This window comes from Alphaproteobacteria bacterium (genome assembly GCA_017308135.1).
GTDB lineage: Bacteria > Pseudomonadota > Alphaproteobacteria > CACIAM-22H2 > CACIAM-22H2 > Tagaea.
This window is the reverse complement of record JAFKFM010000007.1, coordinates 701,161-756,660: the sequence shown is the minus strand read 5'-3', so window position 1 is coordinate 756,660 and position 55,500 is coordinate 701,161. Positions and strand designations below refer to the sequence as shown.

The following is a 55,500-nucleotide window of genomic DNA, read 5'->3' as shown; positions in this document are numbered from 1 at the left end:
TCGATGCGCGGGGACAACCGCGAAAACGCGCAAGCCTTCGCCGATCTGGGCCGCGATCAGCGCGGCCGCGCCGGCCGCGACGGCGGCGACGACAATGCGTCCACCGCTGCTCCCGCCCCCATCCATGCCAATTACCGCGCGGCCCGTCGGGCCGCCGGCGGCCTCGATTTGGCCGTCTGATTTTCAGGAGATAGAACCATGTCCGGCTCCATCACCACCAACTACGCCAGCGGCGGCGCCGCGACCGGCGCCTCGGCGGCTTCCGCCGCGACCTTCGGCAAGAACTTCGACACGTTCCTGAAGCTGCTGACCGCGCAGTTGCAGAACCAGAACCCGCTGTCGCCGATGGACACGACGCAGTTCACCCAGCAGCTCGTCCAGTTCTCGTCGGTCGAACAGTCGATCCGCCAGAACCAGAATCTGGAAACGCTGATCGCGCTGCAGAAGAGCTCTCAGGCGGGCAACGCCGTCAGCTATATCGGCAAGGAAGTCGATCTCAACGGCAGCGTCGTCGGCCTCGTCGACAGCGTCGGCGTCGTCACCTACGAACTGCCCGAGGAAGCCTCGCGCACGATCATCAACATCTACGACAAGGACGGCGCGCTGGTCCGTCGTATGGAAGGCACCAACAAGGCCGGCCGCAACGCCGTCGAGTGGAACGGCACGTCGGATACCGGCGCGCAAGTCCCCGACGGCGACTACAAGGTCGAAGTCGTGGCGCAGAACGCGGCCGCGCAGAACATCACCGTCAAGACGGTCATCACCGGCGTCGTGTCGGACGTGCGCTTCATCAACGGCACCACGATGCTGACGGTCGATGGCGTCACCCTGCCGCTGAGCCAACTGGGCGCCGTGCGCGGTACGGCCCCCACGCCGAGCTGAGCGGAGGTTTAGCTTATGTCGACGCGCATCGCCCACGCCGCGGCTTTGGCCGCCGCCAGCCTCGCCGCGCGCGAGGCGGCGGGAATGCGCGCGGGCGGTGCGTCTTTCGCCAAGCTGCTCGACGGTTTCGCCGAGCCTTTGTGGACCGACGCGAACGCCCGGCGCGCGGCGAGCGGCGATTGGCGGACGGACGGCGCCTATCAGGTCAAACTGCCGCGGGGCGGCGAAGCGCATGTGCTGGTGTGGCGCGCCACACCGGGCGGCAAGCCGCTGGTCGTCGAACCATTGCTGCTGCGCCATTCCGCCCAGGCTTGGGAACGGCTGCTGCCCGCCCCGGACGAAAATTCGCGCAAACCCGTCGCGACCGGCTTCGCGGTCATGGACGATGGCGGCGTGCGCGCCGAATACGAATTCCTGTGGCGCTTCGTGCCGGGCATCGGCTGGCGGTCGGATCCCGATCCGCATGCCGACGAGCCGGGCCTATCGCGCGTGCGCCCCGCCCCGTTCGCGGCGATCGGCGCGCTCGACCCCATCGTGGCGCGCGATCCTTCCGCGTGGCTGCGCGACTGCGGACGGTGCAAGCGCTACACGCTCGGCCGCCGCGATTTGACTTTGACTTTGCTTTTATGCCCGCACGATTGCCTCAAGCCCGGAGAGCCCGGATGAACACCGACGACGTCAACGATTGCTTAAGCGCGCTTCCCCTAGAGTCCGGCGCATTCCGCCCTTATGACGGCGCCGCCGCCGAGTTCATGACCGAAACATCTTCGCGCCCCTTTGCCACGTTCGACGCACCGACATTCCGCATGGCGGAACAAAAGGCGGTATCTTCGAACCGCAAGCCGATCGCCCTGCCCGCACCCGGCACCCAGCGCTGGGTGGTCCGGCGCAAAGCCGCGATCGTCGAGGCCGTAAAAGCCGGCCAATTGACCGCCGAGGACGCCTGCCGGACCTATTCGCTGTCGGCCGAGGAATTCCAATCTTGGCAGCGGCTGATCGAACGCCATGGCACACGGGGCCTGCGGACGACACGGCTGAAGGAATACTGGGCGAAGGGCGAAAGTTAACGCTCCAATTTGACTCTAGAGTCTGCCGCTAGAGTCTTCGTGAATCGGCAAAAATTTCCCACTTGGTGGGAAAATTCTGCCGGGTATTAACCTTCTCTTCACGCATCTTCCCTACGATACTTATCAAAGTTTGGATAAAATTGTGCCAATTCCGGCGCCATCGTTTTCCAAACTTTGATTGGTTTTTCGGGCAGTTAGCTCGATTTCGCGCGAAATCGGGCCAGCCGGTCGAGGGAAGAGCAAAATGGGCGGATTCGGCGAGACTTTGCGGCAATTAGGGCCGCTGCGCTTGTCCTTGCTGGGCGCGGTAGCGGTCGGCCTGCTGGGATTTTTCTTTTTCTTTTCCATGCGGCTGTCTCAGCCGCCGATGGGTCTCCTTTATAGCGATCTGGCGCCCCAGGATGCGGCACAGATTACCGCACGCCTGGAGCAGCAGCAGGTCCCGTTCGAGCTGCGCAACGGCGGCAACACGATCATGGTGCCGGACGACCGCGTCTTGCGCCTGCGTTTGAGCTTCGCCGAGACGGGCATCCCGCGCGGCGGCTCGATCGGTTACGAGATCTTCGACCGCGGCGAAGCGCTCGGCCAGACCAACTTCATGCAGCAGCTGAATCAGGTGCGCGCGCTCGAAGGCGAGCTCGCGCGCACGATCAGCGCGTTGCAGCCCGTGCAGAACGCGCGCGTGCATTTGGTCGTGCCGCGCCGCGATCTGTTCAACCGCGAGCGCCAGGAACCGACCGCGTCGGTCATCATCCGCATGCGCGACGCGAATAACCGCCTGCCCCGCCAGCAGGTCCAGGCGATCCAATCGCTCGTCGCCGCCGCTGTACCCGGCTTGCGTCCCGTGCGCGTGTCGGTGATCGACGATCGCGGCAATCTGCTCGCGCGCGGTCAGGCCGAAGGCGACGATCCCTCGGCGCTCAACAACTCGGCCGAGGAACTGCGCCGCGGCTACGAACAGCGCCTGTCGCGCACCATCGAGACGGTGCTCGAGCGCGTCGTCGGCCCCGGCAAGGTGCGCGCGGAAGTGTCGATCGATCTCGATTTCGACCGCATCGTCACCAACAAGGAAAGCTTCGATCCCGACGGCCAGGTCGTGCGCTCGACCCAGACGGTCAGCGAGAACAACGAAGCCTCGGAACAAGCCGCCCAAGTCACGGTGCAGAACAATTTGCCCGATAGCGGCCAGGATTCGGGCGGGCCCCGCACCACCAATCGGGGCACGCGCACCGAGGAAACAACGAATTTCGAAATCACCAAGACGGTGACGCAGCATGTGCGCGAGCAGGGCGTGATCCGCCGCTTGACCGCCGCCGTGCTGGTCGACGGCAACACGACCGGCACCGGCGGCGAACGCCAATGGCAGCCGCGTTCGGAAGAGGAAATGCAGCGTTTGACGTCGCTGGTGCGCACCGCCGTCGGCTACGACCAGCGCCGCGGCGACACGCTCGAGCTCGTCAATCTGCAATTCTACGCGCCCGAGGAATTGCCCGTCGATACGACGGAGCCGGGCCTGTTCGATTTCTCGAAACAGGACATCATGCGCATCGCCGAAGTCTTCGTGATGGCGATCGTCGCGTTGCTGGTCATCCTGCTGGTCGCGCGTCCGATCATCAACCACGTGCTGAAATCGGCGCAGGAGAAGCGCGAGCAGGAACGCGCGGCGGCCGAGCAAGCGGCGGCGCAAGCCCAGCTGCTGCCCGGTGCGGCCGGCGGCATGCCCGGCGCCTTGGGCGGACCCGCCCCCGGCATGGAAGGCCCCAGCGAGATCGAACAGATGATCGACATCGCCCAGGTCGAAGGCCGCGTGCGCGCATCGTCGATCAAGAAGATCGGCGAGATCGTCGAGAAGCACCCCGAAGAGGCCGTCGCCATTCTTCGCACCTGGATGTACCAGGAAACCTGATCGGATAGGCGTATAGACAAATGACCCTTCCGCAATATCGCTCGCCCAGCACGCCGCCGCGCCGCCGCGTGAACCCGCAAGGGGCCCAACGCGCCGCCGCGTTGCTGCTCGCCCTCGACGAAGCAGCCGCCTCGCGCCTCGCCGCCGCGTTGGACGCGAACGAGCTTTCCGCCCTGACGGGCGCGATGAAAACCCTCGAACCGCTCGACGCTTCGGAACTCGAAGCGCTGATCGATCGCTTCGCCAACGAAACCGCCGTGCGACTTTCGGTCTAAGGAAACGCGATGCCCGCCATCAGCAAATTCCTGTTCGAAGAAGAATTCACCGGTGCCGTCGGCGACGACGGCCAGCCCGCGCCGGTCGTCGTGCGCCGCAAGCCCAAGCATTTTTCCGAAGCCGAAGTCGATATCTTCAAGAAGAACGCGTTCGAGGAAGGCAAGCTCGCCGGCTACGAACAGGGCCGGCAAGAAGCGCTGTCGGATGCCGCATCGCTGACCGCCCAAGCGCTGGCCGCCATCGGCGCCACGCTGCCCGAAGCGGTCGAAGCCGCCCACCGCGCGCGCGAGGAAGCCGCCGCCGGGGCCGTCACCGCGATGGGCGCCATGGCGCGCAAACTTTTGCCCGCGATGGCCGATCAGCGCGCGATCGAGGAGATCGAAGCCCTCGCCCGCGATTGCCTTTCGCGCCTGGCCGAGGAACCGCGCATCGTCGTCAAGGTCGCCCCCGACCTCGCCGAGGCGGTGCGCGCCAAGCTCGAAACGCTCGGCACCCAGTACGGGTTCGCCGGACGCTTGGTCGTCATGCCGGAACCCGGCCTGCCGATCACCGATACGCGCATCGAATGGGCCGACGGCGGGGCCGAACGCAACGTCGCCGATATCTGGAAGGAAATCGAAGACGCGATCGAACGCTACTTGGCGATGAAGCCGGGTGCGGGCGCGTCTTGAACCTATAAAGGAGAACATCAATGGCCGACGAAAAGCCGAATTTCGACGATCTCGACATGGCCAAGGCCATGGCGGGCGATCCCGCGATGGCCGCAGCCGCGGCGAACGCGGCGGGCGGCGACGCCCAGCGCCAGGCGCGCACCGCCAAGGAGCTGGAAGCCGTCTACGACATTCCCGTCACGGTTTCCGCCGTGCTCGGCAAGGCGACGATGCAGGTCAACCAGCTCCTCAAGCTGGGTCGCGGCGCCGTCGTCGAACTCGACCGCAAGGTCGGCGAAGCGATCGACATCTACGTCAACAACCGTCTCGTCGCGCGCGGCGAAGTCGTGGTCGTGGACGAACGCCTGGGCGTGACCATGACCGAAATCGTCAAGGTCGATCGCTCCTAAGCCGAAAGTAGACACCATGCGCTTGCTGATCGTCGGCACACTTTCGGGACAGGTCTCCACCGCGGCCAAAATCGCCATCGCGCGCGGCGCGAAGGTGAGCCAGGTCGACAGCGTCGAACGGGGCATGGAAGCCTTGCGCGGCGGCAAGGGGGCCGATCTCGTCATGGTCGACGTGGGCCTGGATGTCGGCGCCTTGGTCGAAGGCTTGCGCGCCGAGCGCATCCACGTGCCTGTCGTCGCTTGCGGCATCGGCACGGATTCCGCCGCCGCCGTGCGCGCGATCAAGGCGGGGGCGAAGGAATATATCCCCTTGCCCCCGGAACCCGAGCTGATCGCCGCCGTGCTGGCGGCCGTCACCGAGGAAAGCTCGGCGATCGTGTTCAAGGACCCGGCGATGGCCGATACGCTGCGCCTGGCCGATCGCGTCGCCGCGTCGGACGCGTCGATCCTGATCACCGGCGAAAGCGGCACGGGCAAGGAGTTGATGGCGCGCTATATCCACGCCAAAAGCAAGCGCGCGGGTGCCCCGATCATCTGCGTGAACTGCGCGGCGATCCCCGACAATCTGCTGGAAAGCGAATTGTTCGGCCACGAAAAGGGCGCCTTCACCGGCGCCGTCGCGCGCCGCGTGGGCAAGTTCGAAGAAGCCGATAGCGGCACGCTGTTCCTCGACGAATTGGGCGAGATGGATATGCGCTTGCAGGCGAAGCTGCTGCGCGCGATCCAGGAACGCGTGATCGACCGCGTGGGCGGCACCACGCCGATCAAGGTCGATATCCGCATCCTCGCCTCGACCAACCGCGATCTCGAAGCCGAAGTGCGCGCCGGCCGCTTCCGCGAGGATCTCTATTTCCGCCTCAACGTCGTCACGCTGCGCTTGCCGCCGTTGCGCGCGCGCCCCGCCGATATCGAGGTGCTGGCCGACCATTTCCTGCGCAAATACGCCGAAGCCAACGGCGCCGAGGCGCGCGAGATCGCGCCCGAAGCCAAAGCGATGCTGCGCGCGCATGCGTGGCGCGGCAATGTGCGCGAACTCGAGAACACCATCCATCGCGCGGTGCTGCTGTCCAAGGGCCCGACCATCGGCGCGGAAGCGATCGTCCTGCAAGGGGCCACGCGCGCCGACGACCGTCCCGCCCCGACCGCCGCATCGCAAAGCGGCGGCGCGCAAACGGCACCCGGCGGTCCGAAGCCGGGTCTCGTCGGCCGCACGGTCGAAGATGTCGAGCGCGAGCTGATCATCGACACGCTGAGCCATTGCCTGGGCAACCGCACGCATGCGGCGAATATCCTGGGAATTTCGATCCGCACGCTGCGCAACAAGCTGAAGATCTATTCCGACCAAGGCTTCGCGCCGCCGCCCCCGCAAGGCGGCGAGCCGCGCGCGGCGTTCTGATCGGATAAACGCGCATGGCAGAGCCCGCCGCCGCCGAAGCCCCGCCGCCCGATACCGGCGGCGCCGCGCAAGGCCCGACCTTGATGGATCGACTGAACGGCCTTGGCCGTCAGACGGACATCATGCTGGCGTTGGGCGTGTTCGGCATCGTCCTGGTTCTGCTGATTCCGCTGCCGACATGGCTGCTCGACATCTTCCTCGCGTTGTCGATCACCTTCTCGGTCCTCATCCTGCTCGTCTCGCTGTTCATCCAGCGGCCGCTGGATTTCAGCTCCTTCCCTACCGTCCTGCTGATTTCGACGCTGATGCGCTTGGCGCTGAACCTCGCCACCACGCGTCTCATCCTCAGCCACGGCCACGAAGGCCCGCAAGCCGCGGGTGCGGTCATTCAGGCCTTCGGCGCGCTGCTGATGGGCGGCAGCTTCATCATCGGCGTGATCGTGTTCGCGATCCTGGTGATCGTGAACTTCGTCGTCATCACCAAGGGTTCGGGGCGCATCGCGGAAGTGTCCGCGCGCTTCACCTTGGACGCGATGCCCGGCAAGCAGATGGCGATCGACGCCGATCTGTCGGCCGGTTTGATCGACGAAGGCACGGCGCGCAAGCGCCGCCAGGAGCTGGAGGACGAAAGCCAGTTCTTCGGCTCGATGGACGGTGCCGCGAAATTCGTGCGCGGCGACGCCGTCGCCGCCTTGCTCATCACCTTCATCAATATCGTCGCGGGCCTCATCATCGGCACGACGGCGCACGGCCTCAACTTCGCCCAGGCCGCGCAGTATTACACGCTGCTGACCATCGGCGACGGTCTGGTCAGCCAGGTCCCCGCCCTCATCACTTCGATCGCCGCCGGCTTGCTCGTGACGAAGTCGGGCGTGCGCGGTGCGGCCGACAAGGCGCTGATCGGCCAGCTCGGCGGCTATCCCAAGGCGCTGGTGCTGTGCTCGATCCTGACCGGCGCGCTTGCCGTCATGCCCGGCCTGCCCTTCCTGCCTTTCGCGATTCTGTCGGCGGCGGCCGGATACGCCGGCTATGTGATGCTCGAAAACGTCAAGAAGACGGAAGTCGAGGCCGCGATCCAGAAGCAGATCGCCGACACGCCCCCGCCGCCGCCCGAAGAACCGATCCAGGCGTCGCTGCATATCGATTTGATCCGCCTCGAACTCGGCTACGGCCTGTTGTCGCTGATCAACGCCGACAAGGGCCAGAAGCTGACCGACCAGATCAAGGCGCTGCGCCGCCAGCTCGCCGCCGATCAAGGCTTCGTCATGCCTTCGGTGCGCATCCAAGACAATATGCAGCTGCCGTCGACCGAGTATTGCATCCGCATCAAGGAAATCGTCGCGGGCCGCGGCGATCTGCGCCCCGGTCAATTGCTGATTATGGACCCGCGCGGCGATACGATCCCGCTGCCGGGCGAGGCGACGAAGGAACCGACATTCGGATTGCCCGCGATGTGGGTCGACGAAGCCTTGCGCGAAGAAGCGATGTTCAAGGGCCTGACGGTCGTCGATCCGCAGACGGTCATCACCACGCATCTGACCGAGATCGTGAAGGACCATATGTCCGATCTGCTTTCCTATTCGGAAACGCAGAAGCTGCTCGACGACCTGCCCAAGGAACACAAGAAGCTGGTCGAAGAGCTTATTCCCTCGTCGATCACCGTCGGCGGCTTGCAGCGCACGCTGCAGAACCTGCTGGCCGAACGCGTGTCGATCCGCGATCTGCCCGCGATCCTGGAAGCCGTGTCGGAATCGGCCGGCCATACGCGCAACATCACCGCGATCACCGAACATGTGCGCGCGCGCCTCGCCCGCCAGATCTGCGAACAGAACTCGGCCGACGGCCAGTTCATCCCGCTGGTCACGCTGGGGCCGGAATGGGAGCAGAGCTTCGCCGAATCCATCGTCGGCCAAGGCGACGATCGTCAGCTTTCGATGCCGCCGTCGCGCTTGCAGGAATTCATCCAATCGGTGCGCACGGTGTTCGAACGCCACGCCCTGATGGGCGAAAGCCCGGTGCTGCTGACCAGCCCCCTGGCGCGGCCCTTCGTGCGCTCGATCATCGAACGCTTCCGCCCCGCGACGGTCGTGATGTCGCAAAACGAAATCCATCCGCGCGCGCGGATCAAAACCGTCGGCTCGATCTGAGGACGAATGTAAATGCGCCTCAAATCCTACACCGCCGCCACCGCCGAAGACGCGATCGCCCAGATCCGCCGCGAATTGGGCGACGAAGCCTTGGTGGTGTCGACCGAAACGCAAGGCGATCTGGTGCGCGTGGTCGCAGCACTCGAAGCCGCCCCCGACGCGCCCGAGCCCGCTTACGAGCCGCGCGACGTGGCCGAGCTCGAGGACGAATTCGAAGCACCGCAAGGCCCGGCTTTCGGCCGCGCGCGTCCGCAGCCGCCCGAAGCCGATCCGATCGATCAAATCCTCGCCTATCACAACGTGCCGCCGATGCTCCGCCGGCGCGTGCTCGACGGCCCGTCGCTGCTGGGCCGGCGCGCGGGCATTCCCAGCGTGGGGGCGGCGCTGGCCAAGCGCTTGGCGGGTCTTTACCGTTTCGATCCGCTGATGCGCCGCACATCCGGCGCCCCCCTCGTCATCGTCGGCCCGCCGGCGTCGGGTAAAACGCTGGTCGCCGCCAAGATCGCCACCCAAGCCGTGCTCGACGGCGAGCCCGTGCGCCTCATCACCTGCGATCGCAATTCGGCGGGCGGCGTGCCGGCCCTCGCATCTTTCGCCAATATCCTGGGTATCGACTTCGACATCGCCGAAGCGCCCGAAGACCTCGCGCGTTTCGTGCGCGCGTCGCGCAACGATGCGCTGCTGATCGTCGACACCGCCGCCGCGAACCCGTTCTCGCAGGCCGAGATCGCCGCGACCGCGCGCTTCGTCGTCGCGTCGGGTGGCGACGCATTGCTCGCCTTGCCCGCCGGGCTCGATCCGATCGAAAGCGTGGAGATCGGCGAATCCTTCACCAAGACCGGCGCCACGCGCATCGTGCCCACAAGGCTCGACGCCGCGCGGCGCATGGGCGGCCTGCTCGCCGCCGCCGCGTCCGGCACCTATTCCTTCGCGGAGGCGGCGGTGTCGCCGTCCCCCGCCGACGCCCTCGAACCGCTCGACGCCGAGCGTTTCGCCCGCATCCTCGTCGCTTCCGCCAATGCGATCCGGCGCGAAGCCCAAACGGAGGCCGTATCGTGAGCACCGTCCATGCCCTGAACTTCGCCTATCGCGATGCCGCCGATCCGGCGGACACGCCGCAAGCGCGCCAAGGTCTCGGGATCGTCGCCGTCGCCTCGGGCAAAGGCGGTGTGGGCAAAACCTGGTTCTCGATCACGCTGGCCGCGTCGCTCGCGCGAAAGGGCTTGAAGGTCCTGCTGTTCGACGGCGATCTGGGCCTCGCGAACGTCGACATCCAGCTCGGCCTGTTCCCGCAGCGCGACCTCGGCCATTATTTCTCGGGCTCCCATCCGCTGCGCGAATGCGTGACCGCTTATGGGGCCGGCAATTTCGACATCCTGGCCGGGCGCTCGGGCTCGGGCAATCTCGCCACGCTGCCCCAAACGCGCTTCGCGCAATTGGTCCGCGATCTTTACGAACTCTCGGCCGATTACGACGCGACGATCATCGATCTGGGGGCGGGCATCGAGGCGCATACGCGCGGCCTCGCCGCCCTCTCGCGCACTTGTGTGATCGTCACCAACGACGAGCCGACGTCGCTCACCGACGCGTATGCGTTCGTCAAAGTGCTGACGATCAACCGCCAGCGGACCGATGTGCGCGTCGTGGTGAATTGCACGTCGAACCCGACGCAAGGCCAGCGCATTCACGAAACGCTCGCCAAGGCCTGCCGCGAATTCCTGAAATTCGAGCCCGGCCTGCTCGGCACCGTGCGCCGCGACGGCCGCGTGCGCGACGCGATTCACGCCCAGACGCCGCTGCCCGTGCGCCATCCCGGCGCCAACGCGGCGGTCGATGTCGAAGCGATCGCGCAGCGCCTGATCGACCGCGTCTGAGCGTGCGGTGAGCGGCTCGATCCTCCCGCCGGGGATGGGTGCGGCCGCCGCCACGACGGCGACGACGGTAAGCGCGCAGGATTTCCAGCGCGTCGTCGCACAAGTCACGCAGCTTCCCGCCGATCTGCGCAACGCGATCATGGCGGCGAACCAGCAAATGTCGCTGGCCAAAGTGATCGGCCAGATGCCGCCGCAGATGCCGGTCGTACAAGGCCAGGTCCAGGGCACGGACCAGAACGGCGCGACGCTGATCCAGACCCAGCAAGGTCAGGTTGCGGTCAAGCTGCCGATGCCCTTGCCGCAAGGGGCGACGGTCACGCTGGCACTGGGCGGCACGCCGCAAGCGCCGCAAGCCCAGGTGCAGCAGGTTCAACAACCGCCCGCGCAAGCCGCGCAAGCCGCGCAAGCCGCGCAAGCCGCGCAAACTGCGCAAACCGCGCAGCCGCAGCAACAGGCGCCGCAAGCCCCGATCACCCAGATCGCGCAGACGGCGACGCAAGCCCAACCGACGGTGCAGGCAAAGGCGACGTTGATCGCGGCCCCGACCAATCCGCAACCGTCGCCCTCCGCCCCGCAAGCGGCGGCGACACCCGCACAGACCGTGCAGGTCGGGCAAAGCGTTCAGGTTCGCGTGCTGCCCGAAGGGGCTGCCGCGCAAACCACGCAAGCGGCACCGCAAGCGCCCGCCTCGAATTTCGGGCAGACATTGACCGCGCGCGTCGTGGCGCACACGGCGGGTGGCCAGACGATGTTGGAAACCTCGCTGGGCCGTTTCGCGCTGCAATGGCCGCAAGGCGTGCCCAAACCCGCCGAAGGCGCGCGCCTGGCGGTCGAAGTGACGCTGCCGCAACTCGCCAAGAACATCGTCGCGGGCGACGTGCCCTTGAAATCGGGGGCCGCGCTATCGCGCGATTGGCCGTCGCTCAAAGACGCGATCAAGGTGCTGAGCGACACCGATCCGGGCCTTGCCAAGCGCGTGCTCGACGACGGTTTGCCGCGCCCGGGACCGAAACTCGCCACGCAAGTTCTGTCCTTCCTGTCGGGCGAGCGCACCGATGCGCGCGCGTTGCTGGGCGAACAGGTCACGACGGCGTTGGAGCGCGCCGGGCGCGGCGACGTGCTGCAACGCCTGGATGGCGATCTCAAGGAAATGCAGCGCCAGGCCAATGCGCCGGGCGATTGGCGTGCCGCCTATGTGCCCGTGTGGGACGGGCAGAACCTGTCGCAGATGCGCCTGTTCTCGCGCCGCGAAACCAAGAAGGACGCGCAAGGCCGCAAGACCGAGCGTTTCATCGTCGAACTCGATTACAGCCAGTTCGGCGAGGTGCAGGTCGACGGTTTGATGCGCAAACCGTCGCTCGATTTGATCTTGCGTACGCATACAGCGATCCCGCCCGATATGCGCGACGAAATCGAAGTCGTATTTTTGGAAGGCTGCTCGCTCGCGGGCCTCGCGGGCAAAATCTATTTCCAATCGATGGCGAAGTTTCCGGTCAATCCGGTCGAGGAAATCGCCAAGCAAGATCGCGGGATGATGGCCTAAAGGCCTTCCGCCCCCGCCTGATTGCGGCGATGCATGTTGAGGCTGATTTCGTCCATCGCGATCGTCGCCTTGCGGTCGGCGGCTTCCTTGTCCGACTTTTTGCGCAGGTCGAGCGCGATCTGATAACGCTTCAGTTCCTGGAACGCCTCGGCCATCGCGTCGCGCGCCTGTTCCAGCATCGGCTGCAACGCGGCGAGCTGGCGCTCCAGCTCCTTGCGCCGATGGATCGTCCCTTGCGCGTAGCCGGAATAGGCGAAGGCACCCGCCTCCAGCTCGCGCGACAAGGATTGCTCGCGGAGCTTTTCTTCCTCGAGCTCGTCGAGCTTGCGCTTGATCTCCTCCTCGCGTTCCTGCAACGCGTTGAGTTCGCGGCGCCGGTCGTTGAGTGCGGCGTCCGACAGGCGGATCAGCGAGTTGAGGCCTTTGTAGTTCCCGGCCATCTAATCAGCGCGCGTGGGCGCGTTCTTCGGTTTCGCCGCCGACGATCATCGGATCGTCCATGCCGAGGATCTCGGCGAGCTGGCTATACCCGTCCTGCAGCAGCGAATGTTCGCGCTTGCCCTGCTTCAGGAACGCCTCGATCGACGGATTGAAATGGATCGCCTCGTCGACCATCGGGTCGGAGCCGCGCCGATAAGCGCCAAGGCGGATCATTTCGGCCATGTCTTCGTATTGCGACATCAACGCGCGCGCGCGCTGGACGACGGCGTTTTCCGCCGGCGTGTTGCAGCCCGGCATGGTTCGCGAGACCGAGCGCAGAATATTGATCGCGGGATAGCGCCCGCGCTCGCCGATCGCGCGATCGAGGATGATATGCCCGTCGAGAATGCCGCGCACCGCGTCGGAAATCGGTTCGTTCGTATCGTCGCCCTCGACCAGCACGGTGAAGAGGCCCGTGATCGAGCCATGGCCGATGCCCGGCCCCGCGCGTTCCAGCAGGCGCGGCAACTCGGCGAAGACCGATGGCGTATAGCCCTTGGATGCCGGCGGCTCGCCCGCCGACAAGCCGATCTCGCGCTGCGCCATCGCGAAGCGCGTGACGGAGTCCATCAGGCACAGCACGTCGCGATCGTGATCGCGGAAATATTCGGCGACGGTCAGCGTCAGATACGCCGCCTGACGGCGCATCAGCGGCGATTCATCGCCCGTGGCGACGACGACGACCGAACGCGCGAGGCCTTCGGGGCCAAGATCGTCCTGGATGAATTCCTGCACTTCGCGGCCGCGTTCGCCGATCAGGCCGATCACCACGATGTCGGCGGCGGTGAAGCGCGTCATCATCGACATGACCGACGATTTGCCCACGCCCGAGCCCGCGAAAATGCCCATGCGCTGGCCGCGGCAGCAGGTCAGGAACGTGTTGATGGCGCGGATGCCAAGATCGATCTTGCCGCGCACGCGCTGGCGGCGATGCGCCGATGGCGGGGCGGCTTTGATGAAATAGGGTGCCGGGCCCATCGGCAGCGGGCCCTTGCCGTCCACCGGCTCGCCCAGCGCGTTGACGACGCGGCCCAGCCACCCGTGATGGGGATAGACGACCGGCTCGCTATCGACGATTTCAGCGCGGCTGCCCACGCCGATGCCGTCGACCGAGCCATAGGCCATCAGCAGCGCCTTGCCGCTGCGGAAGCCGACGACCTCGCAGGGCACGCGGCGGCGGTCGCGCGTCGTGATCGCGCAGCGCGACCCGATGGCGAGCATGTCCTCCACGCCGCCGATTTCGACGAGCATGCCTTGCACGGCCGTGACGCGGCCGTAGTAGCGATAATCGGGGATCTGCCCGATGGAGGCGATCAGCTCGGCAGCGGGCATGGTTCGTTAATCCGCATTTTGCTCGAATTCGAGCTTAATCCCCGATGATTAACGAAGCCCTAAGCCGGGCTCATTACATTGAAAACATTGACGTTTATTTTGCGGCGAATCGCGGTTAACCCTTCGGCAGACAGTAATTCGTTAACCTTTTTTGTTAACTATTTGCCCAAGATGTTAACCTGCCGGTCAGCCCTTAAGGAACCGGCAACAAGGAGTCCCGCTCATGCGCGTCCTGCTGGTCGAAGACGATCAGGCCACGGCCAAGTCGATCGAGTTGATGCTGAAGCAAGAAGGTTTCGTTTGCGACGTCTCCGACATGGGCGAAGACGGGCTCGAAATCGGCAAGCTCTACGATTACGACATCATCCTGCTCGATCTGATGCTGCCCGACATGGACGGCTACGAGGTCTTGCGCCGCTTCCGCCAGGCGCGGATCAAAACGCCGGTGCTGATCCTCTCGGGCCTCGCCGATCTCGACGCCAAGATCAAGGGCCTGGGCTTCGGCGCCGACGATTATCTGACCAAACCGTTCGACAAGCGCGAATTGATCGCGCGCATTCACGCGATCGTGCGCCGCGCCAAGGGCCATTCGCAATCGACGATCAAGACCGGGCGCCTGACCGTCAATCTCGAAACGCGCACGGTCGATGCGGGCGCCAAGCCCTTGCACCTGACGGGCAAGGAATACGCGATTCTCGAACTGCTCTCGCTGCGCAAAGGCACGACGCTGACCAAGGAGATGTTCTTGAACCATCTCTATGGTGGCATCGACGAGCCCGAGCTCAAGATCATCGACGTGTTCGTCTGCAAGCTGCGCAAGAAGCTGTCGACCGCCTGCGAGGGCGACAACTATATCGAAACCGTCTGGGGCCGCGGCTACGTGCTGCGCGACCCGCAGCCGACCAAGGGCGGCAAGGCGGCCTAAGGGCCGCCTTGAGTCATTTTCCGGTGAGCTGATAGATGCCGCGCTGGTTGGGCATCGGCTGGAATTTCTCGGTGACGCCGAGCACGGTTTCGGCCCCGCCCAGATAGAGCAAGCCGTCGGGCGGCATCAGCTTGGCGATGCGCTCGAGGATGCTGCCCTTCGTTTTCTGATCGAAATAGATCAGCACGTTGCGGCAGAACACGACGTCGAACCCGCCGAGCCCCGCGAAATCGTGCAGCAGGTTGAAGTTGCGATACTGCACCATCGCGCGGATCTCGGGCGCGATCTGCCATTTGTCGCCCTGCTGCTTGAAATACTTCACCAGCAATTGGATCGGCAGGCCGCGCTGCACTTCGAACTGGGTGTAGATGCCGCTCTTGGCGCGGTCGAGCGCTTCGGTCGACAAATCGGTGCCGACGATCTCGTAGCGCCAGCCGGTCAGCTGCAACGCGGCTTCCTTGAGGATCATCGCGATCGTGTAGGGCTCCTGCCCCGTCGACGCGGCCGCACACCAGATGCGGAAGCTTTTCTTCGCCGCGCGATTGGCGAGAAGCTGGGGCAACACCACCGACTTGAACTGATCGAACGGCTTGCCATCGCGGAAGAAGAACGACTCGTTCGTCGTCATCGCGTCGACGACTTCGCGCTGCAAAGTAGCGTCGCGACCGCCGCGCAATTGCGTGACGAGCAGATCGATCGAGGCGAGATTGAATTTGCGCGCGACGGGGGCGAGGCGGCTTTCGATCAAATACATCTTGTCCGCCCCCAGAACGATGCCGCTCTGGTCGTAGATGTATTTGGTGAAAAAGGCGAAATCGTCGGGCTTCATGCGCGGATCCCCGCGATGCGCGCGATCTCGCCGGCGACCTTGTCGATCGGCAGCAACGCCGAGCAGATGCCCGCTTGCGCCGCGGCGCCCGGCATGCCCCAGACGACCGAGCTCGCTTCGTCCTGCGCGATGACGTTGGCGCCCGCATCGACCAGCACGCGCCCGCCTTTGGCGCCGTCCGAGCCCATGCCGGTCAGCACCACGCCCAGCACGCTGGGGCCATAGGCGGCGGCGAGGCTGCGGAACATCGGATCGACCGCCGGGCGGCAGAAATTCTCGGGCGGGTTTTTATTCAGGCGGATGATCTTCTGCGTGCCTTGCGTTTCGACGACCATGTGGTTGTCGCCGGGTGCCAGATAGATCTTGCCGGGCTCGATCGACTCGCCGTCGCGGCCCTCCGCCGACGGGCGCTTGGCGACGCGCGCGATATGCTCGGCCAAGATCGTCGTGAACGTCGCCGGCATATGTTGGGTGATGACGATCGGCAGCTTGAACGACGCGGGCAGATTGCCCAGCACCGTGAACAAAGCTTGCGGCCCGCCTGTCGACGAGCCGATCCCGACGATCTGCGGATTCGAGCGCGCGAAGGGCCGCAACACCACGGGCGAAGTGGGCGACAACAGCGACGAGCGCGCACCCGGTGCGGCCGTCGCGCGCGCGGCGGGGGCCGGTTTCGCTTCGGGAATGCCGGCGGCCTTGTTGCGGTCGCGCCGGTCGCGGCGAACGCGGCCGAGCGCTTTGACCTTCTCGATCAGGTCGCGTTTGAAATCGGCCGAGCCGTGGATTTCGCCGGTCGAGCTGGGCTTGGGGATATAGTCGGACGCGCCCTTTTGCAGCGCCTCGATGCTGACCTGGGCGTTCCGCTGGGTCAGCGTCGACGCCATGATGATTTTGACGTCGGGGGCGGCCTTCAACAATTCGGGCAGCGCCGTCAGCCCGTCCATCACCGGCATTTCGATGTCGAGCACGATCACGTCGACATCGCTGCGCGACATTTGCGACACCGCGAGCTGCCCGTTGGATACCGTCGCGACGACTTGAATGCCGGGATCGACCTCCAACGCGCGCGTGATCAGCCCGCGGATGACGGCGGAATCGTCGACCACCATCACCCGAACGGGCGACGGGCCTGTCGCGGCCGTCTTGGTCGCGTCGGCGCCGATCGACATCTACAGCAGCCCCACCTGCGAAAGTTTCGATTCGACGATCTCGCTGTCGAACGGCTTCATGATGTATTCGTTCGCCCCCGCTTCGATCGCGGTTTGGATCTTGGCGAGCTCCGTCTCCGTCGTGCAGAACAACACGATCGGCGCGTCGCCGCCGGGTGCGGCGCGCAGCGCGCGCAGGAACTGAATTCCGTCCATCACCGGCATGTTCCAGTCGAGCAGGATCGCGTCGGGCATCGCGCGCTTGCAGGAATCGAGCGCTTGCTGGCCGTCGGCCGCTTCCTCCACTTTGAAGGACAACGCCTCCAAAATGCGCCGCGCCACGTTGCGAATAACGCGCGAATCGTCGACCACGAGGAATGTTTTCATCCGGCCCACCTCCGTCCCGTTACGTCTTGCGGGACGAACCAGGAATATACATGGGCCCCTGCCGACGCCAACCGTAAAGCGTTGGCACGACGGGTAGAACCCGACGACCGGCAGTTTTGCCGAGAACGGCTTAAATTAAGATGAAAGCTCGGCGCCCAGCGTCGCGCGCAGCACGGGCCCCGCCGGCGTTTCGGCCAATTCCAAGCCGCCGCCCGCCGCCGCAGCCAAACGCCGCGCGAGTTCGGCCGGTGCCGCTTTCGCGGTCATCTGGGCGAGCGGTATGGAACCGCGCAATGCCGCTGCCGTTTCGTCCGGGAATTTGGCGTTGGGACCGGTGGCCTGCGCTTCGATCGTCGCGCGTGCGCCCGAAACGGCGCCCGATACGCGTAATACGCCGCCGCGTGCCAGCGCTTCGACGCCGATCAGCGCCACCAGCAACGCGAGCCTGGCGCCCACGCGCCCGCAAGCGGCGTCCAGCGTCGCGTCAACTTGCCAATCGACAGAAGCTTTCTCGCCTTCCAGCATCGCCGCGAGCAATTGCCCGGCTTGCGCGAAGGGCCGTCCGCCGGACAATGCGCCCGGCGTGCCGTAAGCGACGCGGAACACCTGCAAGCGGCGGCTCGCCTGGCGCGCCGATTGGCCGATCAGGCGCACGACTTCGGCGTCCGCCGCCTCGCCCTCCGCCAGCAATTCGGCGCCGTTGACCGACGCGCCCACGGGGCCCACCAAATCGTGGCACATGCGCGCCGCGATCAGCTCCAGCAAACGAAGTTCCGACTCATCCATGGGAGCAACCTAGCAACCTCTGGGCGGCGGCGCTATTCTCGCCCGCATCATGACGCGTCTGGCACCCGGCGATTACGTCCGCCACCCCGACAAGCCCGAATGGGGCCTGGGCCAAGTTCAATCGGCCATCGGCAACCGCGTGACGGTGAATTTCGAACACGCGGGCAAGCTGCTGATCGACGCGGGCACGATCGAATTGCGCCCGGCCGATCCGGACGAGGCCTAGCGCAGCAACGCTTCGGCGCGCGCCAGATCGTCCGGCGCGTTGGCGTTGAAAAACGGATCGATCGGATCGATCGCAAAATCGACCACGACGCTTTTGTGGCGCGCGATCCAGGTTTCGACCTTGCGGATATTCTCGTCGATCAACGCGCGGCGCAGATCGTCGCGCAACGCCACGGGCCAGAGCCCGCACACCGGATGCGTGCGCCCGCCCGACGATGCGATCGCGATCGCCGCCCCGTCGCGCGCATCGTAAAGCCGCCGAACCATATCGCGCGGCAGGAAGGGCGCGTCGCTGGGGAAGCTCGCGACAAGCTCGGCCTCCGGTACGTGCGTCGCCGCCCAATCCAGCCCCGCCAGGACGCCGGCTAAAGGCCCCGCGAAGCCCGGCACCGAATCGGCGACGCAGGGCAAACCGAATTCGGCGAAGCGCGACGAATCGCCATTGGCGTTGAGGACCAGCGCGCCGACCTGGCGCGCCGCACGATCCAGCACATGGCCGAGCATCGGCTTGCCGGCCAGCAGGCGCAGCGCCTTATCCCCGCCGCCCATACGGCGGGACAAGCCACCGGCCAGCACGACACCGGCGATCTGGGGACGATCCGCATCCATCGGGATCAAAATGCCCTTTTCTTCATGTATTTCGCAATTGCGAACACGACGGGCTCTTGAGAAGCCTTATTCCCGGCCGTATATAACGGGGATGGACGGCAACCACCTGCCCCCCGGTTCTGCGCCGCTGATCGACCCGTTTGCCCGCGCGATTTCGTATCTGCGCGTGTCGGTCACGGATCGCTGCGATTTCCGCTGCGTCTATTGCATGGCAGAGGACATGACGTTCCTCCCCAAGGCGGAAATGCTGTCGCTGGAGGAAATGGATCGGCTGTGCTCGGCCTTCGTGCGCATGGGCGTGCGCAAGCTGCGTTTGACCGGCGGCGAGCCCTTGGTCCGGCGCAATGTGATGACTCTCATTCGGGCGCTCGGCCGGCATCTGAAGACCGGCGCGCTCGAGGAACTGACGCTCACCACCAACGGCTCGCAGTTGACCAAGCATGCGGAAGGCTTGGCCGAAGCGGGCGTCAAACGCATCAACGTGTCGCTCGACACGCTCGATCCCGCCAAGTTCGAAAAACTGACGCGCTGGGGCAAGCTCGACGTCGTGCTCGACGGGCTGCAAGCGGCCAAGCGCGCGGGGCTATCCGTCAAGATCAACGCCGTGGCGTTGAAGGGCCAGAACGAAGACGAAGTCGACCGCATGATCGCGTGGTGCGGCGAGGAAGGCTTCGATCTGGTGTTCATCGAAGTGATGCCGATGGGCGAGATCGGCGACGCCGCGCGCCTCGACCAATATCTGCCGCTGTCGCTGCTGCGCGCGCGCATCCAGCAGAACTGGACGCTCGCCGAGACCGGCTATCGCACCGGCGGTCCGGCGCGCTATTTCGACGTGAAGGAGACCGGCCAACGCCTGGGCTTCATCACGCCGCTGACGCATAATTTTTGCGAGAGCTGCAATCGCGTGCGCCTCACCTGCACCGGCACGCTTTATATGTGCTTGGGCCATGACGACGCTGCCGATCTGCGAAGCCCGCTTCGCGCGTCGCAAGACGACGGCTTGCTCGATGGCGCCATCCGCGAAGCCATCGCCCGCAAGCCCAAGGGCCATGATTTCGTCATCGACCGGCGCCATTCCGGCCCGGCGGTGCCCCGGCATATGAGCGTGACCGGCGGCTGACAGCCGAGCCCCGAACGTCGTACAAGGGTGTCCATGTCGGCCCCACGACTCGCCTTCGCCGCCGCCCCCACCCCGCAAGCCCGCCACGCTTTGGCGGCGCTCAAGCGGCGCTACACCCATGTCGATATCGACCGCGCCGACGTCGTCGTGGCGCTGGGCGGCGACGGCTTCGTGCTGCAAACGCTGCACCGGGTGATGGAACGCGGCACGCCGGTCTTCGGCATGCATCGCGGGTCGATCGGCTTTCTGATGAACGACTACCGCCTGACGGGCTTGCCGGCGCGCATCGCCAAGGCGACGCGCGAAACGCTGCACCCGCTGCGCATGACCGTCACGCGCGCCAATGGCCGCAAGGCGCAAGCGCTGGCGGTCAACGAAGTGTCGCTGCTGCGCCAGCTGCGCCAGGCCGCCAAAATCCGTATTCTGGTCGACGGCGTGGTGCGCATGGACGAGTTGATCGCCGACGGCGTGCTCGTCTCCACCCCCGCCGGCTCGACCGCCTATAACCTTTCGGCGCACGGGCCCATCGTGCCGATGGGAGCCGAACTTCTGGCGCTGACGCCGATCACCGCCTTCCGTCCGCGGCGCTGGCGCGGGGCGTTGCTGCCCGCCGCCGCGAAGGTCGCGTTCGAAATTCTGGAAGCCGACAAGCGCCCGGTTTCGGCCACCGCCGACCACACCGAAATCCGCGACGTCGTGCGCGTCGAGGTCGCCGAGGATCGCGCCAAGCGGCTGACGCTGCTGTTCGATCCCGAGCACAATCTCGAAGAGCGCGTGCTGAAAGAGCAATTCGCGCCGTGAGCGAAGGCGGGGGGATCGGTGCGCGCGAAGGCTACGATCTTTGGGCGCCCGCTTATGACGGGTTCGACAACCCGATGATCGCGCTGGCGAGCCGCGCGATCGACGCGGCCGCCCTTCCCGTTTCCGGCAAACGCTTTCTCGATATCGGCTGCGGCACCGGGCGCAATCTCGCCTGGGCGCTGGGCAAGGGCGCTGCGCAGGTCACCGGCCTGGACGGTTCGCCCGGCATGCTCGCCCAAGCGCGCGAAAAGCTCGGGCCCGATGCCACGCTGATCGAGCGCGATCTGTCGGGCGATTGGGGCCTCGCCGCCGCATACGACATCGCCTGCATTTCGCTGGTCCTCGAACACTTCCCGCAAGTCGCGCCGCTGATCGCGCGGGCCGCCGCCGCAATCGTGCCCGGCGGCACGCTGTTCGTGGCCGAGATGCACGCCGATCTCGCGCGCGGCGGGACGGGTGCGCATTTCGAGAAAGACGGCAAGCGCCACGCGCTGCCGAGTTTCGGGCATGATCGTGCCGAGTTCGAAGCGGCGTTAAAAGCCGCCGGGTTCGGCGGTGCGGTTTTCATCGAATGGCGCGCCGACGATCACGTCGCCGCCATACCCAAACTCGCCAAACACGCGGGCAAATCGGCGCTGCTATCGCTGACGGCGCGGCGCGCCTAACGCTTCTTGCGCCCGGCGAGCAGGCGCTTCGCCGCCTTGACGAATTCGGGATCGAGCGGCGGCGGCTTCAACTCCACACCCGCCGACAGCGTTTCGCAAACATGCGAAAGCGCGTCGATCCGCGCGTTCCATTTGGAATCAGCGTGGATCGCTTTCCACGGCGCGCCCCTCCACGACGTCTTCGCGAACATATCGTCGGCCGCATCGGCGTAATCGTCATAGCGCAGATGCGCGTCGATATCGGCCTGGGTCAGCTTCCAGCGCTTCTCGGGCGCTTCCAAGCGCTCGGCGAAACGTTCGAGCTGCACTTCCGGCGCGATGTGCAAAAACACCTTGGCGACGCGCACGCCATCGTCGACCAGCATGCGCTCGAACTCGACGATCTCGCGATAGGCGCGCATCCAAACGGGCTTGTCGATCAGCTTGTCGACGCGTTCGACCAGCACGCGGCCGTACCAAGACCGGTCGAAGATCGCGATCGTGCCCGGGGCCGGCAAGCGGCGCCAAAAACGGTAGAGGTAGTGGCGGCCTTGCTCTTCGGGCGTGGGCGCACCGATCGGCCAGACATGCACGCCGCGCGGATCGAGGGTTTCGGTCAAGCGGCGGATCGCCCCGCCCTTGCCCGCCGCGTCCCAACCCTCGAACACCAAAACGGCGCGGCGTTTCGAATGGTAATAGGCTTGCTGGATCGTCAGCAGGCGCTTTTGCAGCTTCTCGAGCGTCTTTTCGTATTCGGCCTTCGACGCGAATGGGCGCCCCGGCTTCAACTTGGAAAGACGGGGCGCCGCACTCATCGCTTCGCGATCCAGCCTGCGAGGGCTTCGAGATATTCGTCGAGCACCGCCTTGGTCTTGGCGAAGTCGGCGTTCCGTGCGCGCGTTTCCTCGTCCATGTAAAGGCGCCGGTTGACCTCGATCTGGATCGCGTGGCGTTTCTCGGCCGGGCGGCCGTGGCGACGCACGAGTTCCACGCCTTTATAGGGATCGTTGGCGCGCGCGTCGTAGCCTTTGGCCCGCAGGAAATCGACGGTGAATTTCGTATAGGCCGGATCGCAGGTCGTGCCGTCGCGATCGCCGATGGCGAAATCCGGCCGCACGGATTCGCCGTCGGCCGAGGTTTCGCGGTCGCCCACCGCCGGCATCGAATGGCAATTGATGTGATAGACGCGGCCCCAGCGCGCATAGGCGCGATCGGTCAGACGCTGCAATTCGGCGTGATAGGGCAGATAGCATTCGTCGATGCGCTTCCACACCTCGTCGATGCTCAGCTTGCGCGCATAGACCGGCGTGCCGGCCTTGATCTTGCGCCAGATGAGGCCGAGGCCGAGCTTCGTCTTCTCGCCCGGCACGATCTGGCCGGGCCACACGCCGTCGATCAATTCGGGATCGATGTCGAGCGGCGAGCGGTTGGGATCGATATAGGCGCGCGGGAAACGTGCCGCGAGCAACGGCGCCCCCAGCGACGGCGCATGCGCGAACAGCGCGTCGACATGCGTATCCTCCGACTTGCGGATGAGCGCGAAATCGCAGGCATAGCCGAAATCGGCGGGATAATCGGTGCCGCTATGGGGCGAATCCAGCACCAGCGGGATATCGCGGCCCGCTTGCGGCAAATGCACGTCGAAGGGATTACGGGGCATCGTTCAAATGACAGGCGGCGAAGCGGCCCGGCGCGATTTGGCGCAGCGCCGGCCGTTCGGCCTTGCAGCGCGCCATCGCATGCGGGCAACGCGGGTGGAAATGGCACCCCGTCGGCGGGTTTAACGGCGACGGGATTTCGCCCTTCACCGGCACGAATTGGCGCTTGCGAGTATCCAGGCGCGGGATCTCGCCCAACAGCGCGACCGTGTAAGGATGGTTCGGCTTGTCGAACAACTCCTCGGTCGGGCCTTCCTCCACCACGCGGCCGAGATACATGATCACGACGCGGTCGGAGAGATGGCGCACCACGCCCAGATCGTGGCTGATGAAGAGATACGTGAGGCCCAAATCGGCCCGCAGCTTCATGAACAGATTCAGAATCTGCGCCTGGATCGATACGTCCAACGCCGCGACCGATTCGTCGCAAACGACGAAATCGGGCTTCACCGCGAGCGCGCGCGCGATACCGATGCGCTGACGCTGCCCGCCCGAGAATTGATGCGGATAGCGGCGCTTGTAGCCGGGATCGAGGCCGACGCGGCGCATGGTTTCGTCGACGTAGCTCTCGAACTCGGCGCTGGAACACAGTCCGTGATGCAGCGGCGCTTCGCCGATGATGTCGCGCACGCGCATGCGCGGATTGAGCGAGGCGAACGGATCCTGGAAGATCATCTGCACGGCCAAGGCCGCTTTGATCCGTTCCTTGCCCTTCAGATCGTCGAGCTTGCGGCCACGATAGAACACCTCGCCCGAGCTTTCGGGCAGGATGCCCGCGACGACGCGGCCCAGCGTGGATTTGCCGCAACCGGATTCGCCGACCAGACCCACGACTTCGCCGTCGCGCACCGCGAGATCGACGCCGTCGACCGCGTGGACGATTTCTTCCTTCACATCGGCGCCGAGCTTGGCGGCGATCTTCGCCGCGAAATCGAGCGATTTGACGAAACGGCGCGAAACCTTGCGCAGTTCGATCAGCGGCGGTTTCTCAGTCGCTTGTGCCATCACGCGACCTCCGCCAGCGGGCGCACGCAGCGCACTTGGCGCGCACCAACGGGTTCCGGCGGCGTCTTCGCGCACGCATCGTCGGCGTATTGGCAGCGCATCCGGAACGCGCAGCCCGACGGCAGGTTCAGCATCGAGGGCATCACGCCGGGGATCTGTGTCAAGGGACGCCCGCGCGCGTTGCGGCTGGGCACCGAACCGATCAGACCGGCCGTATAGGGATGGGCGGGCTTGTCGAGCACGTCGTCCACGCTGCCGCGTTCGACGATGCGGCCCGCATACATCACGCAGATTTCGTCGGCGAGCGAGGCGACGACCGAAAGATCGTGCGTGATCCAGATCAGCGCCGTGCGCGTGATGCGCGCCAGCTTCTGAACCTCGTACAGGATCTGCCCCTGGATCGTCACGTCGAGCGCCGTTGTCGGCTCGTCCGCCACGATCAGATCGGGCTTGTTGAGCAATGCGATCGCGATGGCCACGCGCTGGCGCATGCCGCCGGAGAATTGATGCGGGTAGGACGCAAGGCGTTCCTCGGGGCTGGGGATACCGACCTGCCCCAGCGCATCGCGCGCGCGCGTCCAGGCGGTTTTGCGATCAACGTTTTCGTGCGCCTGGACCGCCTCGATCATCTGCGTTTCGACCTTCAGGACCGGATTGAGCGTCATCATCGGGTCCTGGAAGATCATCGCGATGCGGTTGCCGCGTAGGCTTCGAATCTCGTCCTCCGCCATGCCGACGATGTTCTTGCCCTTGAACAGCACTTCGCCGCCGACGATGCGCCCCGGCGGATCGACGAGGCCCATGATCGAGAAGCCGGTGACCGACTTGCCCGAGCCGGATTCGCCGACCAGGCCGAGGATCTTGCCCTCGCCCACCTCGAACGACACGCCGTCGACCGCGCGCAACACGCCGGCCTTGGTGTGGAAATGGGTCTGGAGATTGCGGACTTCGAGCGTCGCCGCCATGGGATTACTTCTGGAGCCGGGGATTGAGGACGTCGCGCAATTGGTCGCCGACCAGATTGATCGACACGATGGTGACCAGCAGCGCGATGCCGGGGAAGAAGCTGATCCAATAGACGCCCGACAGGATGTATTCGAAGCCGTTGGCGATCAGCAGGCCCAGCGAGGGTTCGGTGATCGGCAGCCCCACGCCCAGGAACGACAATGTCGCTTCCAGCGCGATCGAATTGGCGATCTGGATCGTCGCGACGACGATCAGCGGCGGCAGGCAGTTGGGCAGGATATGCCGGAACAGGATGCGCGACTTGGGCAGCGCCAAGCAATGCGCGGCTTCCACGTATTCCTTGCGCCGTTCGACGAGCGCCGAGGCACGCACCGTGCGCGCGTAATAGGCCCATTGGATGATGACGAGCGCCAGGATGATCTTGCCCGTACCCTGCCCCAGCAAGGCGAGCAGGATCAGCGCGATCAGGATCGCCGGGAAGGACAGCTTGATATCGACCGTGCGCATCAGGAACGTGTCGATCTTGCCGCCGTAATAGGCCGCGATCAGCCCGACCGTCGTGCCCACCGCCGCGGCGATGAAGCCCGAGGTGACGGCGACGAGGAACGACGTGCGCAGCCCGTAAAGGATCGCCGAGACCATGTCGCGGCCCTGGCTGTCGGAGCCGAGCCAAAACACCAGCCCGTCGGCCGAGATCGTCCCCGGCGGCATTTTGCCGTCCATGATGTCGAGCTGACGCAGGTCGTACGGGTTCTGCGGCGAGATGAACGCGCACAGCATCGCCGCGACGAACACGATCGCGAATACGATTAAGCCGCCCAGCGCCAGCTTGCTTTCGGTGAAATCCGCGACGAAGCGCCGGAACGGCGTTTCGACCTTGGCGGTGCCTTCGCTCGCTTGAATCGCGCCGGCCATCGGTTACTTGCCCATATCCCCGAGCCGCACGCGCGGATCGAGAATCGAATAGAGGATATCGACCACCAGATTGATGACGATGAACATCAGCACCACGATCATCAGATAGGCGACGATCACCGGGCGGTCGAGATTGTTGATGCTGTCGATGATCAGCTTGCCCATGCCCGGCCAGGCGAAGATTGTCTCCGTCACCACCGCGAAGGCGATGACCGAGCCGATTTCCAGGCCAACGACCGTGACGATCGGGATCAGGATGTTCTTCAGCACATGGATCAGAATCACGCGGCGCTTGGACAGGCCCTTGGCGCGCGCGAATTTGACGTAATCCATCGGCAGGTTTTCGCGCATGCCCGCGCGGGTCAGACGGATGACGAGGGAGATGTTGAACAGCGCGAGGTTCAACGCGGGCAGCAGCAGATGCTTCAACCCGTTGAGGGTGAAGATGCTGGAATGGATGCCGAGAAACGTGCCGACCTCGCCCCGCCCGGTCGAGGGCAGCCAGCCGAGTTCGACCGCGAAGATCAGGATCAGCATCAAGCCGACCCAGAAGCTGGGCAGCGAGAAGCCGAAGATCGAGCCCGCCATGATCGTCTTGGCGACGGTGCCGTCGGGCTTGTAGCCCGCATACATGCCCAGTGGCACGCCCAGCACGACCGACAACGCGACCGCGACGATCGCGAGTTCGAGCGTGGCCGGCATGCGCTGAAGGATGAGTTCGATCGACGGGATGTTGAACACGAAGGAGCGGCCGAGATCGCCCGCCACCGCGTTCACCACGAACATGACGTATTGCTCCCAGATCGGCTTGTCCAAGCCCAAGGCGGCGATGGCGCGCGCGCGTTCGGCCTGGTCGGCGTCGGGGGCGATGAAGATTTCGATCGGATCGCCGATCGCGAACACGCCGAAGAAGACGAGCAGCGACATCAGCAGCAGCACGAGGCTGCTTTGCATCAATCGGCGGATGATGAAAACGGTCATACGATGAGACTAACGTCGCGTGCCGGAAAACGGGAGCCCGGAATCATCCGGACCCCCGCAATCGGCTCAGCGCGGTTTGACGAACTGCGCCAGCGTGTACTCGTCCGTCCGCGACTGGTAAGTCAGGTTCGAACGCAACGCCCAGATATTGACGGCGTAGTAGAGCGGGATCAGCCCGTAATCGCGGACCGCGACTTCCGAGGCTTCGATCAGCAGCTTTTCGCGCGCCGCCGGATCGATCGTCTGCAACGCCTTGGAGAGCAGCGCGTCCATCGCGGCGTTGGAGTAGCGGCCGCGATTCGAAGCGCCGTAGCCGGCGTCCGGATTGACCGTGGCGAGCAACGCGCGCAACGGCGACGAGGTTTCGCCGGTATCCGAGCCCCAGCCGACCAGCATCAACGAGTAGGCGTAGGTCGGGCGGTTCGACTGGGTCGCGAAGGTCGCCCAAGGCAGCGTCACGACCTGCGTTTCGACGCCCGCGCGCGTGAACATCGGACCGATCGCCTGCAGGACCTTGTCGTCCTCCGGATAGCGGTCGTTGGGGCCGTGGATCGTCAGCTTGAAGCCGTTCGGGAACCCGGCGTCGCGCAGCAGCGCTTGCGCGGCTTGGGTGTTGAACGCGTCGGGCTTCAAGTTCGGCGACACGCCGTACATGCCGTCGGGCAGCAAGCCGCCCGCCGGGATCGCCTGACCGTCGAAGATCTGGCGGGTGATGCCTTCGCGGTTGATCGCCTTGGACAGCGCTTCACGCACGCGCTTGTCCTTCAGCGGATTCTTGGCGAGCGGCTGGCCGGTCGCCTTGTCGAAGGCGAAGGGTGTCGCGTCGCGTTCCTGATCGAGATGCAGATAGATCAGGCGCGTCGAGGTGATCGTCTCGATGCCGATCGCCTGGTTCTGGCGCATGCGCGGCAGATCGGCGGTTTGCACCTGGTCGATGATCTGCACGTCGCCCGACAGCACCGCGGCCGAACGCGCGGAGGCGTTGGTCATGATGCGCACGGTCGCGCTCGCCCAATGCGGCTTCGGACCCCAATAGGCGTCGTTGCGTTCCATCGTCACGCGGTCGCCCGGCACGAAGCCGGTGAACTTGAACGGGCCCGTGCCGATCATCGCCTTGCCGGCGTTGAAATCGGCGGTCGGCGCTTCGACGTTGCTGCCCTTGACGATGTTCACGACCGCGAGGTCGATCGGCAGCATCGGCCGCGGGGCCGGCGTCTTGATGATCAGCGTGTACGGGTCGGGCACGGTGACGTCGAGACCGCGCACCATCGCCGCGAAGGACGACGGCGAATTCGGGACCCACGGCACGCGCTTGAACGTGGCGACCACGTCGGCGGCGGTGAAATCCGAGCCGTCGTGGAACTTCACGCCGCGGCGCAGCTTGATTTCCCACGTCGTGTCGTCGGTCGCGCGCCAGGATTCGGCCAGGCCCGGCGTCGGGCGCTGACGCTCGTCCATATGGACGAGACGGTCGAAAAAGTGCTGCGCGATGCCGTTATTGGGCCCGAGATTGTGGAAATGCGGGTCCATCGACGTGATGTTGCCGCCCACACCCACGGTCAGGGCTTGAGCGGAAACGTCGGTCGCGGAGGCGAAGCCAAGCGCTGCGGCCAGCGCAAGCGCCGTCAAAGTCGGTCTGTTCATGATGGTCTCCCTGCGCCGGGGCCGTTCCCCCGGCAGGGCGATACTTTAGGCCGGGCGGCCGGGATTTGTCGCTTCGAATCTGGTCAAGGGGCCTTGCCGCCCGGGTAACGGCTGACTTCTAGCGTCCGCCCGCGGCCAAGCGGCGATAGCTGGCGGCCGTGGCTTTCAAGGCTTTGACGAAACCGTCGACCGCCGGCCCTTTGGCCGTCGGGCTCAGCACCGCCACGAATTTCTGCCACAGCGTCGGCCGGAACGGCCGCGCGACGGTGCTGCCGTCGCCTTCCGCTTGCAGCGCCGTCAAGCGGCTGACGACCGCGATCCCGATGCCCGCACGCGCGCAGCCCATCGCCGCTTGCCCCGACGAGGTTTCGACCCGCACCTTGGGGGTAACACCCGCCCGGCGGAACAATTCATCCAGCCGGCCGCGCAAGGCGAAGGGCCGATTGATCAGCACCATCGGCTCGCGGTCCAAATCCTTCGCCTCGATCGCCGCAAGCCGCGCCAAGCGATGGCCGCGCGGGATCAGGCAAACGGTTTCGATGTCGAGCAGCGGCACGGTTTCGTAGTTCCCGACATCGGCGGGCAAAGTCAGAATGACGATATCGGCGCGCCCGTCCTTCACCGCCGCCACGCCCGCCGAGGCCGATCCGTAATCGATGTCGAGCATCGTGTCGGGATGCGATTTGGCGAAGCGCACGATGCAATCGGGCAAAAAACGCTGCGACAGGCTGGGCGGGAACACCGCGCGGATACGGTCGCCGCCTTGCAGGCGCAGATGCGTCGCCGTATCGCCCAGCCCGTCGATCTCGCGGAACACGCGCTCGACCTCCGCCGCGAAGGCGCGGCCGGGCTGCGTGGGGATCAGCCGCCCTTTCTCGCGCCGGAACAACGAAAAGCCCAGCTCGTGTTCGAGCTGGGCGATCGTCCGGCTGATGGCGGAGGGCGCGATATTCAGCGTGCGGCTGGCCGAAGCCTGACTGCCGCTCGCCGCGACTTCGCGCAACACCCGCAGCGCGCGAAGTTTCAACGCGACTCCCTTAGTTCGCGGGGCGAACCATATGGGCGAGCGTGTACTCGTCCGCGCGCGGCGCATAAGCCACGTTGCGGCGATGGCCCCACAGGTTCACCTGGTAATAAAGCGGGATCAGGCCCACGTCGCCCACGCCGATATCGGCGGCCTCGGCGAGCAGCTTGGCGCGCGCGGGATCGTCGACGGTCGAGAGCGCCTTGGTCAGCACCTCGTCCATCTGCGGGTTCGAGTAGCGGCCGCGATTGGACGGGCCATAGCCGGTCTGCGGATTGACCGTCGCGAGCAGCGAGCGCAGCGGATTGGACATTTCGCCCGTCCCCGCACCCCAGCCGACCAGCATGACCGAGAACGAATAATTGGGCGCCGAGGCTTGCGAGGAGAACGTCGCCCAAGGCTGGGTCAAGACGCGCGTGTCGATGCCGATGCGGCTGAACATCGGACCGATCGCCTGGAGAACCTTCTCGTCCTCCGGGTAACGGTCGTTGGGGCCGTGGATCGTCAAACCGAAGCCGTTGGGATAGCCCGCCTCGGCCAGCAATTTGCGCGCACCTTCGAGATCGAAGGCTTCGGCCTTCTGGTTCTGCGGCGCCCCGAAGAAGCCCGGCGGCAGCAAGCTGCCGGCGGGAATGGCTTCGCCGTCGAACAAACGCTGCGCGATCGCTTCGCGGTTGATCGCCTTGGACAGCGCCTGACGCACGCGCTTGTTCTTCAGCGGATTGTTGGGCAGCACCGCGCCCTGCTTATCCGTGGCGAACGGCGTCTGGTCGCGGTTCTGGTCGAGATGGAGATAGATCAGGCGGTTCGACCCCGTCTTGGCGACGGCGGTCTGCGCGTTGGCGCGCACGCGCGCCAGATCTTGCGTCGGCACCTGGTCGATGACCTGCACGTCGCCCGACAGCAACGCGGCCGTGCGCGCCGACGGGTTGGTGATGATGCGCACCGTCACCTTCGCCCAATGCGACTTCGGGCCCCAATAGGCGTCGTTGCGTTGCAGGACGACGCGGTCGCCCGGCACGAACTCGACGAATTTGAACGGGCCCGTGCCGACCGCCGACTTGCCGGAATTGAACTCCGCCGTCGGCGCTTCGACCGCCTTGCGGCTGACGATGTTGACGATCGAAAGGTCCGTCGGCAGCAGCGGATAGGGGCGCGCCGTCTTGAAACGGATCGTGTAGGGATCGACGACGATCGTTTCGGTGATCGGGCGAGTCGCGATCGAGAAGGACGACGGCGAGTTCGGCACCCACGGCACGCGCTTGATCGTCGCGACCACGTCGGCCGCGTCGAAATCCGAACCGTCGTGGAACTTCACGCCGCGGCGCAGTTTGAATTCCCAGGTCGTGTCGTCGATCGGCTTCCAGGATTCGGCGAGGCCCGGGATCAAACGTTGCTGTTCGTCCTGATGGACGAGACGATCGAACAGATGGACGGCGATGCCGTTATTCGGCGCCAGATTATGGAAATGCGGATCCATCGAGGTGATGTTGCCGCCCAGGCCCATCGTCAGGTCCTGCGCACGCGCCGCGCCGGCGACGAGCGGCAACGCCACGACCGCAAGGGCCGCGAAGCGCGCGAGGCGGGATACTTTAACGTGCATTTCCGAAAATCCTTCCCGTTGGGGGCGTCGCATTCCTGACCCTAACCGGCCATCGGCGGCGCATGCATCTGTGTTCAGCACCGGACGTTCGCAGAAACCGGCCCTTTCTGGCAAGCCCCCCGCGTATTTCGCGAGCCGGCGCGGCACCCCGCGCCGGTGTCGGGGTATTGCGGCGGGCGTTCAGCGCCGCCCTTTCGGCGCCCATTGGGTATTCGCGTCCAGCGGGTAAACCGGGCGCGGCAGATTGCGGAACGCGATCCGTTCCAGCACCGGCGCGGTCAGGCCGCCGGTATCGACTTCGTAGACGCGCTCGGGTGGAAAGAATTCATCGAACCCGGCGCGGAAATGGCCGCGCGACTTGACGCAAACGCAGGCCGCCTTGGCGATGTCGAGGCCGTGCATTTCGAAAAATGCCGGGTCGGCGCATTGCTTGCGCGCGGTCGTCACCACCACGGTGACGCCGCCCAAATCCAACGCGGCGGTGGGCCCGAGATCGAGCTGCCGCCCGCCGAAAATCCCGCGCCGCCCGACGACTTTGCCGTCATGGACGGACAGCACCGTCGCGTCGCGCTCGAAGGCCTTGCCGAATTGGTCGGCATTCGCGCGGTTGAAGCGCGCGCGGAACTTGGCGCCCTTCCCTTTCGCGGCCGCTTCGGCAGCCAAGGCGCCATCGACGAAATTGCCGAGCAGCACGTTCGTCGCCTTGGCGTCGAGCAAGGCGAGCAGCAACTCGGTCGTATTGCCGCGCCCGCCGCCGCCGGGATTGTCGCCGGCATCGGAGAAAATCACCGGCGCCGTTTTGCCCGACGCGGCGTCGCGCGCCAATTCCAGCGCTTGTGAGATCGGCGTGAGCTTCTTCACGAAGCGATGGCGATCGGCCCAGCCGCGCGCGGCGAGGTTTTCGGCGACTTCGAACGCATGCGCCGTGCTGTCGCGCGACGTAGCGACGAACGCCACGCCGTTCTTGGGCGTGTCGCCGAAGACGAAGCCGCCGACGACGGAGAGATTCATCAAGCGATCGTCCCGCGCCATGATCGCTTCGGCTTCGTTCATCAGATCGGCATAAGGGCCGCTTGCCGTCAGCAGCGTGACCGAGGCGGGCGTGAGCGGCAGTCGCACGAAAGCGAGATGGCTTTTGCCGCCTGCCATCAACTCGGCGAGATGGCGCGCGCACTCCGCGCCGCGCTCGCGCTGATCGACATGCGGATTGGTGCGATACGAAACGAACGCATCGACCGCATCGATCATCGCGTCCGAAATCGCGGCATGTAGATCGACCGAAGCGACCACGGGTACGGGGCCGACGCAACGGCGCACGGTCTGATAAAGCTCGCCATCGGGATCGAAAGTCTCGGTCGCGGTCATCGCGCCATGATTGCTGATATAGACGGCGTCGACCGGCCCCGCTTGGCGCAGCATGCCGTCGATCTTGGCGAGGCAGGCGTCGAAGAATTCCTGCTCGATCGGCCCGCCCGGCTCGGCCGCCGCACAGAAAATCGGCACGGGCACCCAGCCCGGCGACAGGCGATCCATTTCGCGGAAAAAGCCGGGGAATTCGAGCGGGCAGGACGGCGTCGCCTTGCGCGCCTCGATCGCCAGCGCCTCGCCTTCCAGATAGCACAGGCGGCGAAAATCCTCCGGCGTCGTCGGCGGGGCGAAGGCGTTGCTTTCCAGATGGAAGCCGATCAACGCGATGCGCCGTGCCGATTTTTCCGTGCCCATTTTTCGCTGTCCTGAATTGCGCGACGTGAATTTGTGCCCACGGCGCAGTTTGGGCATACTCGCCCGCAACTTCGCAACCCGCACGACGGATGCCCCTTTTCATGAGTCGCGACCCCAGTCCGGAAGCCCTCGATCTCGTCAAAACGCTCGTTTCCTTCGACACAACCAGCCGCGACAGCAATCTAGCCTTGATCGATTGGGTGCGCGGTTATCTCGGCAAACTCGGCATCGACTCGCATCTCGTGTTCGACGAGACCGGCAAAAAGGCCAATCTGTGGGCGACGATCGGTCCGGCCGACAAGCCCGGCCTCGTGCTGTCGGGCCATACCGACGTCGTGCCGATCGACGGCCAGGAATGGACGGTCGAGCCGTTCAAGCCGATCGTGAAGGACGGGCGCGTCTACGGGCGCGGCACGACCGACATGAAAAGCTTCGTCGCGGTGTGCCTGTCGCTCGCGCCCGAATTCCAGAAGGCGAAGCTGAAGACGCCGATCCATTTCGCCTTTTCCTACGACGAGGAAGTGGGCTGCATCGGCGTGCGCCGCCTCATCGCCGATATCAAGCAGCGCGGCCTGTCGCCCGTCGGCTGCGTGGTGGGCGAGCCCACCAGCATGAAGGTGATCCGCGCGCATAAGGGGAAGCTCTCATTCCGCGGCCATGTGCGCGGCTTCGAATGCCATTCCTCGCTCGCCCCGCGCGGCGTCAACGCCGTGCAATACGCGGCGCGCATCGTCGATTACATCGCGCGCATGAACGAGAAATTCGCGGCCGACGGCCCGTTCGACGACGAGTTCGACATTCCGCACACGACCGCGCATACCGGCGTGATCCGCGGCGGCACCGCGCTCAATATCGTGCCGAAGGATTGCAGCTTCGATTTCGAATTCCGCCATCTGCCCGTGCACGATCCCAAGGTTCTGTTCGCCGAACTGGAAGCCTGGGTGCGCAAGGAGATCGAGCCGAAGATGAAGGCGATCCACGCCGATACCGGCGTGCGTTTCGAACAGATTTCCGCCTTCCCCGGCTTGAAGGGCGACGAAGACGCGACGGTGACGCAGGTCGCCAAAGCGGCTTCGGGCGGCAACGCGACCGGCAAGGTCGCCTTCGGCACCGAGGCCGGCTTGTTCGAAGCCGCCGGCATCCCCACTGTCATTTGCGGGCCCGGCGATATCGACCAGGCCCATAAACCCGATGAATTCGTGGCGCTGGAACAGATCGCGTTGTGCGAACAATTCCTGCGCCGCATGGTCGAACGTTTGGAAGCGAAAGCAGCATGAACCCCTCCATTGTCGTCTTCGATTTCGGCGGCGTGCTGGTCGATTGGGACCCGCGCCGCGTCTATCAACATCTGCTGCCCGACATGGCGGCGATCGAGGATTTCCTCGCGACCGTTTGCACGCCCGAATGGAACGTGAAGCAGGACGCGGGCCGCAGCATTGCGGACGCCGAAGCGGAATTGATCGCGCGTTTCCCCGACAAGGCGCATTTGATCCGCGCCTATTACGCGGGCCACGAAGTCGCGGTCGGCGGCGCCGTTCAAGGCACGGTCGATCTGCTCGAACGGTTGCACGCCAAGAACGTGCCGCTCTACGGCTTGACCAACTGGTCGGGCGAGACCTTCCCGCGTTCGCGCTGGCGCTTCGCGTTCATGGAACGCTTCCGCCATATCGTGGTGTCGGGCGACGAGAAATTGATCAAGCCCGATCCCGCGATCTATCGCACGATGCTGAAGCATATCGGCGCACCCGCCGAACAATGCCTGTTCATCGACGACTCGCCCAAGAACGTCGCGGGCGCCAAGGCGGTGGGCATGCACGCCGTGCATTTCCAATCGCCCGCGAAACTCGAAGCCGATCTCAAGGCGTTCGGATTGCTGTGAAGGGAACCCGTGCCTTGACCGACGAGAGCAACTATCCGATCGAACTGACCCCGCCGGACATCTCGGCCTACGCCAAGGGCAATACGGGCGTCGACTACGCGACCACATTCGATTCCGGCAAGGCGGGCCCGCATGTGTGCGTCAGCGCCCTCGTGCACGGCAACGAGCTTTGCGGCGCCATCGCCGCCGATTGGCTGATGCGCGAAGGTGTCCGGCCCCAGCGCGGCAAGCTGTCGTTCTTGTTCTGCAATATCGGCGCGTATCTCTCGTTCGATCCGAAAAACCCGCAAGCCTCGCGCTTTGTGGACGAGGATTTCAACCGCCTGTGGAACGAGGAAACGCTCGACGGGCCGCGCCGCTCGGCGGAACTCGCGCGCGCGCGCGCCATAAGGCCGTTCATCGACACGGTCGATCTGCTGCTCGACATCCATTCGATGCAGCACGCCACGCCGCCGCTGATGCTGTGCGGCCCGCTCGACAAGGGCAAGCAATTCGCACGCGACGTGTCCGTGCCCGAATTCGTCGTCGCCGATGCGGGCCATGCGGCGGGCAAGCGTCTGCGCGACTATGCCGGCTTCGGCGATCCCGCTTCCCCCCGCAACGCGCTGCTGGTCGAATGCGGCCAGCATTGGGAAAAGAAATCCGGCGACGTCGCCAAGGAAACGGCGTTGCGCTTTCTGCTCGCGACCGGTGCGGTGTCGCGCGATTGGATCGCGCCGCACTTGGCGCCCGCACCCAAGCCGCAGAAGATCGTCGAAGTCACGCAAGCCGTGACGATCCGCAGCGACGATTTCGCTTTCGCGCATCCCTATATCGGCCTCGAAACCATCCCGAAGGCGGGCACATTGCTGGCGACGGACGGCCGCGAGAAGGTTCTCACACCCTACGACAATTGCGTGCTGATCATGCCGTCGAAACGTTTGGGCAAGGGCCAAACGGCGGTGCGTCTCGGCCGCTACGTCGGCTGATGGGGAAATTCGACTTCCGCGCGATCGGCCTGGCGGTCGTTCTGGGCACGATCGGCGGCGCCTTCTTCAAATATCTGACCGTGCCGCTACCCTGGATGCTGGGCGCGATGTGTTTCACGACCATCGCCGCCATGTCCGGCGTCAAGGTCGCGATGCCGCGCCAATTGCGCAACGGCTTCGTCACCATCCTGGGCGTGCTGCTCGGCTCCGGCTTCACGCCCGCCGTGCTCGGCCGCATGGGGGAATGGGTCTACACGCTCGCGGCGCTGGTCGTTTGGGTCTTCGTCGCGGGCGGTGTCGCCTATGTCTATCTGCGCCGCGTCGCCAAGCACGACAAGACGACCGCGTTTTTCGGCGCGACGCCTGGCGGCCTCGCCGAGATGACGCTGGTCGGCAGCCAATACGGCGCCGATCCGCGCGTGTTGTCGCTGATCCATACCGTGCGCGTCATGGCGACGGTGCTGATCGTGCCGATTTGGTTCCGCTTGGAAGGCTTGGTCGGGCCGCTGCCCGCCAAAGCGACGATCGGCATTCTGGAAGTCGCGTTGCGCGATTACGGCATCCTCGCCGCCTGCGCCGTCGTGGGCGCCTATATCGGCATCAAGTTTCGCCTGCCGGCGGGCACGATGCTGGGGCCGATGGCCGTATCGATGGCCGTGCATATCGGCGGGTTCAGCGAAGCCCAGCCGCCTTACGAGATCGTCGCCGCCGCGCAGATCGTTCTGGGTTGCGCGATCGGCCAGCGTTTCGCGGGCTCCAAACTTTCCGTCATCGCGCGCCATGCGAGCCATGGCTTCGTCGTGACGATGATCATGCTGGGCTTGGCGATTCTGTTCGCCGCCGTGATGGCGCGCGTGACGCCGGAAAGCTTCGAAGCGCTCGTGCTCGCCTACGCGCCCGGCGGCTTCGCGGAAATGAGCCTCGTGGCGCTGGCGTTGTCGGTCGACGCGGCGCTGGTGGCCGCACATCACCTGTTCCGCATCATTTTCATCATCACGCTCGCGCCTTTGATATTCCGGCGCGGATTCATGAAATCTTCAACGTGACCCCGCCATCGACCGGCAGTGCCACGCCGGTCACGTATTTGGCTTCGTCCGACGCCAGGAACAGCGACGCGTAGGCGACATCCCACGCGTCGCCCATCTTGCCCGTCGGGCATAGGCGGTTGCGCGCCTCGATCATCGATTCGACCGAGCCGTCGCCATAGGCGCCCTTCAACGGCTCGACGATCATCGGCGTGTTCATCAAGCCGGGCAGCACGCAATTGGCGCGCACCCCGCGCGCGGCGTATTCCAGCGCCACCGCTTGGGTGAAGGGGATGATGGCGCCCTTCGTAGTGCTGTAGGCGATATAGGGCACGCCCAAATAGCGAATGCCCGCGATCGACGCGATGTTGACGATCGCCCCGCCCTTCCCGGTCGCTTCGAACTGCCGGACCATCGCGGGCAGCACGGTCTTGCAGGTCAAAAACATGCTTTTGAGATTGATCCGCACGACGCGGTCCCAATCCGCTTCGTCGAGCTCGACCGGCCCGCCTTTGGTCACGATGCCGACATTGTTGTGCAGAATGTCGATGCGCCCCCAACGCGCGAGGCATTCGCCCACCAACGTATCGACATCGCGCTTGGCGCTGACATCCGCGGCGAACACCTGCGATTCGCCGCCTTCGTCGCGGATGATCGCGGCGGTTTCCTCGGCCGCCGCGCGGTTCATGTCGACGCAGGCGACCTTGGCGCCTTCGCGCGCATAAAGCACGGCAACAGCCTTCCCGTTGCCCCAGCCGGGACCGGACGAACCCGCCCCCGTCACGATCGCGGTCTTGCCCGTCAGCCGGCCCATGTCTCCTCCCCGTTATGAAAGGCGTTGGCGCAGTTCCGTTTTTAGTATTTTGCCGTAGGCGTTTTTCGGCAGCGCGTCGACGAAGATATAACGTTTCGGGCGCTTGAAGCGCGCGATGTTGTCGAGGCACAGCGCGTCGAGCGCTGCTTGCGTGACGCTGTCGTCGCGCCGCACGACGAAGGCGACGACGCTTTCGCCCCATTCGGGATCAGCGGCCCCGACGACCGAGACCTCCGCCACGCCCGGATGGCGTTGCAACACTTCCTCCACCTCGCGCGGATAGATATTCGATCCGCCCGAGATGATCAGATCCTTGGAGCGATCTTTGAGCGTGAGATAGCCGCGCGCGTCGAATTCGCCGACATCGCCGGTGTGCAGCCAGCCATCCTTCAGCGCCTTGGCCGTGGCGGCTTCGTCGCGCCAATAGCCTTTCATCACGCTGTCCCCACGCACCAGCACTTCGCCGTCTTCGGCCGTGCGCACCTCGACGACCGTTTGTGCCGTGCCGACCGAGCCCAGGATCGCGTCGTCGCCCGCCTTGTGCGCGGCTTCGATCGCGGCGCGCGTCATCCCGGTGATGCACATCGGGCTTTCGCCTTGGCCGTAAAGCTGGGCGAAGCGATAGCCGAGTTTGCCGATCGCGGCTTTGAGGTCGGCGACATACATCGGCCCGCCGCCATAGACGATGACGCGCAGATTGCCGGGCTCGATCCCCGGATGCTCGACCAAGCGCTTCACCATCGTCGGGGCCGCGAACATCGTGACCTTATGCCAGCGCTTCCACAGCGCCTGGATTTCGGCGGGATCGAAGCCGCCGCTTTCCGGCACCACTTGCGTCGCACCGATCGCGAGCGTCGGGAACATATAAAGCCCCGAACCGTGCGACATCGGGGCCGCGTGCAGCAAGCAGCCGCCCGCTTCCGGCGGATCGATATCGGCGTAATAGCTCGTCGCCACCGCCAGCGCGTTGCGATGGGTGATCATGGCACCCTTGGGCCGCCCGGTCGTGCCGCTGGTGTAGAACAGCCACAGCAGATCGTCGGGTTCGGCAGGCGCGAGATCGATCGGATCGGCGAAGAGCTTGCGCCAATCCGCCCCGCCGATCTCGACCATGCGCGCCGAACTGCCGCTCGCGGCGACGTTCTCGCCCATGTCGCGCGAATGGAAGACCAGCGCCGCTTGCGAATGGTCGAGGCAATAAGCGAGCTCCTTGGGGTGGAGCTTCACGTTGACCGGTACGGCCGCATAGCCCGCCCACCAGATCGCGTAGATCGCCACCGCATAATCGGTCGAATTCGCGGCGACAATGGCGATGCGCGTTCCAGCTGCGTATCCCAGTCCGCGCAATCCGCCCGCCAGCTGGGCGACTTGGGCGGCCATGCCAGCCCAATCGGCGACGACCGCATCGCCGCGCCCCAAAGCGGGACCGGCCGGATCGCGCTTGGCGTTACGCAGCAGATGGGCGGCGAGGTTCATCGCATCACCCAATCGATGAAACCCAGCGCCCGCGTCACATGGATAATGCCTAGGATCACGGCATAGGCGCCGAGCCCGAATACAGCCGCCAGGGCGAAAACTTTCAGGTGGAACATCCGAGCCGAAAGAGCCTTTCCGCACGGGACTTTACCACCGCGCGCGGACGACGCATTATCCAAGAATAACATGGACGGTACGCCGAATGGCCAGCAGCAAGGTCAGCCAACAGGAACTCAATCAGGCCGCCACGCTTCACGAGAAGATGGTGCGGGGCATCACGGGCGGCATGCGCCTGGTGCTGTCCTTCAAAATCGCCGAGCGCATGAATATGCGCGGGCGCAATCTTTCGGAAGCGGAGCTGGTCGGCGCCTATCTGTGCGAGTCCGATTTCGGCGGTGCGAAGCTGGTGCGCGCCAATCTGTTCGGCGCCGATTTGTCGGGCTGCGATTTGCACGAGGCCGATCTTACCAAGGCCGATATGCGCGGCGCCCAATTGAAGCGCGCCAATCTCGAACGCGCCAACCTGACCGGGGCCGATATCCGCGACGGCTTCATCATCGTGCGCGATAAGGACGGCAATTTCTCGTACCACAACAACCAGCGTCAGGGTGCGGTCATCACCGACGCGAAGTTCAATCATGCGGATATGACCAACGCGAAGATGAGCCGCGTGTTCGGCCCACGCACGGACCTTACCGGCTGCATCCTGCGCGGCGCGGTGCTGCGCGAGGCGGATCTTTCGAATTCCGATCTGTCGGGCGTGGTGCTAACGGGGGCCGATCTCACCAACGCCAATCTTTCGAACTGCATCCTGCACGGCGCCACGCTATCGGGCGCGTTGCTCGAGAACACCAATCTCGACGGTGCGGATTTGACCGCGTCGAATTTCGGCACCAAGGATTTGGCGCGCGTCGACACGTCCAAGGCCGTGCTGCCGGTCAATATCGACAGCCTGGAAAAATCGATCCAGCAGATCTTCATCGATCATCTGGAATGGCTGAAGACCGAAGGACGCAACGGCGCGCAAGCCGATTTCGAGCGCGTCAATCTCGCCAGCCTCAATGCGCCGGGCGTCAACCTTTCCGCCGGGCGTTTGGGCCTGTCGATCCTGCGCGACGCCAAGCTGACCGGCGGCTATTTCCAGATGGCGGATTTCTCCTCCGCCTTCATGTCGAATTGCGATCTGGTGTCGGCGAAGCTCCAAGGCTCGAAACTCGACAAGGCCACGCTGACCGGCGCCAAATTGCGCGACGCCGATTTGTCGCCCATGCCGGTCGATACGATGAGCCAGCGCAACTGGAACACGCGCCTGCGCGAGGCCAATCTGACGGGGGCCGATCTGCGCGGCGCCAATCTGCACAAAGCCGATTTGGCGGCGGCGGTGCTGCGCCGCGCCGATCTGCGCAACGCCAATCTGAAGGATGCGATCCTGCTGGATTGCGATTTCACCGGCGCGGATTTGCGCGGCGCCGAGCTTACCGGCGCCGATACGCGCGGCACGACCGGCCTCGACAGCGCGCTTTAGTTCGCTTTTTCGATCGAGGCTTCGAGGCGCTTGGACAAATACCAAGCCAGCGCCATGAACACGACCAGCAGGCCCAAAGCCGTGGTCGTCGCGGTTTCGCCCAATGCTTTGTCGGAGACATGGGCAAAGCCGTAGCCGATGCCGACCAGCAAATTCGACCAGATCGCCGCCGAGACGAGGTTGAGCGCCAGAAACCGGCCGCGCGGCATGGTCGACAGGCCGAAGGCGAAGCCCGCCAAACCGCGAATGCCGTGCGGGTAGCGATAGACGAACATCATCCACCAATGATGCTTGTCGACGACGCGCGCCGCGCGCTCGATCCCGTTGCGCAAGCGCGGCATCGCGTCGAATAGCTGCGGCCCGAAGCGGCGGGCGAGCCAAAAGCGCACCTCGTCGCCGATCACGCCGCCGGCGAACACCGCGGCGACGGTCGGCCAATAATCCAGCGCGCCGAGCTGCACCGCGTAACCCGCGAACAACGGCATCAGCATGGAGTTCCAGAACGCGCCGGTCGCCACCAGGGTGTAGACGGCGTTGCCGTTGTCGCGGACGAGATCGAGGATTTGCTGGAGGTCCATGGGACCGATCAAATGGGGTCAAGCAGGCGCGAAGTCAACTTCTCCGCGCGCTCGGCTTGGACCTGAACCGGCATGTCCAGAAGCTTTTGGGCGAAGGCGCGGCCGTCGAGATCGAAGGCGAGATCGTGGCCGCGCCCGGCGCCCGCGACATTCTCGAAACGGAAATGGAACGACGTCAGCCCCGCGAGCTCCGTCCGGCGCACGGCGCGCGGCCGCAAGAACGAGAACCACGCCCCGACTTTCGCCGCCGTCGCCCCGGCGCGCACGCTGCGCCAATCGCCGGGATCGCGCAGGGTTAACGCGATGATCAACGAACTTCCGACCACGCGCGCGCGGGCATGCGCCAGCAAGCGGAGCTGGACGAGCGCGCTCATGCCTCGGCCTCCAGCAAGCCGACGCGCGGGCGCACGTAATGGGCGGGAATCTTCGCGGCGCTGACTCGCCGCTCGGGATGGATCGCGAGGCGCACGCCGCCCGCCCCTGCCGGACCGAAGCCCGATAGCGACGCGAATTCGGCCAGCGCCGCCTCGACCGTTTCCTTCGCCGCCGCGCGCAAGGCCAAGCGCAAGCGCACATCCTTGCCGGGCATGACGGCGAGATCGGCGGCGCGATCGATGGCGCCGCGCGTCGCGGATTCGACGCCGACGATTTCGACGCGGAAGCGCTCGTCGCCGAGCAGCGATTTCAAGCGCGTTTCCAATTCGCGCGCGGCCGTTAGCGCACGGCCCGCCGCCCCCGTCCCGCCATAAGCAAGTTCACCCTCGCCCGCGAAACCGGTTTCGAAGACCAGCGTGCCGGGCAAATGATCCGGCGCCGCACTTCCTTTGACGCCCGTGAGCTTGCCGCCGATCAGCGTCGTGTCGTCGAGATCCAGCGTCAGATCGGGATCGGCGACCGTGCGCGGGTTTTCCACGCCGTCGAGCAGCGACAGCACCAGTGCTGCGTGCGCGGGCGACGCACCGGTCGAAGTCTCGAACGCCAGCGCGCCATCTTCGGCGATCTCGACCAGCGGCAGGCCCGCTTCGGGGAGTTTGTCGAAAGCGGGATCGTAAAGATCGCCGCCGGCCGCCCCCGCACCGGCCGACAGGATACGGCCCGCAGCGGCGGCGGACGCGAGCCGCGCGTAATCCTCGACCGGCCAGCGATGGGCATAGCGCGCAAACGCAATCGAAAGCGCCGACGGCGCCAACGGCCCGCTGACGACGACTTCCGCCCCCTTGGCGAACAGCCCCACCAAGGGTGCCGCGCCGAAGCGCACGCTCGCGGCGATCAACGTGGAATCCGGCGGCGGCGGCGGATCGCACGGCGTGCCGAGCAACCCGGCGCCCGATTGCGTCGCCAGCAGATCGTGCCCTTCGACCAAGCCGATGCGCGGCCGGCGGCGGCCGAGGCGTGCCGCCAGCCCGGTGATCGCATGCGCGACCGGGGCCGGCTCGCCCGCCGGCACTTCGATCGCAAGCCGCACGCGCCCCGACAGGCACGCGATCAGCACGGGTTCGAGCGCACGCTCGACCTCGCGCAACGCCAAGCGCAACGCCAGACAATGCGGACCCGGTCTGGCGATCAGGCGTTGGAGAAGTGCCGCCGTCGCATCCGGTCGTCCGCCGCGTCCCGCATGCGCAAGGCGCATTTTAGAGCCCGGCGAGTTTGCGGATCGGTTCGTACAAGGCGGGGTTGGCGCAGAGCACGGGGGCGCCCTTGTCGATTCCGCCTTCGCCCAGGAAGTCGTTCACGCGCCCGCCCGCTTCGCGCGTCATCACGATCCCCGCGAGGCAATCCCAGGAATTGATGTGAAGCTCGACATAGCCGTCCGCGCGGCCGTCGGCGACATAGGCGATGCCCAGCGCCCCGGAACCCGCGCGGCGGAACGACGCCCCGGCCTTCACCGTGCGCTCGATCATGCCCGTATAGGCTTCGACCGGGCGGCGCGTCGACCAGCCAAGCTCGATCTGCGCGCGCTTCAAATCGTCGACCGCCGTCACCTTCATCGGGCGGCCGTTGCAGGTGGCGAAGTGGCCCCGCCGCGCCAGGAACATCTCGTCGCGCATGGGATCGTAGATCGCGCCGATTTCCGCCTCGCCCTCATGCATATAGGCGATCGAAATGCAGAAATGCGCGATCCCGTTGGCGAAATTCGCCGTGCCGTCGATCGGGTCGATGACCCACAAAGCACGCGTATCCTTGCTGCCGCCGGTTTCCTCGCCCAGCACGTCGTCCTTGGGGAACGCCTCGCGGATTAGCCCCATGACGAGCTTTTCGACCGCCCCGTCGGCGACCGTCAGGTAATCCTGCGGCCCTTTGAAGGTCATGCCGATGGAGGCGCGGTCGGCGAAGAATTTGCGCTGCAATTCCCCGGCGGCACGCGCGATCGCCGCGGCGGCCAGGGTACGTTTGGCGAGTTCGTCGGTCATTGGGCGCTGAAATTACGTTCCCTATGGGCTATAGGGAAGCGCGATGATCACGATCGACTCCCTAACCTTGCGCGTGGCCGGCCTGACCCTGATCGAGGATTCCTCGGTCCAGGTGCCGGACGGCAAGCGCGTGGGCCTCGTGGGCCGCAACGGGGCGGGCAAATCCACGCTGCTGTCCTGCCTGCGCGGCGTGGCGACCCCCGACAAAGGCCTGATCGCGCTGCCCAAGCGCGCCAGACTCGGCTGGGTGGCGCAGGAAGCCCCCGGCGGTCCCACGACACCGTTGGCATTCGTCCTCGCCGCCGATACCGAACGCGCCGCGTTGCTGGCCGAGGAAGAAGCGGGGGCGGATGGCGAGCGTGTGGCCGATATCCATACGCGCCTCGCCGAGATCGACGCCTATGCCGCCCCGTCCCGTGCCGCGTCGATTCTCGCGGGTCTGGGTTTCGATGCGGGCAAGCAAGCGCAGCCGCTGTCCGATTTCTCCGGCGGCTGGCGGATGCGCGTGGCGCTAGCCGCCGTTCTGTTCTCGCGGCCCGACGTGCTGCTGCTCGACGAGCCGACGAACCATCTCGATCTCGAAAGCGCCTTGTGGCTCGAGGATTATCTGCAGCGCATTCCCTGCACGCTGCTGGTCGTCAGCCACGACCGGCGCCTGCTGAACGCCGTCTGCACGCATATCCTGCATCTCGAACATCGCCGCTTGACGCTTTACGCGGGCGATTACGATTCCTTCGAGCGCCAGCGCCAGGAACGCCTCGCCCAGCAATCGGCGATGGCCGCGAAGGTCGATGCGCAGCGCAAGCATATGCAGGCCTTCGTCGATCGCTTCCGCTACAAGGCGACGAAGGCGCGCCAAGCGCAGTCGCGCTTGAAGGCGCTCGCCAAGCTCACGCCCATCGTCGTCGAGCAGGACGAGGAATCGGTGCGCTTCGAGTTCCCCGAACCGGAAATGCCGCGCCCGCCGTTGATCACCTACGACAAGGCCTCGGTCGGCTATGTGCCCGGCAAGCCGATCCTGCGCGGCATCGATCTGCGCCTCGATCCCGACGACCGTATCGGCTTGCTCGGCGCCAACGGCAACGGCAAATCGACCCTCGCCAAATTGTTCGGCGGGCGCTTGTCGCCGATGGACGGGCGCGAAACCCGCGCGCGCAATCTGGAAGTCGGTTTCTTCGCGCAGCATCAGGTCGAGGAATTCGACCTGTCGCGTTCGGCGCTGCTGCATCTCGCCGATTTGCGCCCGCAGGACAATAACGAGCAGCTGCGGGCGCGCCTCGCCCGCTTCGGCTTCTCCGGCATCAAGGCCGAAACGCCGACCGGAAAACTGTCGGGCGGCGAGAAAGCGCGGCTTGCCTTCGCTTTGGCAACGGCGCATCGCCCGCAATTGCTGATTCTCGACGAGCCGACGAACCATCTGGATATGGCGAGCCGCGAGCGCCTCGTCGCCGCGATCGGCGATTTCGCCGGTGCCGTCATCCTCGTGACTCATGATTGGAGCTTGCTGGAACTGACCTGCGACCGGCTGTGGCTGGTCGCGAACGGTCAGGTACAGCCTTTCGAAGGCGACCTCGAGGAATATCGCGCCTTCTCCCTCGCCGAACGGCGTGCGCAGCGCGGCGCCGACGAAAAGCCCAAAACAGAGGCGCCGGCCCCGCGCCGCGCCAAACCCGCTTTGGGACCGCTCAAGAAGGAACTCGCCGCCGCCGAAACCGAACTCGCCAAGCGCACGGACGAGAAGACGAAGCTCGACGCGGCGCTGGCCGATCCCAATGTCTACAACGATCCGGCGAAGGCCGCCGATCTCGCCAAGCGCCACAAGGACGCGGTCGAACGCGTCGACGCGGCCGAGGCGCGCTGGCTTGCGGCCGCCCAAGCGCTGGAGGAAGCCGATGCGGCTTAAAGTGCTGATCGCGGCGTTGGCGTTGTTCGCGTCGCCTGCCATTGGCAAAGAATGGGGCGACGTGAAGCTGCCCGTGCCGGGCCCCGCGCGCGTCATCGGCGGACCGGCGACGGGATGTCTCGCCGGCGCGGAACGCCTGCCGCCCGACGGGCCCGGCTATCAGGCCGTGCGCGTGTCGCGCAATCGGCAATGGGGCCATCCCGCGACGATCTCCTTCATCCGCGATCTGGGGACGCGGGCCAAGACGGCGGGTTTCGCCGATCTCTATATCGGCGACGTCGCCCAGCCGCGCGGCGGGCCGATGGCGTCGCTGCATGGCAGCCACCAGAACGGGCTCGACGCCGATATCTGGTTCAATATCGATCCCAAGCCCGTCCTCCCGGCCGCCGCGCGCGAGGAGATCGCGATCGTCACGCTGACGACGCAAGACGAACGCCGCGTCGATCCCGCGACCTGGCGCAAAGGTCATGCACGATTGCTGAAACTCGCGGCCGAGGACCGCCGCGTCGACCGCATCCTCGTGCATTTCGCGATCAAGAAGCATCTGTGCGAAACGCTGCCGGCGGCGGATCGCGCATGGATACGCAAACTCCGCCCGTGGCGCGGGCACAACGAACATTTCCATGTTCGCCTCGCCTGCCCGCCGGACAACAAGGATTGCGTTGGCCAAGCCGCGATACCGGCGGGCGACGGCTGCGATTCGACGCTCGATTGGTGGTTCCTCGACGCCGCCGAACGGCGCAAGCGCGACGAGGAAGCGCAGCGCGCGGCGCCCAAGGTCCAGACCGGCCCGCCGCGCCCCAAGCTGCCCGCCCAGTGCGCAGCGATCTTGCGCGCCCCGTAATTCCTGTGGCCTCATGGTTCGACGGGCTCACCATGAGGCCTTATCTTGATCCTCATGCTGAGCCTGTCGAAGCATGAGGATCAGATGCGCCGCGCGACGATCAAATCCCCCGCCCATCCCGGCGCCTTGCTGAAGGACGAGTTCGACGCGCTGGGCCTGTCGATGGCCGCCGCCGCCGAGGCGCTCGGCGTCACGCGCCAGCAGCTTTACAAGGTCACGTCGGGTGCGAGCGCCGTCACGCCGGAAATGGCCGTGCGGATCGAGCGCGCCATCGGCGGCTCGGCGGATCTGTGGCTACGCATGCAAGCCGCGTTCGACCTCGCCCGCGCGCGACGGACGGTCGACCTGCGCGGCGTCAAGCGGATCGCGCGCGAAGCCGCCTGACGACGCTTAATCGAACCGGAAGCCCTTGGGCGGCAGCAAGCCCGTTTGGCTGCGCGCACCGACCCAATGCTTGGGCGCGTTTTCGCGCGCATCCGAATTGGCGAAGCCCATCGGCCAGCCCTTCGCGATATTGAAGGTGCGGATTTTGTAGAGCGCGCCGCCCTTCGAATAACGCTGCAGGATGACGCCCTTGCCGCGCGACATTTCCGGCAATTCGGACAAGGGGAACAGCAGCAGCTTGCGGTTCGTCCCCTGCACGGCCAGCGTATCGCCCTCCACCGTGCAGACGGCGGCGGCTTCCCCGCCCTCGCCCACGTTGAGCACCTGCTTGCCCTGGCGCGTCTGCGCGACGCATTCGGCTTCGGGGACCACGAAGCCGTAACCCGCCGACGACGCGACGACCAGCTTGCGGTCGGGCTTGTGGATGAACACGTCGACCAGATCGACGTCGTTGCCCAGTTCCAGCGTCACCTTAATCGGCTCGCCGTCGCCGCGCCCGCGCGGCAGCTTGTCGCAACCCAGCGTGTAGAAGCGCCCGTTGGTCGCGAACACCATCAGCTTGTCGGCGGAATTCGTGCGCTCGACGAAGCGCTGCTTGTCGCCGTCCTTGTAGCGGATGTCCTTCACGGCCTGATCGTCGAGATGGCCCTTGAAGGCGCGCACCCAACCCTTGTCGGAGACGACGACGGTGAGGTCTTCGCGCTCGATGAAGGCTTCGACCGGCACGATCAATTCGGCGGGCGCATCGGCGACTTCGGTGCGCCGCTTGCCCAGCGGCGTGCGCGGTCCGTATTTCGCCTTCAGTTCCTGGATTTCGGTCGCGATCGCGGCCCAGCGCTTGTCTTCGCTTTTCAGCAGGCCCTGAAGCTCCTTCTTCTCCTTGGTCAGTGCGTCGTTTTCCTTACGGATCTCGAATTCCTCGAGCTTGCGCAAAGAGCGCAGACGCATATTCAGGATCGCTTCGGCCTGAACTTCCGTGAGCCCCCATTTCTTCATCATCACGGGCTTGGGCTCGTCCTCGTTGCGGATGATCTTGATGACCGCGTCGATGTTCAAATACGCGATCAGCAAGCCGCCGAGGATTTCCAAGCGCCGGTCGATCTGGCCGAGACGGTGTTCCGAGCGGCGCGTCAGCACGACATGGCGGTGATCGAGATAGGCCTGAAGCACTTCCTTCAGATCCATCACGCGCGGCACGTTGTCCGCGTCGAGCACGTTCATGTTGAGGGCGAAGCGCGTTTCCAGATCGCAGGTCCGGAACAGCGATTCCATCATCATCTTGGGATCGACGTTGCGGCTCTTGGGCTCCAGCACCAGGCGCACGTTCTCGTCCGATTCATCGCGGATATCGGCGAGCAGCGGCAGTTTCTTGGCCTGAAGCAGCTCCGCGACCTTCTCGATCAGCTTCGACTTCTGAACCTGATAGGGAATTTCAGTGACGACGATCTGCCACGCCGCGCGCGGCAATTCCTCGACCGCCCATTTCGCGCGCACGCGCAGCGAACCGCGGCCGGTTTCGTAGGCCTGGACGAGCGTTTCGCGCGTTTCGACCAGAATGCCGCCGGTCGGGAAATCGGGGCCCGGCATCAGATCGACCAGCGTGGCGACGCGCGCGTTGGGCGTCTTGATCAGATGCAGCAGCGCGTTGCAGATCTCGACGATGTTGTGCGGCGGAATATTGGTCGCCATGCCGACGGCGATGCCGGCGGCACCGTTCGCGAGCAAATTCGGGAAGGCGGCGGGCAGAACGACGGGCTCTTCGCCTTCGCCGTCGTAAGTCGCGCGGAAGTCGACCGCGTTCTCGTCGAGACCGCGCAGCAATTCGACGGCGACGGAGGTGAGGCGCGCTTCGGTGTATCGCATCGCGGCGGCGTTATCGCCGTCGATATTGCCGAAATTGCCTTGGCCGTCGACCAGCGTATAGCGCTGCGCGAAATCCTGTGCGAGGCGGACCAGCGCGTCGTAAACCGACTGGTCGCCATGCGGGTGATACTTACCGATGACGTCGCCGACGACGCGCGCGCATTTCTTGAACCCGGTCTCGGGATCGAGGCGCAGCTGCTGCATCGCCCAGAGCAAACGGCGATGGACGGGCTTCAATCCGTCGCGCACATCGGGCAGCGAGCGCGCCATGATCGTGGACAGCGCGTAGGCGAGATAACGCTCGCCCAACGCATCGGCGAGCGGAACGGGTTTGATTTCGGCGGCAAAAGACGCGGTCATTTTCTTTCCTCGGGACGGCGGTACTCCCGTCGCCAGCGCTCATAAAGCCGGACTCGGGCCCCCGGCAAGGTCTTCGTCTGCGGGGCCAAAACATAGCGATCGAGAAAATGTCCGGTGATTTCCAGGGCTTCGACCAATTCGCGGGCGTTTCCGGCCGCCCCGCCTTCGCGCAGGAAAGCCGGCAAAACGAACAGACGGTCGGCATAGGGCGCCCCCGCCTCGGCCGAGACGGCGCGGCCGGTTTTGGGGCTGACATAGCGCAGATCGTCGATCACGCCGGTCGCCGCACAGGAGTCGAGATCGAGCCCGAAGCCGAGATCGGCAAGGCAGCGCACTTCCCATTGCACATAGGCTTCGCGCCATTCGCGCGTCTCGAACCGCGCCAGCATCGCCTTGGTCGCGTCGAACAGGCCTTCATGCGGCTCGCGCTCGGGCAGTACCGCGTCGAGGATCGCCGCACACGCCGCCAGCGCTTCGAGCTTCGCGGGCGTGTCCATCAACGCGGCGGCATTGGCGGCGACAAGCTCGCAGGTCCAATTGCCCAAATGCTCGACCAAGCGCGCGCGCCAGAACGCGGAAACGAGATTGCCGGTTTCGAAGACCGACGCGCTTTTGCCGTGCCCGCCGCCGCGCGCCAGGCCCAGATGCCGCCCGTGCCCGCGCGTGAACAAGGTCGCGATCGCCGCATGCTCCCCATGCGTGCGCCGCCCCAGCACGATCGCTTCGTCGGTCCACTCCATGGATCAGATTTGCCGGGATTCGAGCGGCGGGGCTAGTTTGGCGACATGCGCAAGACAAGCCGCCTGATCGAAGCCTTTCTCGACACCGATTACGCCGTGCGCGACGGCGGCGTTTGGCGCGTCGTGCGCATCGGCGAACGGCACCCGAAGATCGAAGCCTTGGTGAGATCGACCGGCGTGTTCATCACCGGCTGGAACCCCTTCGGCAAGCGCGCGAACGCGGCCGCCAACGCGGCGCGCAACCGCGCGATGGCGCGTATCCTGGCCGCGCGCGGCTATCGTACGCTGCCCCATCAAGGGATCGGCAGCGACGGCGACTGGGCCGAGGACGGGTTTTTCGTGCGCGATATGCGTATCGCGACGGCGCGCCATCTGGCGCGCAGCTTCGGCCAGCTCGCGATCGTCGCGATCGCGCGCGGCCGTCCGGCGGAGATCGTCTGGGCCTTTTAGCCCTGCTCCATGATCTGCTGCTTGGCGATCGGCAGGAAATGCGCGAGCTGGGCCTTGATGTCGGCAACCGACACGCCCTTGCCCTTGAGATCCGCTTCCAGCTTTTCGATCACGTCGTCGTCGCCCGCCTTGTCGAAATCCGAGGCGACGACGTCCTTGGCGTAGGCATCCGCGTCCGGCCCGGTCTTGCCGAGCTTTTCCGCCGCCCACAGACCCACGAGCTTGTTGCGCCGCGCGTTCACCTTGAACTGCACTTCCTGATCGTGCTTGAACTTGTTTTCGAAAGCGCTTTTGCGGTCGTCGAAGCTGGTCATCTGCGGGCCCTCGTGAATGGGTCGTTGCCCATGACATAGGCGACCGCGAAGAGCAGGTCAATCGCAACCGGACATCCCTTTTTCATGTGCACTTTGGCGATTTTGCGCCGTCCCGGCCACGCATGGCCGCTGATCGTCGCGGGCAATCGCGACGAAATGAAGTCGCGCCCCTGGACGGCACCCGGCCGCCATTGGCCGGATCGGCCGAACGTGATCGGGGGCCGCGACGATTTGGCCGGCGGATCGTGGGTGGCCGTGAGCGACACGGGCGTGATCGCCTGCGTCCTCAACCGGCGCGGCACGTTGGGCCCCGCCGAGGGCAAGCGCAGCCGTGGCGAGTTGGTGCTCGACGCGCTGGACTTTCCGGACGCGAAGGACGCCGCCGAAATGCTGGCGGCCCTCGACGCGGGCGCCTATCGGCCGTTCAACCTGTTCGTCGGCGACGATCGCGACGCCTATTGGGTCCGCGCCACGGGCAGCGGCGCACCGGAAGTGATGCCGATCGGCGAAGGCGTGTCGCTGCTGACCGCCTACGACCTCAACGACATGACGTCGCCGCGCACGCGCCATTTCCTGCCGCTGTTCCGCGAGGTCCCGCCGCCCGATCCCGCGACCGGCGACTGGGCCGCCTGGGAAAAACTGATGGCCGCGCGCCAAGGGGGCCCCGATGCCGGCGAAGAAGGGGCGATGAACATCGCGCTCCCCTCCGGTTTCGGCACGTCGTCGACGTCGCTGATCGCGTTGCCATCCCGCAGCGCGGGACTCGATACGCGGCCCGTTTGGCGCTTCGCGCACGGCCACCCCGACGCGATCGTCTACGACGCCGTTTCGTTAACCTGAATCAGTACGTTAGCCCCGCATTGCGAGGGGGAATGCGCTGGGCTATAGGGGGGCCCGCTTTTCCCGTCGCGCGTCAGGGGGTTGGGCATGTCCCGCCGTAAACAAATCTACGAAGGCAAGGCCAAGATTTTGTTCGAAGGGCCCGAGCCCGGAACGATCATCCAGTACTTCAAGGACGACGCGACCGCGTTCAACAACAAGAAGAAGGGCACGATCACCGGCAAGGGCGTGCTCAACAACCGCATCTCGGAATTCCTGATGACGCGTTTGGAGGAGATGGGCATTCCGACCCATTTCATCCGCCGTCTCAACATGCGCGAACAGCTGGTGCGCGAAGTCGAAATCGTGCCGCTGGAAATCATCGTGCGCAACGTCGCCGCCGGCTCGTTCTGCCAGCGCTTCGGCCTGCAGGAAGGCGCCCCCCTGCCGCGCTCGATCATCGAGTATTGCTACAAGAACGACGAGCTCGGCGATCCGATGGTGTCGGAGGAGCACATCACCGCCTTCGGCTGGGCCGATACGCGCGACCTCGACGACATCATGGCGCTGACCTTGCGCATCAACGACTATCTGTCGGGTCTGTTCCTGGGCGTGGGCATCAAGCTGGTCGATTTCAAGATCGAGTTCGGCCGCCACTGGAACGAGCATGACGAGATGCGGATCATCCTGGCCGACGAGATCAGCCCGGATTCCTGCCGTCTGTGGGACGTCAAGACGAACGAGAAGATGGACAAGGACCGCTTCCGCCGCGATCTCGGCAAGGTCGAGGAAGCGTATCAGGAAGTGGCCCGTCGTCTGGGCATCCTGCCCGAAAGCGGCCCGCGCGATCTGCGCGGCCCCGAAACGATGCAGTGATCCCGGGGGATCGAGAAAGCATGAAAGCGAAGATTCACGTCACGCTGAAGAACGGCGTGCTGGACGTGCAGGGCAAAGCGGTTCAGGCGGGGCTTTCGGGTCTCGGCTTCAAGGGCGTGGGCGACGTGCGTGTCGGCCGCTATGTCGAGATCGAACTCGACGCCAAGACCAAGGCCGCCGCCGAGGCCGAAGCCAAGCGCATGTGCGAAAAGCTGCTGGCCAACACCGTGATCGAGAACTACCGCGTCGAGATCGCGGAGTAATCGGCACATGAAATCCGCCGTCGTCGTATTCCCCGGCTCCAACCGCGAAGGCGACGTCGCCGACGCGATCACCCGCGCCTCGGGCAAGCGGCCCGAGATCGTTTGGCACTCGACCGGGTCGCTGCCCAAGAAGCTCGACCTGATCGTGCTGCCCGGCGGCTTCGCCTATGGCGATTACCTGCGCTGCGGCGCCATGGCGGCGCGCAGCCCGATCATGCGCGACGTGATCGCGCGCGCGAATGCCGGCACGCCGGTGCTGGGCGTGTGCAACGGCTTCCAGGTGCTGTGCGAAAGCGGCTTGCTGCCGGGCGTGCTGCTGTCCAATGCCGGCCTCAAATTCATCTGCCGCGACGTGTATCTGAAGGTCGCGACCAGCCAGACGATGTTCGCGCATCGCTACGAGAAGGGCCAAGTCGTGCGCTATCCGGTGGCACACCACGACGGCAATTACTTCGCCGACAAGGACACGCTGAAGCGCATGGAGGATCGCGACCAGATCGCGTTCCGCTATTGCACGCCCGAAGGCGAAACGACCGCCGAGGGCAATCCCAACGGCTCGGCGCGCAACATCGCCGGCGTGTACAACAAATCGAAGACCGTGCTGGGCTTGATGCCGCATCCCGAAAACGCGACCGACCCCGCCACCGTCGGCGCGCTGGGCGGTTCGCTGGACGGCAAGCCTTTGTTCGACGCCATCGTGGACGCCGTTTCCAAATGAAGAAGAAATCGAAGCCGAAGAAATCCTGGCAGCGCCCCAACGATTTGATGGGCTTGTCGCCGGCCGAATACGACACCGCGTGCGATATCCTGGGCCGCGAGCCCAGCTATACCGAGCGTGGCATTTTCTCGGTGATGTGGAGCGAGCATTGCTCCTACAAATCGTCGAAGAAATGGCTGAAGACGCTGCCGACCAAGGCCAAGTGGGTGATCTGCGGCCCCGGCGAAAACGCCGGCGTGATCGATATCGGCGACGGCGACGCGTGCGTCTTCAAGATCGAAAGCCACAACCACCCGTCTTATATCGAGCCCTATCAAGGCGCGGCGACGGGCGTGGGCGGCATCTTGCGCGACGTCTTCACCATGGGTGCACGCCCCATCGCGAACCTGAATGCCCTTCGCTTCGGCGATCCCAAGCACCCGAAGACCCGCCATCTGGTGGCGGGCGTGGTCGCGGGCATCGGCGGCTACGGCAATTGCGTGGGCGTGCCTACCGTGGCGGGCGAGACGAATTTCCATTCGGCCTATAACGGCAATTGCCTCGTTAACGCGATGACGGTCGGCATCGCGAACAAGAAAAAGATCTTCTATTCGGCCGCCGCCGGTGCCGGAAATCCCGTCGTCTATGTCGGCGCCAAAACCGGGCGCGACGGCATTCACGGCGCCACGATGGCCTCGGCCGAATTCGACGATAACTCCGATGAAAAGCGCCCGACCGTGCAGGTCGGCGATCCGTTCACCGAAAAGCTGCTGATCGAAGCGTGCCTGGAGCTGATGGCGACCGACGCGATCGTCGCGATCCAGGATATGGGGGCCGCGGGCCTCACCTCGTCCTCGGTCGAGATGGCGGGCAAAGGCGGGCTCGGCATCGAGCTCGACATCGACAAGGTGCCGGCGCGCGAAACCGGCATGACGTCCTACGAGATGATGCTCTCCGAAAGCCAGGAGCGCATGCTGCTGATCTTGAAGCCGTCGCGCCAGAAGATGGCGGCGGCGATCTTCAAGAAATACGGCCTCGATTTCGCGGTCATCGGCAAGCTGACCAAGACCGGCCATCTGGTCGTGAAGCAAAACGGCAAGGTCGACGCCGATATGCCCATCGCGCCCATGGTCCAGGCGAGCCCCGAATATGCGCGGCCCTGGAAGAAATCGCCCAAGCGCAAGGCGATCCAGCCCAAGCGTTTGCCCAAGCGCGATCCCTCGGCCGTGTTGCCCAAGCTGATGGGCTCGCCCGATCTCGCCTCCAAGCGCTGGATCTGGGAACAATACGATCACCTCGTGCGCGGCCACACGCTGCAACGCCCGGGCGGCAACGCCGCCGTGGTCGGCATTCCCGGCCGCAAGAAGGCGCTGGCGATGGTCGTCGATTGCACGCCGCGCTATGTCCATGCCGATCCGGAAGCCGGCGGTGCGCAAGCGGTCGCGGAAACGTGGCGCAATTTGACGGCGGTCGGCGCCACGCCGCTCGCGATCACCGACAACATGAATTTCGGCAATCCGGAACGGCCCGAAATCATGGGCCAGTTCGTCGGCGCGATTAAGGGCATGCGCAAGGCTTGCTTGGCGCTCGACTACCCGGTCGTGTCGGGCAACGTATCGCTTTACAACGAGACCAACGGCAACGCGATCCTGCCCGCCCCGGTCATTGGTGCTGTCGGCGTGTTGAAGGATGCCGACAAGCGCGTCGATCTCGCCTTGAAGGCGCCGGGCGAAACGCTGGTGCTGATCGGCAAGACCGAAGGCTGGCTCGGCTCGTCGGTCTATTTGCGCGAGATCGAAGGGATCGAGGACGGCGCCCCGCCGCCGGTCGATCTGAAGCTCGAACGGCGCAACGGCGATTTCGTGCGCAAGCTGATCGCCAAGGGCATGATCAGCGCGTGCCACGACCTGTCGGATGGCGGCTTGCTCTGCGCGATCGGGGAAATGGCCTTGGCCGGCCGCCATGGCGCCGCGTTGGCGCCCAAGCGCACCGACAACGCCTTCCTGTTCGGCGAGGACCAGGCGCGCTACGTCGTCGCCACGTCCAAGCCCGACAAGCTGCTGGAACGGGCCAAAGCGGCCAAGGTCCATGCCGAAATCGTCGGCCGGACCGTCGCCGGGGCCTCGTTGACACTTTCGGGCCGGGTTCTTATATCCCTCGAAGCGCTGCGGGCCGTGCACGAAAACTGGCTGCCCGCCTATATGTCGCAGAAACACTAAGGGATTTGCCGGAATGCCGATGGCGGCCGCCGATATCGAGAAGCTGATCCGCGAGGCGTTGCCCGACGCGGATGTGCGCATCGACGATCTGCGCGGCGACGGCGACCATTACGCCTGCCACGTCGTCTCGGCGCTGT

The 55,500-nt window shown here is 65.3% G+C and carries 60 protein-coding genes (2 of these 60 cut by a window edge); 33 read left to right on the top strand and 27 right to left on the bottom strand.

The window, feature by feature from the left end:
- From J0H39_08145 to J0H39_08130, 4 genes are all read left to right on the top strand, one after another.
- Positions 1-180 carry the end of a flagellar hook-length control protein FliK gene (locus J0H39_08145; GenBank protein ID MBN9496711.1) on the top strand. It extends 1,407 nt beyond the left edge of the window, so only the last 180 of its 1,587 coding nucleotides appear in the window; its start codon lies off the left edge, out of view; the stop codon is at positions 178-180.
- A gap of 18 nt (positions 181-198) precedes the next feature.
- Positions 199-882, top strand: a complete 684-nt coding sequence (locus J0H39_08140; GenBank protein ID MBN9496710.1) for a flagellar hook assembly protein FlgD — start codon at positions 199-201, stop codon at positions 880-882.
- Between the two features lie 15 nt (positions 883-897).
- Positions 898-1,548 (top strand): hypothetical protein, encoded by a 651-nt coding sequence (locus tag J0H39_08135; GenBank protein MBN9496709.1) that lies wholly within the window; start codon positions 898-900, stop codon positions 1,546-1,548.
- Between the two features lie 140 nt (positions 1,549-1,688).
- A complete protein-coding gene (locus J0H39_08130) occupies positions 1,689-1,949 on the top strand; it encodes a DUF1153 domain-containing protein (GenBank protein ID MBN9496708.1) in 261 nt (86 codons plus the stop codon).
- A 123-nt stretch (positions 1,950-2,072) separates the two neighbouring features.
- Here the strand turns inward: J0H39_08130 and J0H39_08125 are convergent, their stop codons facing one another.
- On the bottom strand, positions 2,073-2,297 hold the full coding sequence (locus J0H39_08125; GenBank protein ID MBN9496707.1) for a hypothetical protein: 225 nt from the start codon (positions 2,295-2,297) through the stop codon (positions 2,073-2,075).
- On the opposite strand from J0H39_08125, the gene fliF reads away from it, so the two are divergent.
- The 9 genes from fliF to J0H39_08080 are packed head-to-tail and all read left to right on the top strand — an operon-like array spanning position 2,194 to position 12,151.
- Positions 2,194-3,855, top strand: coding sequence for a flagellar M-ring protein FliF (fliF, locus tag J0H39_08120; GenBank protein MBN9496706.1), 1,662 nt, complete (start codon positions 2,194-2,196; stop codon positions 3,853-3,855). The two genes, J0H39_08125 and fliF, sit on opposite strands and share 104 nt — an antisense overlap.
- A gap of 20 nt (positions 3,856-3,875) precedes the next feature.
- A complete protein-coding gene (locus J0H39_08115; protein ID MBN9496705.1) occupies positions 3,876-4,130 on the top strand; it encodes a hypothetical protein in 255 nt (84 codons plus the stop codon).
- A gap of 9 nt (positions 4,131-4,139) precedes the next feature.
- Positions 4,140-4,802 carry a hypothetical protein gene (locus J0H39_08110; protein ID MBN9496704.1) on the top strand — a complete coding sequence of 221 codons (663 nt, stop codon included), beginning with the start codon at positions 4,140-4,142 and terminating at the stop codon, positions 4,800-4,802.
- Positions 4,803-4,822: 20 nt separating this feature from the next.
- Positions 4,823-5,191, top strand: a complete 369-nt coding sequence (fliN, locus tag J0H39_08105) for a flagellar motor switch protein FliN (protein MBN9496703.1) — start codon at positions 4,823-4,825, stop codon at positions 5,189-5,191.
- Positions 5,192-5,207: 16 nt separating this feature from the next.
- Positions 5,208-6,587: a sigma-54-dependent Fis family transcriptional regulator gene (locus tag J0H39_08100; protein MBN9496702.1), complete on the top strand. Its 1,380-nt coding sequence runs from the start codon at positions 5,208-5,210 to the stop codon at positions 6,585-6,587.
- A gap of 14 nt (positions 6,588-6,601) precedes the next feature.
- Positions 6,602-8,734, top strand: a complete 2,133-nt coding sequence (flhA, locus tag J0H39_08095) for a flagellar biosynthesis protein FlhA (GenBank protein MBN9496701.1) — start codon at positions 6,602-6,604, stop codon at positions 8,732-8,734.
- Positions 8,735-8,746: 12 nt separating this feature from the next.
- Positions 8,747-9,793 carry a hypothetical protein gene (locus tag J0H39_08090; GenBank protein MBN9496700.1) on the top strand — a complete coding sequence of 349 codons (1,047 nt, stop codon included), beginning with the start codon at positions 8,747-8,749 and terminating at the stop codon, positions 9,791-9,793.
- Positions 9,787-10,608 carry a MinD/ParA family protein gene (locus tag J0H39_08085; GenBank protein ID MBN9496699.1) on the top strand — a complete coding sequence of 274 codons (822 nt, stop codon included), beginning with the start codon at positions 9,787-9,789 and terminating at the stop codon, positions 10,606-10,608. Before J0H39_08090 ends, J0H39_08085 begins: the two co-directional genes overlap by 7 nt.
- A gap of 7 nt (positions 10,609-10,615) precedes the next feature.
- On the top strand, positions 10,616-12,151 hold the full coding sequence (locus tag J0H39_08080) for a hypothetical protein (protein MBN9496698.1): 1,536 nt from the start codon (positions 10,616-10,618) through the stop codon (positions 12,149-12,151).
- Here J0H39_08080 and J0H39_08075 read toward each other — a convergent pair.
- Both J0H39_08075 and fliI read right to left on the bottom strand, forming a co-directional pair.
- On the bottom strand, positions 12,148-12,591 hold the full coding sequence (locus J0H39_08075) for a flagellar FliJ family protein (GenBank protein ID MBN9496697.1): 444 nt from the start codon (positions 12,589-12,591) through the stop codon (positions 12,148-12,150). The two genes, J0H39_08080 and J0H39_08075, sit on opposite strands and share 4 nt — an antisense overlap.
- Before the next feature lie 4 nt (positions 12,592-12,595).
- Positions 12,596-13,963 (bottom strand): flagellar protein export ATPase FliI, encoded by a 1,368-nt coding sequence (gene fliI / locus J0H39_08070; GenBank protein ID MBN9496696.1) that lies wholly within the window; start codon positions 13,961-13,963, stop codon positions 12,596-12,598.
- Positions 13,964-14,186: 223 nt separating this feature from the next.
- Here fliI and J0H39_08065 point away from each other — a divergent pair, with 223 nt between their 5' ends.
- Positions 14,187-14,888, top strand: coding sequence for a response regulator transcription factor (locus tag J0H39_08065; protein MBN9496695.1), 702 nt, complete (start codon positions 14,187-14,189; stop codon positions 14,886-14,888).
- Between the two features lie 13 nt (positions 14,889-14,901).
- Here the strand turns inward: J0H39_08065 and J0H39_08060 are convergent, their stop codons facing one another.
- The 4 genes from J0H39_08060 to J0H39_08045 all read right to left on the bottom strand — a co-directional run bounded on the left by J0H39_08060 (position 14,902) and on the right by J0H39_08045 (position 18,038).
- The gene (locus J0H39_08060) at positions 14,902-15,717 is read right to left on the bottom strand and encodes a protein-glutamate O-methyltransferase CheR (GenBank protein ID MBN9496694.1); all 816 of its coding nucleotides are present in this window, start codon (positions 15,715-15,717) and stop codon (positions 14,902-14,904) included.
- Positions 15,714-16,886 carry a chemotaxis response regulator protein-glutamate methylesterase gene (locus tag J0H39_08055; protein MBN9496693.1) on the bottom strand — a complete coding sequence of 391 codons (1,173 nt, stop codon included), beginning with the start codon at positions 16,884-16,886 and terminating at the stop codon, positions 15,714-15,716. The genes J0H39_08060 and J0H39_08055 overlap by 4 nt, the downstream gene beginning before the upstream one ends.
- Positions 16,887-17,252 (bottom strand): response regulator, encoded by a 366-nt coding sequence (locus tag J0H39_08050; GenBank protein ID MBN9496692.1) that lies wholly within the window; start codon positions 17,250-17,252, stop codon positions 16,887-16,889.
- Positions 17,253-17,387: 135 nt separating this feature from the next.
- Positions 17,388-18,038, bottom strand: a complete 651-nt coding sequence (locus J0H39_08045; GenBank protein MBN9496691.1) for a hypothetical protein — start codon at positions 18,036-18,038, stop codon at positions 17,388-17,390.
- 46 nt (positions 18,039-18,084) lie between these two features.
- Between J0H39_08045 and J0H39_08040 the strand changes: the two genes are divergently transcribed.
- Entirely contained in the window at positions 18,085-18,264 is a 180-nt protein-coding gene (locus J0H39_08040; GenBank protein MBN9496690.1) for a DUF3553 domain-containing protein, read from the top strand.
- Here J0H39_08040 and mobA read toward each other — a convergent pair.
- Entirely contained in the window at positions 18,261-18,872 is a 612-nt protein-coding gene (gene mobA / locus J0H39_08035) for a molybdenum cofactor guanylyltransferase MobA (protein ID MBN9496689.1), read from the bottom strand. The two genes, J0H39_08040 and mobA, sit on opposite strands and share 4 nt — an antisense overlap.
- A gap of 91 nt (positions 18,873-18,963) precedes the next feature.
- Here mobA and moaA point away from each other — a divergent pair, with 91 nt between their 5' ends.
- The 3 genes from moaA to J0H39_08020 are packed head-to-tail and all read left to right on the top strand — an operon-like array spanning position 18,964 to position 21,458.
- Positions 18,964-19,992 carry a GTP 3',8-cyclase MoaA gene (moaA, locus tag J0H39_08030; protein ID MBN9496688.1) on the top strand — a complete coding sequence of 343 codons (1,029 nt, stop codon included), beginning with the start codon at positions 18,964-18,966 and terminating at the stop codon, positions 19,990-19,992.
- A gap of 33 nt (positions 19,993-20,025) precedes the next feature.
- Positions 20,026-20,793 carry an NAD kinase gene (locus tag J0H39_08025; protein ID MBN9496687.1) on the top strand — a complete coding sequence of 256 codons (768 nt, stop codon included), beginning with the start codon at positions 20,026-20,028 and terminating at the stop codon, positions 20,791-20,793.
- The gene (locus J0H39_08020) at positions 20,790-21,458 is read left to right on the top strand and encodes a class I SAM-dependent methyltransferase (GenBank protein ID MBN9496686.1); all 669 of its coding nucleotides are present in this window, start codon (positions 20,790-20,792) and stop codon (positions 21,456-21,458) included. Before J0H39_08025 ends, J0H39_08020 begins: the two co-directional genes overlap by 4 nt.
- Here the strand turns inward: J0H39_08020 and J0H39_08015 are convergent.
- The 10 genes from J0H39_08015 to J0H39_07970 form a co-directional block, all read right to left on the bottom strand.
- The gene (locus tag J0H39_08015) at positions 21,455-22,252 is read right to left on the bottom strand and encodes a polyphosphate kinase (protein ID MBN9496685.1); all 798 of its coding nucleotides are present in this window, start codon (positions 22,250-22,252) and stop codon (positions 21,455-21,457) included. The two genes, J0H39_08020 and J0H39_08015, sit on opposite strands and share 4 nt — an antisense overlap.
- Positions 22,249-23,097 carry an N-formylglutamate amidohydrolase gene (locus J0H39_08010; protein MBN9496684.1) on the bottom strand — a complete coding sequence of 283 codons (849 nt, stop codon included), beginning with the start codon at positions 23,095-23,097 and terminating at the stop codon, positions 22,249-22,251. Before J0H39_08010 ends, J0H39_08015 begins: the two co-directional genes overlap by 4 nt.
- On the bottom strand, positions 23,087-24,100 hold the full coding sequence (locus J0H39_08005) for an ATP-binding cassette domain-containing protein (protein MBN9496683.1): 1,014 nt from the start codon (positions 24,098-24,100) through the stop codon (positions 23,087-23,089). Before J0H39_08005 ends, J0H39_08010 begins: the two co-directional genes overlap by 11 nt.
- The gene (locus J0H39_08000) at positions 24,100-25,065 is read right to left on the bottom strand and encodes an ABC transporter ATP-binding protein (GenBank protein MBN9496682.1); all 966 of its coding nucleotides are present in this window, start codon (positions 25,063-25,065) and stop codon (positions 24,100-24,102) included. Before J0H39_08000 ends, J0H39_08005 begins: the two co-directional genes overlap by 1 nt.
- A gap of 4 nt (positions 25,066-25,069) precedes the next feature.
- Complete coding sequence (locus tag J0H39_07995) at positions 25,070-25,981, bottom strand: ABC transporter permease (GenBank protein MBN9496681.1); 912 nt, start codon at positions 25,979-25,981, stop codon at positions 25,070-25,072.
- A gap of 3 nt (positions 25,982-25,984) precedes the next feature.
- On the bottom strand, positions 25,985-26,962 hold the full coding sequence (locus tag J0H39_07990; protein ID MBN9496680.1) for an ABC transporter permease: 978 nt from the start codon (positions 26,960-26,962) through the stop codon (positions 25,985-25,987).
- 66 nt (positions 26,963-27,028) lie between these two features.
- Entirely contained in the window at positions 27,029-28,606 is a 1,578-nt protein-coding gene (locus J0H39_07985; GenBank protein MBN9496679.1) for an ABC transporter substrate-binding protein, read from the bottom strand.
- Between the two features lie 118 nt (positions 28,607-28,724).
- Positions 28,725-29,633, bottom strand: coding sequence for a LysR family transcriptional regulator (locus tag J0H39_07980; protein MBN9496678.1), 909 nt, complete (start codon positions 29,631-29,633; stop codon positions 28,725-28,727).
- Positions 29,634-29,643: 10 nt separating this feature from the next.
- Positions 29,644-31,233 carry an ABC transporter substrate-binding protein gene (locus J0H39_07975; protein ID MBN9496677.1) on the bottom strand — a complete coding sequence of 530 codons (1,590 nt, stop codon included), beginning with the start codon at positions 31,231-31,233 and terminating at the stop codon, positions 29,644-29,646.
- Positions 31,234-31,413: 180 nt separating this feature from the next.
- The gene (locus J0H39_07970; protein ID MBN9496676.1) at positions 31,414-32,928 is read right to left on the bottom strand and encodes a M81 family metallopeptidase; all 1,515 of its coding nucleotides are present in this window, start codon (positions 32,926-32,928) and stop codon (positions 31,414-31,416) included.
- 116 nt (positions 32,929-33,044) lie between these two features.
- On the opposite strand from J0H39_07970, the gene argE reads away from it, so the two are divergent.
- Genes argE through J0H39_07950 form a run of 4 tightly spaced genes read left to right on the top strand, consistent with a single transcriptional unit; the run spans position 33,045 to position 36,848 of the window.
- On the top strand, positions 33,045-34,232 hold the full coding sequence (gene argE / locus J0H39_07965) for an acetylornithine deacetylase (GenBank protein ID MBN9496675.1): 1,188 nt from the start codon (positions 33,045-33,047) through the stop codon (positions 34,230-34,232).
- A complete protein-coding gene (locus tag J0H39_07960; GenBank protein MBN9496674.1) occupies positions 34,229-34,834 on the top strand; it encodes an HAD family phosphatase in 606 nt (201 codons plus the stop codon). The genes argE and J0H39_07960 overlap by 4 nt, the downstream gene beginning before the upstream one ends.
- A gap of 14 nt (positions 34,835-34,848) precedes the next feature.
- Entirely contained in the window at positions 34,849-35,802 is a 954-nt protein-coding gene (locus tag J0H39_07955; GenBank protein ID MBN9496673.1) for a succinylglutamate desuccinylase/aspartoacylase family protein, read from the top strand.
- Positions 35,802-36,848, top strand: coding sequence for an AbrB family transcriptional regulator (locus tag J0H39_07950; GenBank protein MBN9496672.1), 1,047 nt, complete (start codon positions 35,802-35,804; stop codon positions 36,846-36,848). Before J0H39_07955 ends, J0H39_07950 begins: the two co-directional genes overlap by 1 nt.
- On the opposite strand, the gene J0H39_07945 is transcribed toward J0H39_07950, so the two are convergent.
- Positions 36,829-37,641, bottom strand: a complete 813-nt coding sequence (locus J0H39_07945; GenBank protein ID MBN9496671.1) for an SDR family oxidoreductase — start codon at positions 37,639-37,641, stop codon at positions 36,829-36,831. The genes J0H39_07950 and J0H39_07945 overlap by 20 nt on opposite strands.
- Positions 37,642-37,653: 12 nt before the next feature.
- Entirely contained in the window at positions 37,654-39,117 is a 1,464-nt protein-coding gene (locus tag J0H39_07940) for an AMP-binding protein (protein ID MBN9496670.1), read from the bottom strand.
- A 202-nt stretch (positions 39,118-39,319) separates the two neighbouring features.
- Here J0H39_07940 and J0H39_07935 point away from each other — a divergent pair, with 202 nt between their 5' ends.
- Entirely contained in the window at positions 39,320-40,642 is a 1,323-nt protein-coding gene (locus tag J0H39_07935) for a pentapeptide repeat-containing protein (protein MBN9496669.1), read from the top strand.
- Here the strand turns inward: J0H39_07935 and J0H39_07930 are convergent.
- From J0H39_07930 to J0H39_07915, 4 genes are read right to left on the bottom strand one after another with little or no spacing between them, the layout of a single operon-like run.
- A complete protein-coding gene (locus J0H39_07930; GenBank protein ID MBN9496668.1) occupies positions 40,639-41,220 on the bottom strand; it encodes a DedA family protein in 582 nt (193 codons plus the stop codon). The two genes, J0H39_07935 and J0H39_07930, sit on opposite strands and share 4 nt — an antisense overlap.
- Before the next feature lie 8 nt (positions 41,221-41,228).
- Complete coding sequence (locus tag J0H39_07925) at positions 41,229-41,594, bottom strand: hypothetical protein (GenBank protein ID MBN9496667.1); 366 nt, start codon at positions 41,592-41,594, stop codon at positions 41,229-41,231.
- On the bottom strand, positions 41,591-42,850 hold the full coding sequence (locus tag J0H39_07920) for an acyclic terpene utilization AtuA family protein (GenBank protein MBN9496666.1): 1,260 nt from the start codon (positions 42,848-42,850) through the stop codon (positions 41,591-41,593). Before J0H39_07920 ends, J0H39_07925 begins: the two co-directional genes overlap by 4 nt.
- 1 nt (position 42,851) lies before the next feature.
- Entirely contained in the window at positions 42,852-43,631 is a 780-nt protein-coding gene (locus tag J0H39_07915) for an inositol monophosphatase (protein ID MBN9496665.1), read from the bottom strand.
- Positions 43,632-43,674: 43 nt separating this feature from the next.
- On the opposite strand from J0H39_07915, the gene J0H39_07910 reads away from it, so the two are divergent.
- From J0H39_07910 to J0H39_07900, 3 genes are all read left to right on the top strand, one after another.
- Complete coding sequence (locus J0H39_07910; GenBank protein ID MBN9496664.1) at positions 43,675-45,534, top strand: ABC-F family ATP-binding cassette domain-containing protein; 1,860 nt, start codon at positions 43,675-43,677, stop codon at positions 45,532-45,534.
- Positions 45,524-46,378 carry a penicillin-insensitive murein endopeptidase gene (gene mepA, locus J0H39_07905; protein ID MBN9496663.1) on the top strand — a complete coding sequence of 285 codons (855 nt, stop codon included), beginning with the start codon at positions 45,524-45,526 and terminating at the stop codon, positions 46,376-46,378. The genes J0H39_07910 and mepA overlap by 11 nt, the downstream gene beginning before the upstream one ends.
- Positions 46,379-46,462: 84 nt before the next feature.
- Positions 46,463-46,762 (top strand): HigA family addiction module antidote protein, encoded by a 300-nt coding sequence (locus tag J0H39_07900; GenBank protein ID MBN9496662.1) that lies wholly within the window; start codon positions 46,463-46,465, stop codon positions 46,760-46,762.
- Between the two features lie 6 nt (positions 46,763-46,768).
- On the opposite strand, the gene parC is transcribed toward J0H39_07900, so the two are convergent.
- On the bottom strand, positions 46,769-48,985 hold the full coding sequence (gene parC / locus J0H39_07895; protein ID MBN9496661.1) for a DNA topoisomerase IV subunit A: 2,217 nt from the start codon (positions 48,983-48,985) through the stop codon (positions 46,769-46,771).
- The gene (gene recO, locus J0H39_07890) at positions 48,982-49,725 is read right to left on the bottom strand and encodes a DNA repair protein RecO (protein ID MBN9496660.1); all 744 of its coding nucleotides are present in this window, start codon (positions 49,723-49,725) and stop codon (positions 48,982-48,984) included. The genes parC and recO overlap by 4 nt, the downstream gene beginning before the upstream one ends.
- A gap of 45 nt (positions 49,726-49,770) precedes the next feature.
- Here recO and J0H39_07885 point away from each other — a divergent pair, with 45 nt between their 5' ends.
- Positions 49,771-50,175: a DUF3293 domain-containing protein gene (locus J0H39_07885; GenBank protein ID MBN9496659.1), complete on the top strand. Its 405-nt coding sequence runs from the start codon at positions 49,771-49,773 to the stop codon at positions 50,173-50,175.
- On the opposite strand, the gene J0H39_07880 is transcribed toward J0H39_07885, so the two are convergent.
- Positions 50,172-50,489, bottom strand: coding sequence for a DUF1476 domain-containing protein (locus J0H39_07880; GenBank protein ID MBN9496658.1), 318 nt, complete (start codon positions 50,487-50,489; stop codon positions 50,172-50,174). The two genes, J0H39_07885 and J0H39_07880, sit on opposite strands and share 4 nt — an antisense overlap.
- An 84-nt stretch (positions 50,490-50,573) precedes the next feature.
- Here J0H39_07880 and J0H39_07875 point away from each other — a divergent pair, with 84 nt between their 5' ends.
- The 6 genes from J0H39_07875 to J0H39_07850 form a co-directional block, all read left to right on the top strand.
- Positions 50,574-51,329, top strand: coding sequence for an NRDE family protein (locus J0H39_07875; GenBank protein MBN9496657.1), 756 nt, complete (start codon positions 50,574-50,576; stop codon positions 51,327-51,329).
- Between the two features lie 87 nt (positions 51,330-51,416).
- Positions 51,417-52,184 (top strand): phosphoribosylaminoimidazolesuccinocarboxamide synthase, encoded by a 768-nt coding sequence (locus J0H39_07870; protein MBN9496656.1) that lies wholly within the window; start codon positions 51,417-51,419, stop codon positions 52,182-52,184.
- A 20-nt stretch (positions 52,185-52,204) separates the two neighbouring features.
- A complete protein-coding gene (purS, locus tag J0H39_07865) occupies positions 52,205-52,447 on the top strand; it encodes a phosphoribosylformylglycinamidine synthase subunit PurS (protein ID MBN9496655.1) in 243 nt (80 codons plus the stop codon).
- Positions 52,448-52,454: 7 nt separating this feature from the next.
- Positions 52,455-53,165: a phosphoribosylformylglycinamidine synthase subunit PurQ gene (purQ, locus tag J0H39_07860; protein ID MBN9496654.1), complete on the top strand. Its 711-nt coding sequence runs from the start codon at positions 52,455-52,457 to the stop codon at positions 53,163-53,165.
- Positions 53,162-55,363 (top strand): phosphoribosylformylglycinamidine synthase subunit PurL, encoded by a 2,202-nt coding sequence (gene purL / locus J0H39_07855; GenBank protein MBN9496653.1) that lies wholly within the window; start codon positions 53,162-53,164, stop codon positions 55,361-55,363. The genes purQ and purL overlap by 4 nt, the downstream gene beginning before the upstream one ends.
- 13 nt (positions 55,364-55,376) lie before the next feature.
- A protein-coding gene (locus J0H39_07850) for a BolA family transcriptional regulator (GenBank protein MBN9496652.1) crosses the window boundary here: on the top strand, positions 55,377-55,500 show its 5' portion. 116 nt of this gene lie beyond the right edge of the window; only the first 124 of its 240 coding nucleotides appear in the window; it begins with the start codon at positions 55,377-55,379; its stop codon lies off the right edge, out of view.

Bases quoted from the DNA above. Each gene is read 5' to 3' on its own strand.
- parC (MBN9496661.1), bottom strand. From the start codon at position 48,985: ATGACCGCGTCTTTTGCCGCCGAAATCAAACCCGTTCCGCTCGCCGAT.
- fliN (MBN9496703.1), top strand. From the start codon at position 4,823: ATGGCCGACGAAAAGCCGAATTTCGACGATCTCGACATGGCCAAGGCC.
- J0H39_07915 (MBN9496665.1), bottom strand. From the start codon at position 43,631: ATGACCGACGAACTCGCCAAACGTACCCTGGCCGCCGCGGCGATCGCG.
- fliI (MBN9496696.1), bottom strand. From the start codon at position 13,963: ATGCCCGCTGCCGAGCTGATCGCCTCCATCGGGCAGATCCCCGATTAT.
- J0H39_08025 (MBN9496687.1), top strand. From the start codon at position 20,026: ATGTCGGCCCCACGACTCGCCTTCGCCGCCGCCCCCACCCCGCAAGCC.
- J0H39_08100 (MBN9496702.1), top strand. From the start codon at position 5,208: ATGCGCTTGCTGATCGTCGGCACACTTTCGGGACAGGTCTCCACCGCG.
- J0H39_07990 (MBN9496680.1), bottom strand. From the start codon at position 26,962: ATGACCGTTTTCATCATCCGCCGATTGATGCAAAGCAGCCTCGTGCTG.
- J0H39_08110 (MBN9496704.1), top strand. From the start codon at position 4,140: ATGCCCGCCATCAGCAAATTCCTGTTCGAAGAAGAATTCACCGGTGCC.
- J0H39_07985 (MBN9496679.1), bottom strand. From the start codon at position 28,606: ATGAACAGACCGACTTTGACGGCGCTTGCGCTGGCCGCAGCGCTTGGC.
- argE (MBN9496675.1), top strand. From the start codon at position 33,045: ATGCCCCTTTTCATGAGTCGCGACCCCAGTCCGGAAGCCCTCGATCTC.
- J0H39_08050 (MBN9496692.1), bottom strand. From the start codon at position 17,252: ATGAAAACATTCCTCGTGGTCGACGATTCGCGCGTTATTCGCAACGTG.
- J0H39_07900 (MBN9496662.1), top strand. From the start codon at position 46,463: ATGCGCCGCGCGACGATCAAATCCCCCGCCCATCCCGGCGCCTTGCTG.
- J0H39_07940 (MBN9496670.1), bottom strand. From the start codon at position 39,117: ATGAACCTCGCCGCCCATCTGCTGCGTAACGCCAAGCGCGATCCGGCC.
- recO (MBN9496660.1), bottom strand. From the start codon at position 49,725: ATGGAGTGGACCGACGAAGCGATCGTGCTGGGGCGGCGCACGCATGGG.
- J0H39_08125 (MBN9496707.1), bottom strand. From the start codon at position 2,297: ATGGAAAAGAAAAAGAAAAATCCCAGCAGGCCGACCGCTACCGCGCCC.
- J0H39_07885 (MBN9496659.1), top strand. From the start codon at position 49,771: ATGCGCAAGACAAGCCGCCTGATCGAAGCCTTTCTCGACACCGATTAC.
- J0H39_08005 (MBN9496683.1), bottom strand. From the start codon at position 24,100: ATGGCACAAGCGACTGAGAAACCGCCGCTGATCGAACTGCGCAAGGTT.
- J0H39_07925 (MBN9496667.1), bottom strand. From the start codon at position 41,594: ATGAGCGCGCTCGTCCAGCTCCGCTTGCTGGCGCATGCCCGCGCGCGC.
- J0H39_07880 (MBN9496658.1), bottom strand. From the start codon at position 50,489: ATGACCAGCTTCGACGACCGCAAAAGCGCTTTCGAAAACAAGTTCAAG.
- purS (MBN9496655.1), top strand. From the start codon at position 52,205: ATGAAAGCGAAGATTCACGTCACGCTGAAGAACGGCGTGCTGGACGTG.
- J0H39_08090 (MBN9496700.1), top strand. From the start codon at position 8,747: ATGCGCCTCAAATCCTACACCGCCGCCACCGCCGAAGACGCGATCGCC.
- J0H39_08015 (MBN9496685.1), bottom strand. From the start codon at position 22,252: ATGAGTGCGGCGCCCCGTCTTTCCAAGTTGAAGCCGGGGCGCCCATTC.
- J0H39_07945 (MBN9496671.1), bottom strand. From the start codon at position 37,641: ATGGGCCGGCTGACGGGCAAGACCGCGATCGTGACGGGGGCGGGTTCG.
- J0H39_08140 (MBN9496710.1), top strand. From the start codon at position 199: ATGTCCGGCTCCATCACCACCAACTACGCCAGCGGCGGCGCCGCGACC.
- moaA (MBN9496688.1), top strand. From the start codon at position 18,964: ATGGACGGCAACCACCTGCCCCCCGGTTCTGCGCCGCTGATCGACCCG.
- J0H39_08045 (MBN9496691.1), bottom strand. From the start codon at position 18,038: ATGGATGAGTCGGAACTTCGTTTGCTGGAGCTGATCGCGGCGCGCATG.
- J0H39_08060 (MBN9496694.1), bottom strand. From the start codon at position 15,717: ATGAAGCCCGACGATTTCGCCTTTTTCACCAAATACATCTACGACCAG.
- purL (MBN9496653.1), top strand. From the start codon at position 53,162: ATGAAGAAGAAATCGAAGCCGAAGAAATCCTGGCAGCGCCCCAACGAT.
- J0H39_08055 (MBN9496693.1), bottom strand. From the start codon at position 16,886: ATGTCGATCGGCGCCGACGCGACCAAGACGGCCGCGACAGGCCCGTCG.
- J0H39_07930 (MBN9496668.1), bottom strand. From the start codon at position 41,220: ATGGACCTCCAGCAAATCCTCGATCTCGTCCGCGACAACGGCAACGCC.
- J0H39_08115 (MBN9496705.1), top strand. From the start codon at position 3,876: ATGACCCTTCCGCAATATCGCTCGCCCAGCACGCCGCCGCGCCGCCGC.
- J0H39_08000 (MBN9496682.1), bottom strand. From the start codon at position 25,065: ATGGCGGCGACGCTCGAAGTCCGCAATCTCCAGACCCATTTCCACACC.
- J0H39_07950 (MBN9496672.1), top strand. From the start codon at position 35,802: ATGGGGAAATTCGACTTCCGCGCGATCGGCCTGGCGGTCGTTCTGGGC.
- J0H39_08065 (MBN9496695.1), top strand. From the start codon at position 14,187: ATGCGCGTCCTGCTGGTCGAAGACGATCAGGCCACGGCCAAGTCGATC.
- J0H39_07870 (MBN9496656.1), top strand. From the start codon at position 51,417: ATGTCCCGCCGTAAACAAATCTACGAAGGCAAGGCCAAGATTTTGTTC.
- J0H39_07995 (MBN9496681.1), bottom strand. From the start codon at position 25,981: ATGGCCGGCGCGATTCAAGCGAGCGAAGGCACCGCCAAGGTCGAAACG.
- J0H39_07975 (MBN9496677.1), bottom strand. From the start codon at position 31,233: ATGCACGTTAAAGTATCCCGCCTCGCGCGCTTCGCGGCCCTTGCGGTC.
- J0H39_07960 (MBN9496674.1), top strand. From the start codon at position 34,229: ATGAACCCCTCCATTGTCGTCTTCGATTTCGGCGGCGTGCTGGTCGAT.
- J0H39_08010 (MBN9496684.1), bottom strand. From the start codon at position 23,097: ATGCCCCGTAATCCCTTCGACGTGCATTTGCCGCAAGCGGGCCGCGAT.
- J0H39_08075 (MBN9496697.1), bottom strand. From the start codon at position 12,591: ATGGCCGGGAACTACAAAGGCCTCAACTCGCTGATCCGCCTGTCGGAC.
- J0H39_07920 (MBN9496666.1), bottom strand. From the start codon at position 42,850: ATGCGCCTTGCGCATGCGGGACGCGGCGGACGACCGGATGCGACGGCG.
- J0H39_08135 (MBN9496709.1), top strand. From the start codon at position 898: ATGTCGACGCGCATCGCCCACGCCGCGGCTTTGGCCGCCGCCAGCCTC.
- J0H39_07935 (MBN9496669.1), top strand. From the start codon at position 39,320: ATGGCCAGCAGCAAGGTCAGCCAACAGGAACTCAATCAGGCCGCCACG.
- purQ (MBN9496654.1), top strand. From the start codon at position 52,455: ATGAAATCCGCCGTCGTCGTATTCCCCGGCTCCAACCGCGAAGGCGAC.
- fliF (MBN9496706.1), top strand. From the start codon at position 2,194: ATGGGCGGATTCGGCGAGACTTTGCGGCAATTAGGGCCGCTGCGCTTG.
- mepA (MBN9496663.1), top strand. From the start codon at position 45,524: ATGCGGCTTAAAGTGCTGATCGCGGCGTTGGCGTTGTTCGCGTCGCCT.
- mobA (MBN9496689.1), bottom strand. From the start codon at position 18,872: ATGGATGCGGATCGTCCCCAGATCGCCGGTGTCGTGCTGGCCGGTGGC.
- J0H39_07910 (MBN9496664.1), top strand. From the start codon at position 43,675: ATGATCACGATCGACTCCCTAACCTTGCGCGTGGCCGGCCTGACCCTG.
- J0H39_07875 (MBN9496657.1), top strand. From the start codon at position 50,574: ATGTGCACTTTGGCGATTTTGCGCCGTCCCGGCCACGCATGGCCGCTG.
- J0H39_08130 (MBN9496708.1), top strand. From the start codon at position 1,689: ATGGCGGAACAAAAGGCGGTATCTTCGAACCGCAAGCCGATCGCCCTG.
- flhA (MBN9496701.1), top strand. From the start codon at position 6,602: ATGGCAGAGCCCGCCGCCGCCGAAGCCCCGCCGCCCGATACCGGCGGC.